The sequence below is a fragment of the Microcoleus sp. MON1_C5 genome, assembly GCF_036701875.1.
Taxonomy (GTDB): Bacteria; Cyanobacteriota; Cyanobacteriia; order Cyanobacteriales; family Microcoleaceae; genus Microcoleus.
The window spans coordinates 1-57,671 of sequence record NZ_JAUBRN010000036.1; the positions used below are offsets into that span (position 1 = coordinate 1).

The following is a 57,671-nucleotide window of genomic DNA, read 5'->3' on the forward strand; positions in this document are numbered from 1 at the left end:
TGACCCCATCTTTTTTTACCTTAAGTTGTCTCAATCCGCTACTGGCAATGCTTTTGACTGGGTTGTCACCCCGTCAGAGTCCAGAGTTTTATCATTTAGCCTATGAACAACTGCCAAAACGCCATATCGTTAAGATTTGGCAGGAAGAACTCAATCCGGATCGGCATGGGGGACACAATGGTTTTACAATTGAGGGCGATCGCTATTTTACCAAACGGGCGATCGCTTCAATCCTCCGCGAGCCTGCTGTCTATCTCTGGTATTGTTTGCAAAAGGCAGTTTTTTTCTGGTTGGGAAACCCTATAAGTGACTGGCCTTATCACGCTATGTTTAATGTGCAGGCAATGCGGTCTTTCTTTTCGCGGCAACGGCTTTTCGGCATTTTATAGTCGCGAATTTTGCCTGTATTTGCTGCTTTGGGCATGATAGTTTTGCGGCATCCCTGGCGGGAGTTTTTGCCACTGTTGCTAGTCTGTGGCTATTTTACTTTGATTCATGCGCTCACTTATGCAGAAGTTCGCTACAGCGATCCGCTGCACCCGATTTTTGCGGTCGCAATTGCTACGGCTGCGGGGGAACTTCAGCGTCGTTTGAAGTTAATTAGTCAGTAGGTATTAGACAGTAGGCAGTTTGTGCAGGCTAAAAGTTGCTATGATAGAGGTGTATAATATGTTCGGTTAAATAGTTATAATACTAGAGACCAAAAGTAGTGCCGAATCCTATAAGCGATCGAGTAGATCCTGTACCATCCTAACTATCCTGGCATTTGCTATAACTTTGAGTTAAACGGATATTTTCAATTATGAAATCTAATCGATTTAAAGAATTAGATATGATGAGAGGCTTTGCTGCCTGCTGGGTAGTGGGGGTTCATTTTTGGTACTTCAATTTCTTGCCTCGATTTTTTGGATACAGCAACTTTTTCGAGTATGAAAAAGCAGGGTACCCAGCCTCGACGATTGCCAAGTATTTTCCCCTGCCATTTAATAGTGCAGGCAATATAGTTTTTGATTTGCTGAATATATTTTTCGTGCTTGGATATCAGGGAGTTCATATTTTTTTCATTCTCAGTGGTTTTGGACTGGCTTATTCAAGAATTTTAAAACCTGATGAAAGCTGGAGCATTTTTATGAGAAAAAAATTTTTCCGGCTCTACCCTACCTACTGGATACTTTTAATTGTATCTTTGATAATTCCTCGGTTAAGAGCGGATTTATTTTATGGCTATTTTGATTGGTGGTCATTGTGGAGAAGTTTTATTATTCTCGATAAAGCAATACCATTTTCTTGGTTTATGCTTCCACTAATTCAATTTTATTTGTGTTTCTTTGTGCTGTTCAAACTTTTACATAAATATTCTATCAAACAATTTATCATGACTTCTTTTTTTATAAAAGTAACCTATACATTTTTAGTTTTAATTTTAGCGTATAACGTATTTTTGCCAATATTGGGCGATGCCGTTTATCCAGGCTATTTAGCAATTTCAAGGTTATTTGAGTTTTGTTTAGGAATGGCAATGGCAAAGGTTTATGCAAGTAATCCTACTCTATTAATTAATTACCTAACTAAGCCCGTCACACTAGCCATAGCAATATTTTTTGAAATTTTGGGTATTCTGGCTTCCCTCCCAGAATCAAATCCAAGAATTCTCGGCGTATATTTACCTTTTGGAGTGTCTTTTTATGATGCTTTCATTGGATTTGGCCTATTGGTAATTGTCTTTAATTTGTGTAGAGAATTAATACATTTCTCAGACTTAACAACGAGATTTTTAACAGGGATTTCTAAGATTTCCTATGAACTCTATTTAACGCAGTTTATAGGGTTAATTGTTCTACCCAAATTTTTTACTATGGTTGTGCGAGGTGAACCTTCACTTTTGACGGCTAGCCGTGCTATTTTACTTTATATATTAATTAGTGAAATTTGTATAGTTAATGCTTGTTTATTACAACAGCTAACAAACTCGATCGCCCGTCGAGTTAGATTAGCGATGGGTCTGTTTACCTCGGGCATAAAATAACCTAAATTAGTAGTTAATAATCACGTGTTATCAAAAACTAGAGTTCTAAATTTGTTCCTAGGCCTTTTAATTGCCCTCAGCCTAGAGTTGTTCATCGGAACGACAACTTTTGCTCAAAACATCGAAACAATTAAAATTTCCGGTACTGCTGCGGGTGTCAGCACTCGCTACATCGGTGCAGTCGAGGGTAATATCAATTTCGACATCAAAGATTTGCAAGATTTGGGAATTAATACCTACCGCATTTACGGGGGGATGTCCCGGTGGGAACCCGAAGACGACGACGGTAAATACGGTTGGCCATCTATTGACGAAATTAAGACAAATCCCAATATAATTAATTGGGCGCACTGGGATCAGATTATGACTAATCCGCCCCAGGGTAGCGATTATTGGTGGTCGGGACAACCCGGTACTGTTTGGCAAGGCAATGCCAGGACGATTTTTAATACTCTAAAAGAAGCAAATATTCGCCCGGTTGTCAGTATTCGTAATGTTGATAATAGCTGGCGGCCTAGTTGGGCGCTGCAACTGAATCCGCCGCGCACAGGAGAAGATTGGAATGAGTGGTGGGAACACGTTTTTGCTACGGTTTATTGGCTGAATGTTCGCAATGATTACCGCGTTGATGATTGGGAAATTCACAACGAACCGGATAATCGCGATCAGGGTTGGGGTGGGACTAGGGCTGACTATTTTGAATTGGTTAAGGTGGCAAAAGATGCGATCGACTTTGTTTACCAAACTTATTTGCCTTCGCGCACTTACCGCATCCACGGCCCGAAAACCGTAGGAGGCAGCAATTGGCCCGCTAGTGCTTTGCAGGAAATACCGAATTATTTTGATACAGTCAATGTCCACAACTACGATGCAGATATTTCTAACTACACCCGCAAAGTGCGTGGCTGGATGAACGGTACTGTCCGCGCTAACTCGCAGCTTTGGGTAGGAGAATGGGGAACTTACGAAATTAGCTACGGCGATTTATCTTTAGCTTTAAATTTGATTAAGAATTTGATTCGAGGTTCCCAACCGGGGGATAATTATATTTACGGCAGTCACATATTCTGTTTGTACGACTGGGGTAAGCAGGGACTGGCGGAAGGTTTGCTAGGTGATGAGGGAAAACGGCGCGCGAGCTACTATGCTTTGCGGATGGGAATTAGGGCATTGCAGGGCGGAAAAACTACATTTTTTCCTATCACTAACAGTTCGGATTTAATGGCAGTTGCAACTCTTGATGCTAGCAAGAATGTTTACTTGCTGGTTGTCAATGACCGAGCAACATCTTACACTGTTAATGCTGATATTTCGGAGCTGATAAAAACGGGTAATGGCACGGTGCGAGAGTTCAGTTCTAAAACAATGGATGAGGTTGTTGGTAGCTTAAGGCTGAAGGGCGGAAATGCGAGTTTTGCACTGGCGGGGAACAGCGCTATTCTCATCAAGTTCGATCGCCAGAATTGAAGCTCAAATCCTCTGGGCCATAATTGAGATAAGATAGAATTAGTTATGCTCAGAATTATTTATTTTCTGCCTATTTGGCCATCGAACCCTCGAACCCTCGAACCCTCAAACCCTCGAACCCCTAATTGCACAGTTGCCATACCTAAGTCGTCCTGTTGTGATTCCCCTCCTGTCGCTGGTAAATTGGTAGCGTGCAGGTATCTTGCCTCAAACAGAATCCGAGCGAGAGTTCCGTTGAGGGCCAGAAAGTAGGGTGCAGTCTAGACAATCCCAGAAATTCTTGCTCGTAAACCCGCAGCAGTTAGGCTAGGCGAGGAATTGCCTGCCCGCCTTCGTGTCCGCCGTCTGGCAGATAGCATTGGTTCTGAAAGTCAGAAGCCGTCAATTATCAGGATATGGCACGGAATTAATTTTAAATGCCAAGATGCTGGAAGTAGGGGTGAGTTTAATCGTACAGAAACTTTGAGCGCGCTTGGAAATCTCGCGGGCAAAGCCTCTCAATCAATCTGCTGCTTGCGATCGGGTTTTTCCAACAAATATCACTTTTATGCCCCCTGATGTTTATTCCCTCCCTCAGTCAGGTCATCAACCGCAATCCCCTCACCGTCACCGCTGAGACGCCCATAGAAAAGGCGATCGAGCTGATGAGTAGCACAGGAGCCAGTTACGTCCTCGTGGTAGAACCGCGCGGGAATTTTCAACTCGGAAATCTCATGAACGGAACTTCCCGACAATCGCGGGAACAGTCGGGTTTCTACAACGGCGTACCGCGTGCGGTACACGCAGGAGGCAACGGGCTGGGTCTCAACGGCTCAAAAGCTCCCTATGCGGGCGGCCAGACAGTGCTGGGGATTTTTACAGCGCGAGATGTCGTACAGCTAAATTCGATCGGGGCTGCTTTGAGCGGATTTGCGATCGAGCAAATCATGATCCGAACCGTAACTGTAGCCCGAGAATCGGAAATTCCCGACTTTTTTGCCTTAGCAAATCTCTTGGAGAAAAATCAGATCAGCCATTTGCCGATCGTCAGCGAGGCTGAAGAACTTGTTGGTTTAATTAGCTCTCAAAGCTTGGTGCAAATGTTGCAGGGAATTGGGGAATCTACACCAAAAGCAATTAGCAGCGCTTCGCCACCTGCGGCTTTCGCATTCCCTCCGCCACTGCCAATTCTGAATCAGAAATTAGAGCTACCCGCAAGTTTAATTAAACTTTATCAAATCCCCCAAATAGCAGGCTCGCGAATAATTCACGCTCCTTCTAATTCTTCGGTTCGCTATTTGGCGCAACTGATGTTTAGACACAATGTTAGTTATGTATTAATCACTGAAACCCCCGATCAACACTCGACTGGTGCGGCTCACAATTCCAAATTTACAAATCCCAACCTTCACAAACTGGTTGGGGTGGTAAGTTCGCGGGATATTGTGCAGTTGCAGGCGCTGGGAAGAGACTCTAACAAAATTAAAGCGGGATCAATTTGCAGCAGTTCCCCGCCGCTGGTGCGATCGCACTCTACCCTCGAAGCAGCCGTCGCGCTGCTGCAAAAACACTACTGCCAGTTGCCTTTATTAGTCATTAACGAAACAAATCACCCGATCGGGATTATCAATCCTAAAACTATCCTTTTACAAGCGCTTGATTCAAAATCTCTGCATTCTGGCTTGATCGCTTTGCAGCGCCAGCTAGAATCTAGCAACGCTCAATACAAAAAACTCTCTGCAGAAATACAGCGGACAGCAGCAAATAGCCACGAGGTGGCTGAAATTTCTCACCACAGTTTCGTAGAGCGGCCAAATCTCCCCCCTGCAGTCAACAATCAGGGGATTTGGGACTGGAATCTCGAAACAGATGAGTTTTTTTATTCGGCGCGGTGGCAAGAAATGCTGGGCTACCAAGAAGGGGAAATCTCGAATCGCCGATCCGAATGGTGGAGTCGCATCCACCGAGATGATATTGACTCGGTAAAGGCAGCTTTAGAAGAACACTTCGCCGAAAAGACACCGGATTTTGCAGCAGAATATCGGATGTACTGTAAAGACGGCAGCACTGTCTGGGTGCTGAACCGAGGTCAAGTTTTACGCAGCGCTACCGGCAAACCGCTGCGGGTAGTAGGAACTCATACAGATATTACTCCAAACAAGCAGTTTGAAGTCAAAAACCGCGAGCACGATCGAGAACAATTCCATCTATTTGACTCTTTGAAAGCAACAGTAATTTTCCACATAGATGCGGCGGGGGTTTGGAAATTTCTCAACCGCGCTTGGACGGAGATTACGAATTTTTCGGTGTCCGAAAGTTTGGAAACTAATTTTTTAGAGTGGGTGCATCCAGAGGATCGCGAGCAATGTACAAATTTATTGGAGTCTTTGCTGTCGGGGAAGTCGGAATTTGAACGCCGAGAACTGCGATTTAAGTCCAAGTCGGTTTCGGGTAAAAACTCCTTGGGAATTCACAGTAATTCCGGCTTTGTTTCCGTGGAACTATTTGCCCAAGTCCGCCGGAATTCCCAAGGCGAAATAGTGGGAATTTTCGGGACTTTACACGATGTCTGCAACCGCCTCGAAGGAGTTGAGGAACTGCGGGAAAGCGAGCGCGCAATTCGATCGCTCTACGAGGTAATGGTGACCTCGGAAGGTTCTTTTGACGATCGAACGATCCGGTTGCTGGCAATGGGCTGTAGTCAGTTTGGAATGGATATCGGGCTGTTGGGCAGGGTTTTGGGCGATCGCTACGAAGTGATTGCGGCTTATGTACCGGAAGATTTTCCCTTTGGATTTGCTAAAGGAGACGGTTTTGCTTTGAGCAGAACCTTTGAGCGAGAGGTTTTGCGATCGAGCGAACCTATTTCTGTCGAATCAGCCGGCACTACTCAGTGGCGCAACCACCCCGCTTACAGCGTCCGCAAGTTGGAGGCTTTTGTGGGGACGAGGGTAATAGTCCAAGGGCGAGTTTTTGGCACTTTGAGCTTTACTTCCCGCACCACTAAATCTCCTTTTAAACCGCTGAATTTTGAAATTTTAAAGTTGATGGGCAATTACATCGGCGCAGAAATTGCCCGCGAAGAGCGAGAGCGAACTTTGCAACGTCAGTACCAGCGCGTTTTACTACTCAAACAAATTACTCAAAAAGTGCGATCGACCTTAGATACTCAAGAAATTTTTCAGACTACCGCCACCCAAATCGGCCGCGTGTTTGGTGTCAATCGCTGTACAATTCATACCTATCTTTCCGAACCTTATCCCCACCTTCCTTGCGTGGCGGAATACTTAGAACCCGGTCACGAATCGGCTTTAGATTTAGAACTTTCTGTCACTTATAACCCGTACACCGAAAAACTCCTCGCTGAGGATATAGCCCTAGCATCTCCCGATGTGTTTGCCGATCCTTTGCTGGAATCTTCGGGGCCGATGTGCCGCCGCATCGGATTAAAATCTATGTTGGCTGTTCGCACTTCCTATCAAGGAGAACCGAATGGAATTATTACTTTGCACCAGTGCGATGCAACTCGCCAGTGGAATCCGGACGAAATAGAACTCTTAGAAGATGTGGCCGCTCAAGTCGGCATTACCTTAGCTCAAGCACAACTTTTAGAAACGGAAGTTCAGCGACAGCGACAGTTAGCCGAGCAAAATGAAGCTTTAGATCAAGCACGACAAGCGGCGGAAGTTGCTAATAGAGCTAAGAGCGAATTTTTAGCGACTATGAGTCACGAAATCCGCACTCCGATGAATGCGGTAATCGGGATGACGGGCTTGCTGCTGGATATGGAACTAACTCCTGAACAGCGTGATTTTGTGGAGACAATTCGTACCAGCGGCGATGCTTTGCTGACTATTATTAACGATATTCTAGACTTTTCTAAGATTGAATCTGGAAAATTGGATTTGGAACGCAGCCCCTTCGAGCTGCAAAACTGTATAGAAGAATCTCTAGAATTACTGGCTCCGAGAGCCTCAGAAAAAGGTTTAGAGCTGGCTTACTTTATTGATGATTCTGTTCCTAAAAACATTTTAGGAGATGTCACGAGGCTGCGCCAAATTTTGGTAAATCTGCTGGGGAATGCAGTTAAGTTTACAGAATCTGGAGAAATTGTGGTGTGCTGTACAGCTAGGCAAATTGAACAGGTAGCGGCTAACAGTTCGCCAGATAGAATTAATATTCTAGCGCCACAACCGCTCGCAATTAACCAGGGAGAGTTGGCACATAGCAGACAATACGAGATTCAATTTGCTGTCCAAGATACGGGAATTGGCATTCCGCCAGACCGCATGGATCGCCTGTTTAAAGCTTTTTCGCAGGTGGATGCTTCGACAACGCGACATTACGGCGGGACGGGTTTGGGACTGGCTATCAGCCAGCGTTTGAGCGATATGATGGGCGGTACAATGTGGGTTGTCAGCCAGGTTACTCCGGGAAGTTCTAAGTCTCAATCGGCCGTTTCTGCGATCGGACAAAGTATCGCTGGAAGGTCGCCAGCAGAATTTACTCCGCCGTCGATATCCGGTTCGGGTTCGATTTTTTATTTCACGGTGACTGCTGAAGCGAATGACATCCGGGCTGAGGAAAAAAGGCCAGAATTTGCCGCTGGTAAGCGCTTGTTAATTGTTGAGCATCATGCCATTAATCGGCAAGTTTTGATCCGGCAGGCAGAGTCTTGGGGAATGATACCCGTGGCTGTAACTTCGGGTGCTGAGGCTTTGGAAATCATCAAAGGAAACTCGCCGCTCGATTTAGCTATTTTGGCGATGAATCTACCCGATATGGACGGTGTGGCTTTGGCTGTGGAGATTCGGAAATTTGAGCTGAGCAATTTGTCGGGCGGCGACAATCTAAATCCGAATGCCATCGTTAAAAACACTCGCAAAATAGCACTACCTTTGGTGCTGTTTACTTATTTAAGTAAGGCGGAAGTTTGGAAAAAACTTGAAACTACAGAAGTACATTTTTCTGCTTTTTTAACTAAGCCTTTAAAACAGTCCCAGTTTTATAATGTGTTGCTGCAAGTTTTTGGATATGTTACTGGCAGAAGCGGCAGGGGAGAAGTTTCAAATGTGGTGACTTTGACTTCGGGATTGAAGTATTTTGAAAATTCTCAAGAACAGCACCGCGTGCAGCGGACGCCTGCTGTTTTGAGGCAGGTTGCGGCGAATTCTGCCGGACAGGATGCAGCTAATTCTAGTCAGATTCGGATTTTGCTGGCTGAGGACAATGTGGTGAATCAAAAAGTCGCTACGCATTTACTCGACAGGATAGGATATCGGGCTGATATTGCGGCTAATGGGTTGGAGGTTTTGGAGGCGCTGAAGCGGCAATCTTACGATGTTGTGCTGATGGATGTGCAGATGCCGAACATGGATGGGTTGGAAGCGACGCGCCGCATTTGTCAGGAATGGCCTGCTAACAAGAAGCCGAGAATTATTGCGATGACTGCTAATGCGATGCAGGGCGATCGCGAAAAGTGTCTGGAAGCAGGTATGGACGATTATATTACTAAGCCCGTGCGCCGGGAAGAGTTGGCGATCGCCTTGAGCAAGTGCTCACCTCTGAATCGGGATGAATTGGAGGCGGTTACTGAGCAAAACAATCCAGATATTTCCGATCGCATTGACAGTGATAATGGGGCATCTTCGAGCGTTCAACCGGGAGCCGATTCGCCGATTGATTTTCATATTTTGCAAAATCTCCGCGAGCTAGACGATGATGAAGACCCAGATTTTTTGGGGGAGCTGATTAAGATATATTTGGAAGACGCACCGCAACATTTAGAAACTATTAAGGAGGCTATTTTTCTCGGCGATGCTGATAGTTTGAAGCTCGCTTCTCACACGCTGAAGTCGAGCAGCGCCAATTTAGGAGCGGTGTCTTTTTCTGCTGTTTGCAAGGAGTTGGAGTATATGGGTCGCGTGGCGGTTGAATCTGGAGGGGAACAGGTTTTTGATGTGAGTACGGCGCGCGATCGCCTGTTGGAAGCCCAAGCGGAGTGGGAAAAGGTGCGGGCGGCTTTTGAGACGGAATTGGAAACGGGGAAGTTGCGATCGCAAATAGGGTAATTTCTAATTGGTAATGGGTAATTGCTAATGGGGAATTGCCCTTACCGATTACCAGAAGAGCTATTTAACTTTCACCTAAATATGCTTTGCGAACAGTTTCATTTGACTGCAAATCACTAGCAGTACCAGCGACTACAACCTGACCGGTTTGGATGACATAGCCGCGGTGGGCTACACTTAAAGCCATGCGAGCGTTTTGTTCCACCAGTAAAATAGTTGTTCCTTCAGCATTAATATCGCGGACGATCGCAAAAATTTGACTGACTAACATCGGAGCCAATCCCATACTCGGCTCGTCCAATAATAACAAGCGGGGGCGCGACATCAAAGCCCGGGCGATCGCCAACATTTGCTGTTCGCCGCCGCTGAGAGTTCCCCCTTTTTGACTAATTCTTTCTCGCAAACGAGGAAATAAATTTAATGCTTTTTCCATATCCGACTTGATACCGAGAGTATCGTTGCGGAGATAAGCACCCATTTCTAGGTTTTCTTGCACCGTCATTCGCGGAAAAATCAACCGCCCTTCGGGACTTTGAGAAATCCCCAAACGGACGATCGCCTCTGTAGATAGTGCTTCTAAAGGCTTTCCCTCAAATAATACAGTGCCTTGGCGCGGGCGCAGCAGTCCTTGAATTGTGCGGAGAGTTGTAGTTTTCCCCGCCCCGTTGCTGCCGATTAATGTCACAACTTCTCCCTGCGAGACTGTTAGCGATACTCCTTTGAGAGCGTGGATATTTCCGTAGTAAGTGTGAATGTCTTTAATTTCCAACATAATTACTCTTTCTGCTTTGTGCTTTATTATATTATCCAGACTAATTATAAATTTTTATTGCATTTATTTAAAATTAACTTTTTTTATAGTAATCAGTAATTTTACTTAGGTCAACACCCGCCCTAGCTCCCATACAATGTATTTTTAGTAGCTGTGGCGACCAACTTTACAGAATTTTTACTTAAACACAAGATTTCTTGACAGTAGCTTTACAAAAATCTCTAAGTAAATAGGTAGTATTAATACGTAAGCGAAACCAACCGCTACAAGTTACCAATAACAGCACTTAAAATTTTTCAAATTTAAGGAAATCTACCATGAAATTCAATCACAGTACCGGAGCGATCGCATTTTTATTAGCAACTCCTTTAGTAACCGGCTTGACTGTAGGCATTGCCCCTAGCAGTGCTGCAATAATCGCAGGTTCTGCTGCAGAAGTAACCATTGACGACTTCAGTCACAGACCGACTGGGACAGGTACATTCACTAACACTAACACTCAGACAAGAGCGACCAGGGGTTTTGTTATTAGCAAAGCGAATGCTGAGGCAGCTTTTATATCTAACTGTCACGAATTGCTGGCAGCAAATCTCTCGCAAAGTGGAGTCATAGGCACCGGGAATAACTATTCCGGTTTAGCCAAAAGTCAAGCAGCAGTGATCGGTGACTTCTCTATTAAGGCAAAAGAAACTTTTTCCTTCACTGTTCAGACTATTTTACATCTTTTAACATCTGTTACTAATCCCCAATCAGAACGGGCTAGCGCCACAGGTAGTATATCTTTTGCATTAATTGACACTGTTTCTAACATTCTTTTAGACTCATTTCAATTTGGGATCGGTTTGCACTCTTTTAAAGCCCCGGAATTAAGTTTGTCATACAACCTCGCTGGAAACTTTAATCCCACACAAATTAATTTTGCTTTTCTCGCTCAAGGTAATACAACAAGCCTGAGCTTGTATACTTCCGGAGTGTATTCGCGGACTTTTGACAGCACCACTAATTTTAAATTAGTAGAAGTTAAGAACAATATCGCAGGGGCACAAGCGCAACCAGTTCCCCAAGCAGAACCAGTTCCCGAACCTACTACTATATTAGGCACTGCCATGTTTTTCGGTTTCCTCACCAAGAGGCGAAAACTTAAGAATCAATTGTCTGAAGTTAAATCAAAAGTTTAGGAATGACGCAAAACATCTAACTAGGTCAACTATGCTGTTAGATACCCGACTTATTTAATAAGAAGTCGGGTATCTAGTTATTCTGTATTATCCATTGCCCTCTTCTTCTTTTCCCAAATATGCCTCAATTACCCGAGGATCTGCGCGAACTTGATCCGGAGTTCCCTCAGCAATTTTAGTACCATACTCCATCACACTAACGCGATCGCTAATTCCCATCACCACCTTCATATCGTGTTCAATCAGCAAAATACTCAACTTCAACTCATCGCGAATCCGGTAAATAAAGCGAGTTAAATCAGCCGTTTCGTTCGGATTCATCCCCGCAGTCGGTTCGTCCAAAAGCAGCACTTTCGGATCGGAAGCCAAAGCCCTGGCAATTTCCAATCTCCGCTGGTCGCCGTAGGAAAGGTTTTTTGCCAACTCCGGCGCTTTAGAAGCACCTAAACCGACAAAATCCAGCATAGTCAGCGCTTTTATTTTAGCTTCTCGTTCCTCAATCATCGCAGCCGGAGGGCGGAGGATTGCGCCCAACAAACCTGTTTTTAATCGGCAGTGTCTGCCTACTAAAACATTATCCAGCACAGTCATATTGTTAAACAAACGGATATTTTGAAAAGTTCTAGCAATACCGAAAGTTGTCAGGTGATCCGGAGGCAAACCCGTGATATTTTTATTTTCAAGTACCAACTGTCCCCCACTCGGTTTGTAGATACCCGTCAGCATATTAAAAAAAGTAGTTTTGCCCGCACCGTTGGGGCCGATCAAACTGGCGATCGATCCTTTTTCCAATGTTAAACTAACCTGGTTGACTGCCGTCAAACCGCCGAATCGCATGGTAAGTTGCTGTGCTTCTAATAATGACATTGGGGTTGTGTTTCCTAATATTAGTTAAGTTGTTATAGCTCGGATTCTATATAATACCAAATCCGCTCGGTTAAACTGCGTCAGCTTGGCTGTGGTGGGATGCTGGTTACGACACCGAAAGATTTGGGCATCGGAATGCGTTACAGAAAGTCTTGGGCTAAGCTTCATGACTGCGTTTCGGTTTAAGGTTTCCCCTTGAGTTTAAGGACAAAAAGGGTGGAAAATTAAATTACACGGGTAGTTTTTCAGGAGGATCGGCTACTCTAGTAAGGGGTAGTATTGAGGCCGGAACTATGATGAAGCTTGGTTTGCTGGTGCGATCGCGAAGCGTCTCCGCAGAAAAATCGCCAAACAACGACTTAGGAATCGGAAAAGTTACCGAGCTATCCTACTCTACAGCAACAGTGGAATACTTCTGCTCAATTGGGCAACGCCTTGAAAAAACCTTACCCTTAACTTCGCTTCATAGAGTTCAACTCCCGCCTCAGACACGATGCTACATCCAGCCAGAAAGCCAGGATACATGGATAATGGGCAGAATTTTTGACTGGGATGAAGACAAAGGTGAGTATCGAATCGACCTACCCGATAAAAAGATAGCATTAGTTGCTGAACAGGAAATTTACGTTCGTTGCAACCTACCCATCGATGACCCCATCGAAACTCTAGCGATGAAAGGTCAGGAAACGCCCTACTTTCACGATCGACGTTTAGCTTTTGTCCAGTGTCTCATCCAACAACGCGCTGTCAGTCGCGGGATGACAGGACTGATTTCTGCCAATATTGACCTTTATCCTCATCAAGTTGAAGTTGTCCGCCGCGTACTCGAAGACCCCATTCAACGTTACCTCTTAGCTGATGAAGTTGGACTGGGAAAGACGATCGAAGCAGGTGCTATTCTTCGCCAGTATCTCCTCGATCGACCGCAGGGACGTGCAGTGGTGCTAGTACCGCAATACCTGCGGGAACAGTGGCTTCAAGAATTAGAACATAAATTCTATGTCTCTGACTTGGACAATCGTGTCCAGGTACTTGCAGTAGAGGATGTCGATCGAGTCAGCCCGAATGCCGATTTGGGCTTCCTGATTTTAGATGAAGCACATCATATTGCAGCAATGGCGACCTCTTCAGATTCGATAAAGCGCAGGCGTTTCCAGACTTGCAAACACCTCGCTCATAAAAGCGATCGCCTACTTCTATTATCTGCAACTCCAGTTCTCAATCACGAGCGAGATTTCCTGGCGATGCTGCACTTACTCGATCCGATCACCTATCAACTTGATGATTTAGAAGGTTTTCGTGCGAGGGTGAAAAACCGCCAACAAATTGGTCGAGTTTTACTCTCATTTAAAGAGAAAGCAAATCCGTTTGTGCTTAAAACTAACCTCAACCAACTGCGAAACCTTTTTGCTGAAGATAAATATCTGCTAAATCTCGTAGAGGAATTACAAAATTGTTTGGTTTCTCCAGAAACACTCCCGGCCGATCGAGATCGAATTGTGCGATAGATTCGCACCCACATCAGCGACACCTATCGGTTACACCGTCGAATGCTCCGCAACCGTCGCGCTGCGGTGGAAGATGTAATTTTTGACCGAAATGTTACGCCAAAATTAGAGTATGACTTAGATGAGCGATCGCCCCAAATTCACGAACTAATTGATGAATGGCGCACAGTCGCTCCTAATGAACAACAATATCAGCACATTTTTCTGCTTTTATTCCGTGCTGCTGGTACTTGGCTGGGAATCTTACAACAGGTAGTTGAAGTCCGTTTAAATTCTATCTCCCATGCTAGCATCATTCAGGAATTTGGGATTGATAGCGCCCGAATTTTGACTGAAACTCCCAAGTTTTCAGGAGAAGCAGAAATCCTGCAATCTTTGCTGCAAATTACTCAAGAACCTTCTGAAGAAGGCGATCGCATCGAATTACTCAAGATTGTTCTACTTTCTCATCTGTCAGAATGTTTGAAACTTCAATCTTATCGCAGCAACCTTGATAGATTGCTGGAACAGGTGCAGCAGCGAATTCGCCGCCCGATACCGGGAGATACCCTACCAAAAGTTATCATTTTTACCAGTTTTATTCAAACCGGCGCTGAGATTGTCCGGTGCTTATCAGGTACTTTCGGTAGCGGAACTGTAGCTAGCCATCAATTAGGGATGAAACGCTCTGATGTTGAAAAAAACCTCGATGGCTTTAAAAAGGACCCCAATTGTTTTATCCTAGTGTGCGATTCCTCTGGTGAAGAAGGCCGCAACTTCCAATTTGTGAACTGGATGATTAATTTCGATCTTCCCTGGTCGCCAAATCGTTTAGAACAAAGGATTGGTAGGATCGATCGTATCGGTCGCCCTTTAAATGTTCAATTTACAGTATTCGCCGGCTCAGACTTAGAGGATAGCCCTCACGATGCTTGGTATCAATTATTAAAAGACGGTTTTGGCATCTTTCGTCAATCAATTGCCAGTCTCCAGTTTTATGTAGATAAAAAACTGCCAGAACTAGAAGCCACTTTGTTTCAATCTGGTGCTAGTGGACTATTGGAAACGATCCCCGCAATTCAACAGGAAATAGACTGCGAACAAGTAAAAATCAGCGAACAAAACGCCTTAGATGAAATAGATGCCCAGGATGAAAATGCTACCCAGTATTTTCAAACTTTAGATGATTATGATGCTCGGCATCAGGAAATCAAACGAGTAACAGAAGACTGGATTTGTCAAACACTCCAATTTAATCAAGTTGACGATCCGAATTTAGCAAAAGTACAGCGTTATCAACCTACTAAACGCACTCTCATTCCCATCCACGACCTGCAAACTCGCTTTACTGCGTGTGCAGAAAAATCTGGTACTTATAACCGGAGAATATCAACTCAACATCCCGGTGTCAACCTCTATCGTATTGGGGAAGGATTTGTGGAAGCACTAGCATCTTATATCCATTGGGATGACCGGGGTCAAACCTTTGCGATGTGGCGATGCGATGAATCTTGGAATGCTGGAGAAGGGATGGAATGGTTTGGTTTTCGCTTTAATTATCTAGTCGAGATTGATTTGGAAATAGCCCAAAAAGTCTTAACAGATTTGGGAATTGACAATCACAAATACAAGGCTCTAAAGCGACGCACAGATGCACTGTTGTCCCCAATTATAGAGACAATTTTCATTGATGCTCGCTACGAACCAATGAGCATTGTTGAAGATGAAGCACTTTTGAATATCCTGCAACGTCCATATAAGAGTAAAACCAGTCATCCATGCCGAGATTACAACTTGGCAAAAAGTCGGTTGCCAATTCTGAATGAGTTTATTAATGCTAGTAATTGGCAAGAATTTTGTCATCAGGCGCGTCGGACTTCTGAAACATTGTTGGGCGATCGCACTTCTTTCATCGAACTCTGCGAACAACAGGCCCAAATTGCCGAACAGAAACTAGGAAAAAGACTTGCTCAACTGCACCTGCGTCTTAACCGCTTAGCTCAAAGCCAACAAACTTCGCATTCATTATTAGCGGAAGAAGTCAACATAGAAACTGCTTTAAATCAAGCTATTTTAGAAGGAATTCGCCATCCCCGAATCAAGCTTGATTCTGTAGGATTCATCATTGTTTCTGGGCGAGTTCCCGTTCAATTTCTGAAAGAGGGGGATGAGTGATGGCTGATTTTTTCCAAGAGTTAAGAGACATTCTTCAAACAGGTAAGATTCCTGCTGATACAAGTCAGTTTTCAGAAGCTTGTCAAAGGCGCTTGCTTGATGCTTTGGCTGCTGCGGAAACTCCTGACGCGCCGGGAAAAGGGGATATTGCTGCTTTAGTGCGTCACGTATTGCGGTGGGAAGATGAGTTACAGGGCGGAATGTCTCAAACTCTAAAAATACCTCTGACTTCTCCTTTCCCGAATCGCGAAATTTGGCGACAAAGTGGCATCGATATTTTGGGTAAAGGCTCGGATTACTATTTAATTAGCGCTCGTCCTTGGCAACCAAATTGGCTGGATTTTTCCGAACAATATCATCCAGACAAACCCGTATTTAAAGAGGAAATGCGCCGTAACTACAAGGAAGTAGCGGGAGATCCGTTTCTGGAATTGGTGGATAAGAAAAAGTATCGAAGTGTAGGACAAAGTGAAGCAATTCGTGCTGTTTTGACTGCTCCTGAGAGCTCGACACTTGTGATTAATCTGCCTACGGGATCTGGGAAAAGCCTCTGCGCTCAATTACCAGCGCTTTTGCGATCGCAAAATGCTGGTGTTAGTGTCATTGTTGTGCCAACTACAGCACTAGCCCTTGACCAGGAACGAGCTTTAAAACCTTTTGTGAACCATGCGACTGCTTATTATGGCGATGAGTCTGGGGAAGGACAACAGAGACGGAAGGAAATTTGCGATCGCATTCGCAACGGCACCCAGCGAATCGTTTTCACCTCACCCGAAAGCTTGATGGCTTCTCTCGCACCTGCTATTTACGAAGCCGCACAATCAGAAATGTTGAAGTATTTCGTAATAGATGAAGCTCATATCGTCGAGCAGTGGGGCGATGAATTTCGCCCAGAATTCCAAGAACTTCCCGGCTTGCGAAGAGACTTGTTGCGTTTAACTTCTTTTACGACTTTATTGCTGACTGCAACCTTAACAGAATCCTGTTTAGATACCCTAGAAACTTTATTCGGCAAACCCGGCCCGTTTCAAGTGATATCTGCCGTGCAGTTGCGACCAGAACCCTCTTACTGGTTTGCTTTGTGTGAAAGTGAAGAAATCAGAAAAGAGCGACTAATTGAAGCTGTTTATCATCTTCCTCGCCCTCTGATTGTTTACGCCACAAAACGCGAAGATGTGAGGCGATGGGAACAGGATTTGCGGCGTGCTGGATTCAAGCGGTGTGCCATTATGACCGGAGAATCTAGCCTACCAGAACGCTCTCAACTGATTGAAGACTTCCGCGAGAGACGAGTTGATATAGTCGTTGCTACTTCGGCTTTCGGATTGGGCGTGGATCAGTCCGATGTTCGAGCCGTAATTCATGCCTGCATCCCAGAAACTATCGATCGTTTCTATCAAGAAGTCGGTCGAGGAGGTCGAGACGGCAAGGCAGCAATCTCGCTCACATTGCATACCAAGGAAGACCTAGAAATTGCCAAGTATCTTAATAAAAATTCTGCAATTACTATCGAACGGGGTTTAGAGCGGTGGGACAGTATGTTTTTCAAGAAAACAATTCTTCCCGATCGTCGGTTTCGCGTTCCCGTCAATATTCCTCCATCTTTACAACTAGCAGATATTGATATGAAAAGCAAAAAGAATCAGGAGTGGAACATCTGCACTTTAACGCTGATGAGTCAGGCTGGTTTAATCGAAATGGATGCGGATGAACCGCCGCTAAGAAAAAATTTTGAATCGAACGACGCTTATCAAAAAGATTGGAAACTGTACCGAGAATCCCGCTTTATTCGTATTCGAGATGAATCGCATCTGAATGCCCAAACGTGGGAACATAAAGTAGAACCAATTCGCAAACAACGCCAAAACAGGAGCTATAAAAACTTGGAATTGATGCGCGAGGCTTTACGACCAAAACGTTGTATTTCGGAAATCTTAGCTGAAGCTTACACAATACCCACCCGTGCAATACCAGAACCGAGAAAGCAGGTGATAGTTTCTCGTGCTTGCGGCGGATGTCCGATTTGCAGAAAAAATAGGGACTCGCTATTTGCAGGAATTATGCCCGCGCCGATATCTGTATGGCAAAACCCTAAACTTTTTGTAGGTAAAGAACTAGAACGATTGCTAGCAGGAGATAAATTAATGCTGATTTTCTATGAATCTATGGAGGAGAAAAGTTGGAAACGTAAAAGCCCTCAAGTTTTTCAATGGTTGAGGGAGCAAGGAATTAGGAATTTAGTTGTTAGTCGCGAATTTTATAGTACATTGATTAAAGAACCAAATCTAATCCCAGATGCTTTTCTATTTTTGTTTGAAAAATACCAACCCATTCTGATGCCGCGCATTCCCACCCTAATCTTTCATCCACCAGGAAAGGCTGTCCCTCACAACTATCTGTCACTAAACAGAACTTCTCAAGCTCCCCTTATTATCATGCTTCCTGTAGATACACCCGATCCCAGTCGCAATGACCGCAAGCTGATTGATATTTATTCAGGTAAATACTTTATGTTTGACCACTTTTGCACGGAGATCAGCTTATGAGCGTATTAAAAACTGCTTTGGCTGCTCCTAGCCGAATGCGAGGCATATTTAGATATTTGCTTCAAGCCCCCAAACAGTGTGAAAATAGGGGAAAACTCACTAGCCTGCTTTCTCCCGATAAATTGTCAGAAGGGAGAAACAAAGGTGCGGAACATCCGATGTTTGATGCTGCACTGCGAGAAAGTATCAAGTGCGGTTTATTAATCGAAGAAAAGGAGGACATTGCTATAAATTTTAATCTTACCGAAGAAGCTCGACATCCTCAAACTGGCGATAAGTTGTTGCCGGATACGCTGGCAAAGTTATTTTTCGCTTCTGATAACGAAGATGAAGAAGATTTAGGTCGCTTAATAGCATGGTATTTAGCCCAAGATATTTATGATGCTCCCGGTACGTGGGAAGAAGTAGAACAGCGTGTCGCGGAACAGAGAGTTGCTGAGTCTTTAGATTTGAAAATATCTAGCAATAGTCTGTTCGGTCAAGTCGCGGACTGGATGTGTTATTTAGGGTTTGCTTGGGGCCATGCTTTAGGAGCGAACAAAATAATAGTTGCTGAGCCAACTGCTTATCTCAGACGAAATTTAAAAGAGTTATTTCAAGGAGAAGTGCAAGCTAAACTTTCGATCGCAGAGTTTGTCGATCGTTTAGCTAAAAAATGTCCTCTGTTTGAAACTGGCAAATTTCGAGAACAGGTTGAGGAAAAAATCGGTTTTCGCTTGCCAAAGCACTTATCCACTAGCACGGCTTTTGCTTTATTCCGCCTTCAGGATGATGGCTGCATCCAGCTTATAAAAGAGTCGGATGCCGATTTATTCATCCTTCCAAGTGGTGACAAAGAAGCAGGATTTTCTCATATTATTTGGACGGGAATAGAACTATGACTTTTACAAAATTTGTTTGCTGGGATGTGGAGCGAGTTAGTCGCGTGATGGGTGTGGAAGCTACCCAAACGGCCGATAGTATATTTCTAGCAACTCACCATCCCATCGCCATGTACCGCCAGGAACTTATCGAAGTACCGTCGCGAGTTCCCTACAGTGAGGAACAATTTCTCAAAGATTTTCTGGCAGAACAAGATTTCGCTTTCGTACCAGTTTTAGGAAGTTCTGGCACAGGAAAATCTCACCTGATTCGCTGGTTAGCCGCCAATATTGAATCGACACAGCAGCGTCGAGTTTTGCTGATTCCCAAAATTGGAACGAATCTCAAAGATATTATCAGTTTAATATTAGAAGGGATGGCAGGAGCAACCTTCGATGAATACCGGCAGCGTTTAAATCGAGCCACTAGCACCTTAACAGAAGCCCAAGCCCGAGAACAGCTTTTGAATCAGCTTGCTGCTGCGGTTGGCCCCAACGGTCGGGGCGATCGCGCTAATCTTTCTGAATTGGAAGATCACCTCGTTAAGAATGTTGACTCTCTACTATACGATCCATTTTTCCGAGAATACTGGCTAAAAGATGGACGTATCATTCATCAATTAGTTGTCCACATTCTCGGACATCGAGATACGCTAGAAATCGTTGAAGAACGGCGGCAATTTTCCCTTGAGGACTTGCCTCTAAATATTTTAGACTTGCCAAAAGCTGGGAAGAAATCGCAGGATTTTTACAGCTTGTTAATCGGCAATGAGGATATCCAAAAGGCAACTGTACATTGGTTGAACCGACATTTAGATGAAGCGATCGCTCGAGTTTTGAGCCTCGGACGGGAAGACTTGCAAAGATTAATGCGAGAAGTTCGCGAAACTTTAGCCAAAGAGAAAGTAGAATTAGTTTTACTGATTGAAGATTTTGCCAAATTTCAAGGAATCGATCGCGAAGTTTTAGAAGCAGTTTTAGCGAGGCCGCAACAAGCCGGAGGCAAATCTTTGTGCGCGATGCGAACGGCGCTAGCTTGTACTACGGGATATTTTGACGGTTTGAGGTTAGATACTGTAAAACAACGGATTACTTTTAGCGTTAATCTCGATGTCGGTACAGTTGGAAAACAACAATCTTTAGTGGATTATGCAGATATCAAACAATTTGTGGCTCGATATCTCAACGCGGTGCGTTTGGAGGATAAAATAATTCAAGATTGGGCTAAGTCTCGCAATTATGAAGATTCAGATAAAACAGCACTAAGTAGTGCTTGTAATGAATGCGAACACAAACTAGCTTGTCATGCAGGTTTTGGAGAAGCGGACGGTTTTGGTTTGTATCCCTTCACGCCTGAAGCCTTAGAGCAGATGCTTGCCAGGGTAAACCCCGAAACTTTTAAACCTCGATTTTTGATTAGAGATGTTCTCAAGTGGACTCTAGAAAATTCTATTTCTGATATTGAGAATGGAGGCTTTCCTACTATTTCTGTGCGAGAACATTTTGGGAAGATGCGACTGAGTGCAATGGTTCAGGCAGATATTAAAGCAAAAGATTCACGAAATTACGATCGCCGCCAAACTCTCCTCGATTTGTGGACGGATAGTAACGAGCTTTGTGATTTGCGCCCGGAAATTCACTCCGCATTTGATATTCCTGCACTTGGCGTGAAGGTGCAGCAGACCAAAGTTCGACCCTCAGCTTCGCAGGCTAAAGACTCTAGGACTTCGGTTAGTAATTATCGAGTTGAGCCACAATCTCAAACTGAAAAAATTCCCGATAAGTTGACGAATCAACTGCAAATTCTCGATCGCTGGAATAACCAAGAAATTTTTCCGCAAGATATCGGTGGAGAACTGCGACCGTTGATTTACTCAGCTATCGGCGAGCGGATCGAATGGGATGCGGAAATGCTACTTAAGGGGAGTTTTGCTGGTAGTGGGACGACATATTTTAAAAGCAGGAATATTACTTTTTTTAGTCCAAAAGTGACGAGGGAGACGATTTCTGGAGTTAAATTATCTCTTCCTCTGAATCCTGACGATCCTGATGAGTTTCGAGAAAGCGCGATCGCCTTCCAAGCCATTTTACAATACAATCATTACAAGCATTGGAAGTTCCCCGATGGCGATCGCTACTTTCGCACCTACGCCAAACAACTGGAAAAATGGAGCCAATATGTTTTAGAGCAAATTCGCCTGTATCCCCGCGAGTCTGGGGAACCCTGGAACCCTGTCCCTGCGGCTGTTGAGCTACTGGCGATCGCAGCAACAATGGCAGGACATCCTACAAATTCGATTGAACATTTGATTAATAGTTTGTTTCTCGATTTAGAGGCAAAAGATTTAGAAAATCGTTCAGCTAACTGGAAAAAGCTATTTAATAGCTTACAAAACCACCGCGAGGCTTTACTAGAAATTGTTAAAAGTCGCACTGCCTGCACAAAAGGAAGTTCTAAACAATTTCAGATTATTGATGTTGTACAAATCCTCGACCCATTGCAACAGGTTAGCAAATCTTGGCAACCTCAATGTGAAATCCCGACAGATGTTGGAGAAAAGTTTCCCGAAATTAATAAAGCCCGTCAAGCAGCAGACGAACTCCTAGAAAAAGCGATTCAGGAAGAGTGCGATCGGCACCTTTTAGTTTACAATTATCTCATATCTGAATTAGGAGAAGACATCAAGAAAAAGGAGGTTATCGATTTAGTAAAACAGGCGATCGCTCGTTCGACAGAAGCTGGTGTATTTCGAGGAAAAAAGACGGTAGATGACCTAACATCTGTGTTGGAACAGTTTAATCGTGTTAAGCTTTCTAGCTATTTGGGAACAATGAAGCGCGTGCAAGCTGAGAAAGATAACCCAGATAGTAAACCGAGCAAGCTGCTTAAAGATGTCAGTGAAAATCATCAAAAAGCAATGATTGAGGGTTCGGAATTTCTGGGAAACACTAACAATTTTCTTGATAATTCTATAACCGAGGTGAATAACCGAGTTGAAGATTTAGAAGTGTCTGGTGGTGCAACAGTAGAATCTTGCCATAGGGCTATTGAAGATGGATTGGCTAAACTGCGAAATCTAATTACTGAAATTAAAGGATAGATAATATGCTTCTCGAAAAATCCACTCAACTGATTGACTTATCTCAAAAGAAAATTAATCTTCAGACGTATGCAACCCATCTTCAAGGCTTTCAATCTCGACAAGAACAAATCAAGCAAGCTGTCGATGGAACTCGACCTCTCGTTCAATGTTTGAGAGCTTTTCGTAAAAAAGGAATTGCCAATTTGGATTTAACTCAAAAGGCTGAGATTCTGCTGACATTTATTGCTAATGTTGAGTCAAAATTTCTAGAAGATCCTGAGTGGATTATAGATAATGAAAATTTCAACGAAAAAAATTTCACTTCTAGAATAAAACAATTGCAAAAAGCTCTGGAGGAACAACTCAGTCAAGCTTGGCGGCGCTACCGAAATCAAAATAGGCCCAGCACTAATAATGAAATCCTAAATTTATTGGATAAAGTTTCGGGATTTAAGCCAACTGTCCAACGGATTAGAAGTTTAGATTGTCAAATTCTGGAATCAAACTCAATTCCCCAAAGCAGCGAGGATTTTGAAAGAGTCGATCGGCTAATTGAGCAATTAAAGCAGTGCTGGGAGGGCTTAAATGCTGATGAGGTTCCTGAAGCAGTGCTTCGTTTTCTGAGAGTAGCTGCTAATGAGGGTGCTACCCTGGGACTTTTAACGCCAGAGGTAAAAGATTGGTTGGCTAAACATGGTCTTATTGATTCTTTACGAATTCGCTTGACCTAATAAATGGTTTGCGATTGTCCAAGAAATCACTGACGTACCCTCCTGCATTTTCTAGCGTACAGACAAAGTGCGATCGTCTTTGCTTTGATAAGGTGCGTCAGCAGCAAATTGTTTGAGTTTAGTCAAATCTCTTGACTGACGCCCCCTACTACATTTTCTAACGTACAGACAAAATAGAACTTAAAAAGATTAGATTCTAGCGAACGACGAGGGCGATATTGTGCGTGTAAATCTGCAGTCGAAAAGTTTTCAATAACTTTGAGATTGAGTTCGTCAGCCAAAGTGGCAATGTTTTCAAACCCAGTAATCCACGGTGCATACATACTTTCGTATTTATCTATGTAATCATTGATATCTTGGTAGCCCGTGGTTCTCAAAATCACCTTTTCCGACATATAATCAAAGGACAATCGGAAATTATGAACATGGTCACGAATTTGTTCTAACACAAGTATTACATCTTTTTTGTCAAGCAAGGTAGTGTTACCTTCCCATAAAAAATATGTCGGTCGAGTGAAATCAAATTGACTCTGTTTCAGCAAGGGGATTAAACCGTCTTTTACGTAATCGCCGGGGATGTAGCGAACATTGGCAGTAACTTTGTTAGCTTTGAGAGTTTCTTCTTTTAATTGAATAGTTGCGCGGTCGTCTATTTCAAAATAAATCACTCCTTCTCCATTAATTCTAGCAGCACGAGTATCCAAACCCGAACCTAAAATAACTACTTGTTTGCAACCTCCTAAAATTTGATTTGACAAAACATCATCAAAATATTTAGTTCGCAACTTAACCATTTCTTTAGCGACGGGAGAGTTTTGAGCTATTTCGCTAGCTACTTTTTTTGTTTCCTCATTCAGCCAAATTTTTACTACATTATCAGTGTAGAGAGGAATGGCCTCTTCATTCTCTTCTGCTCTAAATTCCGCAACGATAAAAGCAGTACCAGTTACATTTTTCATGGCTAATCTTTCACCCTTACTAAGTAGTTGGTTACAAATAAACATTAGATGGGGACGGGGTGTTTACACCCCTAAACTCCCTTGCATCCTAGATTCTTAGCTAAACCCGCCTACAAAATACTATGGTTTTTGCCCTTACCTACTTATTGACTTCTCGCATCTGCTAAAGAGTCATTGCTCGCTTCACCATCAGAATGCAGTTCAGCTTGGTGTATTTTATCAGGAATCAGTCCCTCCGGCCGCACGAGCATCATGACAACAAGAGTTAGGCCGAATAGAAATAAGCGCATTTGAATCGGGTCTAAACTGGTTGCCAGAAAGTCCGCTAACTGGGGAATTGCAATCCTCGGGAGTACAAAAGTATTCAGAAAACCCTTGAGGACTTGCGCTAATTGTGGCAGATAAAGTCGATCGGCAGACATGATAATGATAGCCCCCAAAATCACCCCGGTCATGTTGCCCAAACCGCCTAAAATCACCATACACAGGATGATTACCGACACCGAGAAATCGAAAACGCTGGGAAAAATCGCGCTGATATAGGCGGCGTAAAACGCGCCGGCAAAGCCCGAAAACGTCGCTCCCATCGCAAAAGCCGAAAGTTTGGTTTTGACCAGGTTAATCCCCATCGCACTCGCCGCTAATTCATCTTCGCGCATGGCATTCCATGCCCTGCCCAAGCGGGAATCTCGCAGCCGCGAAATCATGAAGTAAGCGAAGACAACTAGCAGCAAAATTAGGTAGTACCAGGGAAAGTAGTTGCCGGTGCTGAAAGTGCCGACGATGGGGAGAGATGGACGCCCGATCGGGTTTATTCCCGCTTCGCCGCCGGTGAGGTTAAAAGGTCGATCGCACCCAACGAGACACAGCACCAACTCGGGTTTACCCAAAACAGCAGCAACAATCTTCGAGACTGGTTCATCGATGCGAATCGCGGTTAAATTCCTAAACACAACCGGGATAATTTCGCCAAAACCGAGGGTAACGATCGCCAAATAATCGCCCTTGAGCCGCAGTGTGGGAATACCCAGGATTACGCCCGCGATCGCAGCTACACCAGCCGCGATCGGCAGTACCACCCAAAAGTTCCAAGCAATATTTAACTGCCCAGAAGATAGCAAAGCCGTCGTGTAAGCGCCGATCGCAAAAAACGCCGCATATCCCAAATCCAACAAACCCGCAAAACCCACAGTAATATTCAAACCCAGCGCCAACATAATAAAGATTTGAATCTGTACTACAGTAGCAATCCAGCCAGTCTGAGCCTGAATATCGATAAACGGAAACAGAATTAGAATAAAAGCTAATGTCACTAGAGTTGCCAGCCGCTGGCGTTCCCCCTGCAAACCCTGCAAAGCACCCATTAACGTAGCTGTCAAAATTGCGATCGTCAAACTGCAAATCCCGTACAGCAGCGTCGTCGGCAAAGCCACAGCAGATTGACCAGACAAAGGTCTAATCAAAACCCCTTCTAACACACTCGCAACTAACAGCCACACTCCCAATCCCAATCCCGCTAAACTGCCGATCGCAGCACCCATTTTCGGGCTGTAAACCTTGTGCTCCCGACAGCTAATAAAGCCCGCCGCCGTACCCATCAGCCAGCCGATCACGGTGCCGCTCCAACCGCCGAATAACAAAACAGTCAAAGAGGCGATCGCCCCTAAAATACCAGTCGATTTAATTGCTTTAATTATTTTTTTTGACATAGGAAGAAGTTATTAGTTATTAGTCAGTAGTTAGATGAAAGAATGCTAGGAATCGCAGTTTATAGATGCGACTGACGCGGGCCGTGCCAAATTCTGCCTCAATGAATGTGATCGACTGCTTATCGTGGAAACGGTCGATCGGGCTAGCTACAGTTTAGAGTCTTTTGAGTTCGATTATTGCACCAAAAGTGACGAAACTTCAAATATACTGGAACTGTTACCGCAACACACTTCAAACGGGCGATCGCTATATGGTACAAGCACCTCAAAAAACTATCACCCTCGACGAGTTTTTGCAACTCCCAGAAACCCAACCCGCTAGCGAATACATCAAAGGTGCGATTTTACAAAAACCTATGCCGCAAGGAAAACACAGCACTATTCAGGGAGAACTCATCACGAGGGTTAATGCAGCGGGCAAACCTCAGCGGATTGCTTGGGCATTTCCAGAACTTCGCTGCACTTTTGGCGGACGTTCCATTGTTCCGGATGTCGCTATTTTTGTTTGGAATCGCATTCCCCTAGACGCTGACGGCGAAATTGCCAATACATTTAATGCTCACCCAGACTGGACAATAGAAATTTTGTCCCCAGCCCAAAGCCAAACCAAAGTCACAAACAATATTTTGCACTGTTTGAACGCCGGTTGTCAGATGGGGTGGTTACTAGATCCCGATGAAAAAAACATTTTAGCCTATCCCGCAAGGCAGCAACCGATTTCATTGCAAGAACCAACAGATATACTTCCGACGCCCAATTTTATGCCGGAAATGCAGTTGACTTTAGGCGAAGTTTTTGGCTGGCTCAAACCAGGGAATATTTAAAACGTAAAACTAAAACGTAAAACGCGATCGCGCTCTCTGATACCCGACTTCTGTCTCTTCATCAAAGAAGCTCACACAAATTTATAAAATGTTTGTAGTGAGGGCTTTAGTCCTCAAAATTTTATGAGAACTAAAGTCCTCACTACAACCCAATCTCAAACATACTGCAACTTCAAACCTTTTCCTGAACATTCTCGCCCAACAAACCCCCAGGCCGAAAAGCCAAAATCACCACCAAAACCCCAAACACCCAAGCATTAGTCCAGCGGCTCGACAAATACTGATCGCTCAAAGACGAAAGCAACCCAATCAAAACCCCTCCTAACATCGCCCCGACAATATTGCCAATTCCCCCCAAAACTGCTGCCGTAAAAGCCCTCAAACCTGCCGTAAACCCCATCGTAAAAACAATAGTATTGTTGTACAGACCAACCAGAATCCCAGCCGAACCCGCCAAAGCTCCCCCAATCAAAAAAGTCAGAGCAATAATCTGATCCACATTAATGCCCATAATTTTAGCAGCATCGCGGCTTTGAGCAGTTGCCCGCATCGCCTTTCCCAGACGAGTGTACTGCACAAACACATGAAGCAAAACCATCAATACAACCGCCACCACCAACACAATTAAATCTTTCGTAGTAAATACAATACTCGTTTGAATTCCCAAAGCTTTGAAAATATCAACTCGCGGTAACAAATCGGGAAAACTTTTCGGTGCAGCAGAATTAGAACCCATCACCGGAATAAAAGCTTTCAATCCTCCCCAAAACAGACCCATATTTTGGAAAATAAAAGAAACTCCAATCGCTGAAATTAAAGGAGCCAAACGGGGAGCATTTCGCAAGGGCCGATAAGCGTACTTTTCCACAACAATATTCAGCCCAGCACAAAACACCGAACATACAATTAAAGCGACTAACATTACCGGTATAGCAATACCTAAAGGTGCGCCATCTTGCATCCCAAAAGCCCCGAACACGGTTAGGGAAGCAAAAGCCCCCAACATATATAAATCGCCGTGAGCAAAATTGATTAACTCAATAATGCCATAAACCATCGTGTAACCCAAAGCAATAATTGCAATTAGCGCGCCGTTGACAAGACCCACTAATAATTGTTGGATAAAAACTTCAGGACTGCTGACTATTTGTCCAACTATTTTTGGCAAATCAAATCCTGCGATCGGGCCTAATAGCAAAACTATATAAACTACACCTAGATATAAGAGAATACTTTTCCAGTTCTTCATGTTTTTGAGTAATTGGGAATGGGGAATTGAGAATTAGGAAGGCGAAATAGGGAAGGGAAAATTGGAAAATTGGAATTGGGAAATTAAAAAAATTGAATGATTTTTCTCCCTTCTTGCCTCTTCCTTCTTCCTTCTTCCTTCTTCCTCTTCCCTCTTCCTTCTGATTAATTATTCGGTCTTGAGCGCATTCACGAACTCCCACTTGCCACCTTTAACAACATTTCCTGACATTGTAGTCAAGCTCGTGTCGCCGTTGGTGTCAAAACTCCAAGTGCCGAGTACCCCGTTAAAATCTTTAGTTGCCAAGACAGCTTCGCGGATAGCAGCGCGGTCATTTTTGCAAACTTTATTAATTGCGCCGATCGCAACTTTAGCAGCTTCATAGGCGTATGCTGCATAAGCTTCGGGTTCAGCATTATATTTTGCCTTGTAACTTTCGTACCATTTCGCACCCACACCAGTCAATTCTTGAGGAGGCAAGCCGCCAAAAGTAGCATAAACTCCTTGGGCATCTTTGCCTGCCGCGTCAATTAAAGCTTGATCTTTAATGCCGTCGGGCCCCATGAACTTAACTGCCTCAGGCGTCATTCCGACATTTCTCATGTCTTTAATTATTTGTCCGGTATTGCTCTGAGTAGTGCCACCGAAGTAAATCATGTCGGGATTTAAAGCTTTGATCTTATTCATTAACGCCTTGTAGTCGCTAGCTCTAATATCAATTCCCTCTCTTCCGAGGACTTGAATTCCCAACTTTTTAGAAGTTGCTTCAAAAACATCAGCGATGCCTTTGCCGTAGAGTTCTTGGTCGTCGAGAATGTAGACTTTTTGCACGCCTAAAGATTTCGCCCAGTTGGCAGCTACAGCCCCTTGAAGGTCGTCAGCGGGGACAACGCGGGTGAAATTACGAGTGCCTGCGGGATAATAAACGTTGGGTTCTTTGGCTTCGCCTTTTCCTGGTTTAGTCAGTCCCGGATAAGTGTTTGCCGGACTGATCATGACGATGTTAGCTTGGTTGAGCACGGGAATGGAAAGTTTGGCGGCACCGGAGTTATAGTGACCGATGACGGCAACTACCGAACTGTCAGCGACGGCTTTGTTGGAGTTCGACGTTACTTGGGCTGGGTCCCATTTGCCGGCGGCGGCGGTAGCGTCATCGTAAACTTCGTATTGGATTTGGATTTTACCGTCGCAAGCTTTCGAGCCGGTTTCGGCGAGTGCTTGTTGGATGCCGTTGACCATTGTTTGAGATTGACCCAAGGCGCTGCCTGTCATCGGCAGCATGGAGACAATTTTGACAGTATTTGGGTCTCCGGGGCTGCTGACTGCGACGGGAGTGGCTGCAGGACTGGTTCCGGGGCTGGCTCCGGGTGTTGTGGCGGTTGGTGCTGGAGGATTTTGACAGCTAGCGCACAGAGAGGCTATTCCGGCGGCAAAAAGTAATTTCCGCAATCCTGCGGCGCCGAGATTCTGTGTTGAGTTGATTTTTGCGGGTGTGGCACTTTGGCCCCCTGAGTTCTGGGAAAAGTTCATAGGTCGGTTCGTTTGTTGGTTGCGTTTTAGCATATTTCCACTCTCTAAGTCTGTAAGTCAAGAGTTAGCACAGATTTTCAAGTTTTACGTGAACTCTTAAAGATACACCGCTGCCACAAGCTTCTTCTCTCGTTCCCGCGATCTTCCTGGGAAGGCGTACCAGACAAGGAAACGAGGCAGAGCCTCGGTCAAGGGGTTTCCAGGAGCTTCCGGGGAACCAGTTAAAACCTGTTCAACCAGTTACAAGCTAAAAAGGAAAGGAAAATACAGATTTCCTTTCCCTATCTCAACCCTCCAGCGTCAAATCAGCTTGATTGCGAGATTAAAGACGAATCGCTTTTTTCTTTTGAGCGCTCGGCACTAAAATATTCATAATTAATCATTACTCTAGCTCCTTTAACGGTTCAAACACCAACAGTGAATCGATCGCCCGTAGAGCCTCCGACATTCGCAGCTCGTGCGTTCCTCCCACAGTAATATACCGCTTTCCTTTCTGCTGAAGAACCTCAACAAACCACTGGTGCATAATCATCCGTAAATGTTCGCTTTCTCGCGTTCCATCCTGAACAAACCCGAAATCCGGCTGAGTCAAAATATACAAATCGCAGCGGCGACTGTCTGCAATTTGCTGGAGTGTCGGGTGTTCCGAACCAAGGTAACGTTTGTGCCAAATACAAGTAGCTAAAGAATCTGTATCGCAAATAACGACTTTGTTAGCGCGAGTAGCAATATCGTCTTCTATAGCAGCTTGTTTCTTGGCAATTTCTACAAATTCATAGCTGTCCCAAATTTCAGGATCGGGCGAATATTGCCTGCCTTCCCAGTAACACCTGCCGTATTCGGGAACCCAAACAGTTTGGTAGTGCTGCGCGAGCGATCGTGCTAGGGTAGTCGTGCCGCTCGATTCTACACCCAGCACGCAGACTCGTTTGGCAAAGTAGGCTTTGGCTGGGGGAGTCAGCATTTGCCAGTGTTCGGCTAGGTGCGATCGCAATTGCGTTCCAGAAATCGGAAATTTGAGTCGTTCGCGATCGACTGCACAGTGTTGAGCTCCCATCAGTTTTGCCCAAGGTTCGCCGTAATCTTCTGAAGTAAAAGCGATATCGGGTTTTCGCCCGGAAAGCACCTCAAGAGTCCTCTGAGCCCAAGGTTCGGGAGATTCCGGTAAATCGTCGAGCACTTCGATAACTTCTGCGTCGGGATGCAAAAACCGAATCCAGTCGGCTCTAACGGTTCCTGCAACTGCTTGATTTGTTTTGTAACAGGCGAGAACGATTAAATGGTCAACCTTCTTTTTAGCTTCTCGAATTAAGTAGTCGTGTCCTTTATGGAATGGGTAAAATTTGCCTACAGTAATACCTAGTATCATAAAGATTGCTGCTGTTTTTACTTTTGTTCTGAGTAAATACGCTGAAAATTTTGCAGTCCGTGAATTGCCATCAACAAAAAAATCGCGTACAAAATACTCGTCAAATATAGCCCCCGCGAGGCATACAAGGGAACGTAAATCGTGTCTGCAACAATCCACAAATACCAGCTTTCGAGATAGCGTTCCATCAGGTACAACTGGGCGATCGCGCTTAAGATGGTTGTCAGGGCGTCCCAAAAGGGTGCTGCTCCGCCCAAAGATATTAATACTGTTCGCAAGCCAAATACGCCAACTGCAACTAAGACTGCGGTGAGGATGAGCCAGCGTTGAGAAATTCGACATACAGGTTTTTCAGTGCTGTTTTCGCCGCCCCGCAGCCAAATATAAATTGCTTGCAAGCTCGTGATTAAATAGAAGGATTGAAGCGCTACTTCGCCGTAAAGTTTAACTTGATAAAACACCGCACCGTAGGCGATAACTCCGATTAAGCCGATCCACCAGCCTACGGGATTGTTTTTAGCAAGCAGCCAAACGCTCCAAGCAGAAGCGATCGCGGCTATCGCTTCGATTAAGTCGAGTTGGATAGGGACAAACCGCTGCACTGAAAGCAGGAGCACGAAGATGCTTGCTGCGGAGCCGATTAAGTTCGGCAGGTTCGCTTTTTTCATGGCAATCCCTATCTCGGCTGGCTATATGGACTGCGAAATCAAATCCCCATCCTTCTTTTCTTTTGAGCGATCGACACTAAAGTCTTCATAGTACGATCGCTCAGTATTCACATCCCACAAATCGTGCTTTTCGCCGAGAATATTTCTCACAGCCAGCATCCCCGTCAGCATGGAATGGTCTTGGTTGTTGTATCGGTGCATACCGTTTCGCCCGATCGTCTGCAAATTCTCAATTCCCTTCACAAAACCTTCAAGTACCTGCAAGTGTCCTCGATATTCGCCATCATAAACTGGATAAGCTTTGGGTTGCCGTATGACAACTCCATCTTCAACCTCGGCCGTTGTTGCTAAACCCAAACCAACCAACTCGCGAGTTGCTAATTCGATAAGTTGCGCGTCCGACATTTCCCAAACCTCGTCGCCTACGCTACAGAAATATTCCATTCCCAAACAACTTTTGCTGGCGTCGGGAACTAAAGCCGCGCTCCAATTCTTAAAGTTTTGAATTCGTCCCACTTTGACTTCGGGGGAGTGAATGTAAATCCAGTTGTCAGGAAACAAATCCTTGCGATTGACAATCAGTGATACAATCAAAAAATCTCGATATTTGAGCGATCGCGCGGCGTGCAATACCTCTTCTGGTGGCTGCGGTTTCAGTCTTGCTACCAGTGCCGATATCGGCATACTCGTAATGAAATTATCCGCAGAATATTGAATTAATTCTCCGTTTTGCTCCGCAGTAATACTTTTAATCTTATTACCTTCACGCTCAAAGCTAATTACTTTAGTATCCAGATAAACTTTGCCGTCTTTATTCTCCACAGCTTCCGCGAACTTTTCCCACATCATCCCCGGCCCCAAAGCCGGATAATCAAACTCTTTTATTAATGTTTTAGTGTCGTTGCTGCCAAACAAAGCATTAATAATTGCTGTCGTCAGCGACAATCCTTTAATCCGCTGCGCCGCCCAATCTGCTTGGATTTCCGAACAAGGAATGCCCCACACTTTTTCAGTGTAAGTCTTAAAAAATGTTTTATACAAGCGTTCGCCAAAACGATTGATCACCCACTGTTCAAAAGTTTTTTCTTCCGTAAGCGGCCAAATTCTCACTTTCAGATAACTCAAAATAATCAGCGCACTCTCAATTATGCCCAAATTAAAGAGAGTATTAAACGCACTGATCGGATAGTTAAAAAATTTACCTCGATAAAAAATTCGCGACAATCGTGGCACTTTAATAAACTCATTTCCCAGTACCTCTTGCCACAACTGCTGCACGGCTTCAACTTTAGTATAAAAGCGGTGGCCGCCAATGTCGAAACGATAGCCTTTGTAGGTTTCGGTGCGAGCTATTCCCCCAACTTTATCACCTTTTTCTAGTACAACAGGGATAATGCCTTGCTTGACGAGCTCGTAGGCAGCAGTCAAGCCCGCAGGACCTGCACCCACGATCGCAACAGGATAATGTTTCACTCAGCCTACCTCCAGCTTTTTTATGGAAACTATACAGTTATTTATAACTTGTCAAAGGGATAGATGCACCCGTGAATACCCTGAGAAACTCTCAATCGACCTGATGTTTAAGCACAATTTGCCTTGATTTATTGAGCCGATACTGGCAAGCTAACTTTGCCAGTCACAGGCTTTTTTTGGTATAAGTAGCGACCAGTGCCGATCGCGAATGCCAGTCCGCTGTAAAAGTAGAAAAGCCAGTGCCACGGAATAGTTTTCAGGGCAAAGAGGATACCGTGTTTACGGTGAAAAAATCGGTAAAGCGGTGCATTAATTGCTACCAGTGGTATGGCCAGCAAACCAGCCAATAGCAGAAAGCTCAGCGACCAGCAGGTTCCCAAAATTGCCAGCAGGACTGCATAAGTTAAAATCACGCTGATGCGGTTTGAAACTTGCAAGTTGAGGTCGTTATTCAATTTGCGATCGCGCCAAATCAGTTCTGTCCAAGGCAGCGCTCGGTAGAAAAAGTCAGCTTTCACCATCCCCATCGGTTCCCAGCGCTTTAAATGCTTCACCTGCAATGTTTTGCACAGCCGAATTTTATAACCGGCTTGTTTCAAACGGTAGCCGAACTCAATATCTTCGATCGAAGCTTGGCGGTAACTCTCATTAAAGCCGCCCATCTGCAAAAAAATTTCCCGGCGAATCACTCCGCAAGCCCCCCAAAAAGTCGAAGCTTCTTCGTTACCTGTTTGGTGTACGTAGTGGTGGAGCAAGTTCCTGTACTGCGATAGAAAATCGGGATCTCCAGGAGCATCGTCGTAAGAGCCTATGAAAGCCGCTAAGTAGGGATTATTTTTGAACACCGAGGTCGCATAACCTACAGCTTCAGGACAAACAGCTACATCAGCATCCACAAAAAACAAAATATCTCCCTTTGCAGCTTGGGCGCCCAAATTCCTTGCCCGCGCTGGCCCTCCGCATTCGGGAATCCTGATGACTTTGGCGCCGAATTCCTTGGCCAGACGCCAGGAACCGTCGCTTTCGCCATCTGCTACTACAATAATCTCCATCGGCCTGGGCACAGCTTGAGCCAGTTTTGACAAACAGGTGCGGAAGTAAGCGCCCCCGTTGTGGACTGGGATAATAACGGATACAGTGGGGTCGGCGGTAGAAATCATTACCTAAATTTTTTAAATTGCAGGGGCTAAAATTTGCTGGAATTTTATTGGTGCTACTTTACAAAGGGTAAAATCAGCTCTACTTTTTTATTTATAACTCGATTTCTGTTTGTCTTCAACTAGATTTTTGGCTGGTATTTTTGATTTGATTTTCCCCATTCTTACCTCTATTTTACGCCATATCTTGCTGAGACTGACCTGATGTAGACAACAGCTTTACAAAATCTTTAAATATATCATTGTTTGTGTAAAGTTGGGAAAAAGCCCCAGCAGCATTTTGGTGCGGCTGTGTTGCAATGCACAAGACTTTGATTTTACAAGTAGGAACACCGTATAAAATCAAACATCGTTTATACGGACACCCCGGAACTGTCAGCACTTGCGCGGTAAACTTTCTTTTACAGACCTCATCCGTGAGTGACTCCTGCACCAAGTCTCGATCGCGACTGCGGACTCCATGCACATTTTATGACTTTTAGCAATATATTTTAAATATACCTCTTAAAATTTCCGACACTGTACGATCGAGCTTTGGTAATTTGCTAACATACCCTTAGCCAGCTCCCTGTGAACCAAAACTTTTAGCTAAACCATTTTTTACATTACATGAATAGCTCACAAGACACGTTAAATCCGCCATTAGTTTCAGTCATCATACCAGCTTTCAACGCTGAAAATTTTATTGCTAAAACCTTAGAGTCTGTCTTATCTCAAACTTATCAAAACATAGAAGTTTTAGTAGTTGATGACGGCTCTACAGATACAACAGCCAATATCGTCAAATCTTTTGCTCAAAAAGATAGCCGAGTCAGCTTATTCCACCAATCAAATGCCGGCGTCGCCGTCGCCCGCAACCTAGCAATTGAAAAATCAAAAGGCGAATATATTGCTCCCATCGATGCCGACGACATTTGGTATCCGCAAAACCTAGAAAAACAAGTTAACTGCCTGAATTACTCAGCACCATCTGTCGGAGTTGTCTATTCCTGGTCACTTGATATAGATGAAAAAGACTTGCTCACAGGTGGATTTTATAACTCCACCATCGAAGGAGAAGTTTACACATCATTAATTTATAAATATTTTATAGGCAATGCCAGTTCATCTCTAATCCGCCGCGTTTGTTTTGCAAAAGTCGGCGGTTACAACGGCAAACTTAAACTAGAAAACGCTCAAGGCTGCGAAGACTGGGAACTTCACCTCCGCATAGCCGAACATTATCAATTTAAAGTCGTGCCAGAATACTTAGTTGGCTATCGGCAGATTGCCAGCAGTATGTCTAGCAACTATGCAGCAATGGCAAAATCTCACTCTTTAATTATGGCCGATGTCCGGCAGCAACATCCCGAAATTCCCAGCAGCATTTATCGCTGGTCTAGCAGCAATTTTTACATTTACTTAGCTGTTAAAAGCAACCGCAGCGGCAATCACCAGAGTACATTATCTTGGCTTTATAGAGCTTTCAAAGAAGATTTATCAATGGCACTTTTGCGACACAATTTGTATCTGCTCTTTATAGAAAGTATATTAAAAATAATAGTTACACCGCCACCTGCATCAGGGTTAGAGTTAAAACCAGCATCTGAATCGACTGAAGGAACGACACTTGCTAGGATTGAGACGCGGACGAAGGCTCACAAAATGTTACCCTCGCAAGTATATGAAAGAATGCGATTCCACAGTTTAGGAAATCTAAAATCTAAATAAACCCAATATGGAAAAACCCGGTTTTTTGAATAAACCGGGTTTTTGAGGAAGCTAGAGGGCGTTTAATTCCGCCTAGTTGGTCGATCGAGAATCAGGAAAGAGGGTTAAATAAAAAAATCTAAATTTTCCATTCTTCCTTCTTACTTCTTCCTTCTTCCTTCTTCCTTCTACTTAATCTCTCTAAGCATGAGAAGCTGTAGGAGTTTGAGCTTGCGGCTGCTGGCCGTCTGGCGCCAGGGATTCCCCTTCAATAAACGAGCGCAACATCCAAGCCATTTGCTCGTGCTGTTCCATCAAACCAGTCAAAAAGTCTGCGGTTCCGTCATCCTTAAACTCTTCGCCGCACTGTTCGACGTGTTGGCGGAGATTGCGAATAATCAGTTCGTGATCGTCAACTAAACGCGACACCATCTCCGTCGCTAAAGGCAAATCGCCGATATGTTCTTTAATCGAGCCATACTTCAGAAAACCCTCAGCAGTACCAATTGGATAGCCACCTAAAGTTCTCACCCGTTCGGCCATAGCATCGATATTTACTGTTAACGCCTGATAGTGTTCTTCCCACAACTGGTGGAGCGATCGAAACTGCGGGCCCACTACATCCCAGTGATACTTTTTCGTTTTGATTAACAGCAGATAAGCATCTGCCAGGTCGTGATTCAATAGTTCGATAACGCCTGCACGTTGCTCGTCAGATAGACCTATGTTTAACTTACGCATTGAAAATTGTTCCCTCAACTCTAACTTTACAGTTATTAGAACAAATTTCGCCAGCCACTTACATCAACCCAGAGGACGATCGAAGACGATCGAACTTTAGTAAAATATCGGCATTTCAGGTTCGAGTAATCGCAATATAGATACCCTTAGATAGATGCAATGAAACTTATTGTTCCGGATCACCTTTGCTTGGTGAACACAGCGATTGGGCCGCCGGTGATTTCCCGCTCAATCCCCCTAGAGAAAAAGGCTGGACTCTGATAGCCCGTACAAATCAAGGAATTTCTGCGGAAGTTAAGCAACATCCCACCGGAGATTAACCAACATCCCACACACTTAATTGTACGGGCTGCTTTAAACGAGGCATAAGGGACTGGCAATTAAATATAACCCTGTTATCCTACAAGGCTAGGAAACAGATTTTCGGACATGAGCGGTTCTGCTCTGTGTGATTGGGATGCTAGAAATGATATTGAGTCAAATCGTTAGATAGACGTTCAAGGATGTTGCCAAGAAAAAGACGGGCGATCGCCGTCGAGACTTTAGGGTAAAAGTGGCTGAAGACTACTTTAATATTTAAGCTGGGAAAGTAGAAACATTTCTAGGAGGGAACCCTTGATAGTGTTCAAATTGGCTTACATGAACACAGATAATCTTGGGTTTGTTAAATAGCGCTCGACCGAATCAAGAAGATGTATATAATGACCTGTGATGAAGCCCGGAATCGCCGATCATCCTTGCTCAACCCTCGATACTAAATTGAGCCAAGCAAAAGTTTGTTCAACCAAGGCTCTTTTTTTCAGTAAAACAAAGCCTTGGATGTTGCGATCGTAAAACCACCTGAATCATCCATCCCCAGCTATCCATCACTGATTTGAGAAACCGTTCGCCACTGTCACCTCGATCGACTCTACCAAATACAGCCACGCAACCCTTTGTCCCATCTAGTAGACCACCGGGAGAAGCTGTGTGTTCGCTTCACCCTCAGGAACACTTGCGCTGCTGTGAGCACCACAGCACTAAGCCGCAGGTATCAACAGCAGTGTAGCGTTGTCGGCCCGCATGAAAGCTTTGTCAAACCCGACACTCTGATGAAGCATCGTTGCACTGGCAACTGTTTAAACCTAGTTTTTGGCGGATGGCGCCTCCAAGACAGATAAAAAAAAGCAGTCCTCTGTGTTTGCGCGAAGGAGGAGAAAGAGGGCATTGCAGTTTGTCCTATCTGGGGAATACGGGCTAAAGTAGCGGTAGGAAAGATTGATCCATACTTTTACTAACTGTGCTACTTTCATTGTTAGCTGTAAACCATCATGCGGGAAATCTGCCAGAGCGTGGAAACCATATTTGAACTGCTGTTAGACGAACTTAAAAAGTCCACTCGCGCGTCTGAGCAGAACTGCCAAGATGTAGCAGGGCGACTCGCAGCAGAAGTCAACAGGATATGCACTGAAAGCCAGCGGATTCAAGCCTCCGGAGATATAGAAGGTTCAGCCCAGAGCCTCGCTCAGCACCGCTTGCAACAATGCCTGCATTATTACAATTTAGGCTCCGGGCCCGGACGAGTAGAATTGCACAGTACCCTCAGCGCGATCGTCTATCGCTACATCACCCCTCCGCAGGTGCAGTCTAGCTATCAGGCGCGAGTAGAACTGATCAAAGATTTTTTGCAAGGATTTTATCTCGAAGCTTTAAAGGCATTCCGGCGCGAAACCCAACTGCCACCTACCTACAGTCCCCGCACTCGCTTAGAACTAGCAGAGTACATGGCCTTTGTAGAGCGCTTCGGCAAGCGGCGCATTCCTTTACCTCGGAACCGCAGCCAGCAACTAATTATTTTACGGGCCCAAACCTTTTCCCAGCAGCAGCCCAAAGAAACCTCGGTAGATATGGAACAAGCCGCCGACGGCGGGGCTTCAGATTCCGACCAAACCTGGAACGATACCTCGGTGCACTCCGTGCGGGAAGCGATGGCCGGACAGGGTTCGGCGGCAATTCGTCCGCTAGGCGACGAGTCAGAATCTCTGCGGCAAAACGTGATTGACGAATTAGTGACTTACTTGAAAGAGCGCAACCAACAAGACTGCGCCGATTACTTCGTGCTGCGCTTGCAAGACTTGCCGACTAATGAAATAGAGTCGCTTCTGGGCATAACTCCCCGCCAAAGAGACTATTTGCAGCAGCGCTTCAAGTACCATTTGCTCAGGTTCGCCATGTCGCACCGCTGGGAACTCGTTCACCAGTGGCTGGAAGCAGACTTAGACCGCAATTTGGGTTTGCTGCCTTCTCAGTGGCAGGCGTTTGGCGAGCAAATTGGTCCAGAGGGACAGCGTTTGCTAAAGTTGAAACAACAAGGTCTGTCAGAGTCAGCGATCGCGCAAAGCCTCGGCAGCACGGTAGCCCAGGTACAGAAACGGTGGTTTAAATTGCTGGAACTTGCCTGGGAATTGCGAAATCGTTCAGATTCCGGAGAAGGGGCATCTAGTGATGAATAACGAAACGAACAGGGATGCAGAGGCTTTCGATCGCCATTTTTTAGACTGGATATTGCAGGCGCCGATGGCGAATGCCTCTAGCGAAGATGAGGACAACCTCAATCAGTCCCCTCGCTCAGAAGAGTGGGGCGACACAGAAGAGAATTCCGGGGTGGAATACTGGGAATGGGACGAACCAGACCCGCTGGACTATCAAGTGGGGGCGCACAGCAATGCACCCGCACAACCGCAGACAATTGGAGAAATACCGACCGTGCAAGACCGTTTTCAGACCTTGTTAAAACAAAGGCTTAGAGCCGAAATTGAATCCAACCCGCCGCTGTTCCCCTGGGAAACAGAATTCAAAAGCTACGACCACGATTACCCAGACGATGTAGCCCCGCAATGGGTTCCCCCCCTACACCTCTGGACTCCCCAACTACAAAATATCAGGTGGGGTCGCCTGCCAATTCCGATCGCCCAAGGGGTTTTTGCTCAACTGCTAGAACCTTGTCAGGAACTGGTAATGTCGTCGCTGCGGCAAGGCTCGAAGTTAGTTCGCGCTGTAGATAGCTTATTTCCGGGCCAGTCTCAGGAACTCAACGAATTAGCTGGTTTAGTGCTCAGAGGTTCTTTGCGGGGACTTCTAGATTTAGAAGATTTCCCGACTTACGAAGCAGCGAGTACCGATCAACAAATGGTGCTGTCGCTGTTGGCCGCCAGGGAAATCATAGAGTCTCTAACTTTGGATTGTCCTGTGAATCAGCCGCCGATTTCGCGGGAGTGGCTGACTGGTTTGGGTTCGCTGACTCTAGAGGCTCAATACCTGTCGAACCGCAACAGAGAACAGCCAATGCCGTGTTTAAGAGTTGAGTGCCAATTTCCAGGGGCAGGAAGTTTGGAACTCAAGGGAGGAGATGCCGAAGCAACTGCACATCGTCCGAATTCCGGGCATTTAAGTGTGGAGTTGTTTGACCCACAACCGAACAAAACTTATGCTCTAGAAGTTCGATTCCAAAACTTCGAGACCAGACCTTTGATGTTTGCTATTCGTCCAATTTTAACCGGACAAGATAGCAACTAGAAAGGGCTAATTAGAGTAAATTATTTAGGTTTTTACTCGCTGGTTTGACCTCACACAAAAACAAATGCAATTCCTCGACTACTGTCGTGGAAAGCCAAAAATTTTAGATCTTAGTTAAAGCCCGCAGATTCATCGGTGGAGTCAATCTAAAATCTAAAATCTCCAATCTACAATCTACTGCTAGTTGACTTGGATGGGTGCACATGACAACTGATAACCTGCGAAATATACCTGTTTTGGGTAAACTGTGGGAGCAGATTGAGGCCATGCCTCCGCCGGTGATTGAGGATTCTTTACTGCTGCGAATCCTAGTTCAGTTGTTGGTAATTGTGGGAATTGTAGCTACTGACGTTGCTGCTGAAGAAGCCCAGAACCTGTGGGCTGTGCCTGTTAGTATTGTGGGAGCAACTTGGAGTTGGTATCGCCGCCGCGAGCGCAATGTAGCTGCTAAGTTCTGCATAGCTATTGGAATGCTGGTGGCGCTGTTCGCTTTTTTTAGCCGCTTGGTGGGAGAATTGAATGATACGCGGTTAGTTTTGGCGCAACTGTTAATCCAACTTCAAGTGCTGCACAGTTTCGATTTGCCCCGCCGCAAGGATTTGGGCTATTCGATGGTAATCGGGCTAATTTTGTTAGGGGTAGCAGCGACTCTCAGCCAAACCTTAACTTTTGGGCCGCTGCTGTTGCTGTTTTTGGCTTTAGCGCTTCCGACTTTGGTGTTGGATTATCGATCGCGCTTGGGGTTCTCAAAGGTAGAAGATAGAAAGCATTCGGTAGAAGGTAAAGAGAAAAAAAATAACTGGTCGCTATTTGCTGCTACTTTATCCCCAAAGTATTTTGGTTGGCTGCTGCTGATAACTGTCGGGTTAGGGCTGACTATTTTTGCGTTTTTGCCACGCCTCCCTGGCTATCAGTTGCGGACTTTTCCGGTGAGTGCTCCTATTCAATATCAGGGGGAGTTTGACTCGCGCAGCATTCTGAATCCAGGGTATGTCAGAGGGGGAAATGAAAAAGGGACTGGCGGAGGAAGGGGGAGAAACCCAGACAAAGGGCCAGGAGAGGTGGACTCTACTTTTTATTACGGTTTCAACCAGCGCATTAATCAAAATTTGCGGGGCGAAATGAAACCCCAAGTGGTGATGCGGGTGCGATCGCAGGCTGCGGGTTTTTGGCGGGTGTTGGGATTCGACAAATACACCGGTCAGGGTTGGGAAATTTCTCGCAACGAACAAGCTCAAAAGCTGACTCGACCTAGGTGGTCTTATCAATTTTATCTGAATCCTTTTCCCAATGCGCCTCGGACTCAAGAGGTGATTCAAACTTATAATATTGTTGCTCCAATGCCGAATTTGATTCCGGCTTTAAACAAGCCGAGGGAACTTTATTTTCCGAGTCCAGAGGCGGCGATTGATGCGGAGGGGGGTTTGCGAGCGCCTGCGGAATTGGGAGAGGGTGTGACTTATACAGTTATTTCTAATGTGCCTTTTCGCGATCGCTCTTTGTTGGGGAAAACTGGTACTAATTACCCGAAAAATATTCGCAACTTCTATTTGGATGTGCCGCCGGAAATTGCCCAGAAGGTGCGAGAAAAAACCGAAGAAATCTTGGCGGCAAGAACTAGAGTATCCCAGTCGGACAGACCGATCGATTCTCCCTACGAAAAAGCTTTGTATTTGGCTCAATATTTAAAGCAAAATCCGAATTACAAAATAGAAAAAGCTTTGCCTTACTTAGAAGAAGGTGAAGATTTAGTCCAGGCTTTTCTGTTTGGCTACAAAAACACCCAGGACGGCAAAAAAGTTACAGGTGGATATCCCGACCACTTTTCGACGGTACTGACAATTATGCTGAGGTCGGTCGGGATTCCGGCGCGGCTGGTGGGTGGTTTCGATACGGGGGAATTTAACCCGTTTACTGGTTACTATGTTGTGAAAAATACCGATGCTTTTTTGATGACGGAGGTATATTTTCCTAATAATGGCTGGTTTGCTTTTAATCCGATTCCCGGTTATCCGCTGATTCCGGCTTCGGTGGAAGACAACCAGACTTTTAGTGCGCTGCAATCGTTTTGGCAGTGGATCGCGGGTTGGCTACCGACTCCTCTCAGAAGCGGGCTGGATTCAGTTATAGGTTTTGTAATTGGCTGGATAACTTTGATTGTGGGCTGGTTTCTGGGACAGTTTGCTAAGGGTTGGGTGGGGTTATTTACTGGCTTGATTGCTGCGATCGCCTTTGGCTTTATTGGCTGGTTAATTTGGCAAGTGTGGCGCAAGTGGCGCCACCGCCGCTGGCTGGCGAAGTTGCCGCCGGTGGAGGGGGTTTATCAGGAAATGCTGAAGGATTTGGCGAGTAGGGGATTTGCCAAGCAGAAAGCTCAAACGCCTTTGGAGTATGCTGAGGCAATGCGCGGGAATCATGCAACTGATGAAGCAGAGGTGATTGATGAAGTTTCGCAGGCTTACGTGCGGTGGAAGTATGGCGGCGAAGCGGGTAATTTGAACCAGTTGCGGCAGTTGGTGGAAAATTTGAGGCGATCGCACTTGAATAAACTCAAAAAGTTAAGATAAAAATCGGCGATCGAAATCGCTTCTACACAAGTAGGAGTTACGGAGAAAAACCTTCATAACCGGGTTTTTTGCCCCGTTAAAGGGCTGTAACGCCTCTTCTGGGCAAAAACTCGGTTTCTGGGCTCCCATGCGTAATATCAAATCCGGTGGCATCGGAATTGATATTACCCACAGTCAGGACACCCCGCCGTGCTGGGTATATAAGTATTATGTTTTTTATTTACGGTGCCGATGGAATCGTGATTTCGACACCGGCTTTTTGAGCTAAATCGGTGACATTGTTGGTAAAATCAGCCATGTTTGCGATCGGAGAAGCACAACTCGCCGCGATCGCTAAAATAGCAACCAACTTTTTCGCAATGAGTTTCCGATTGCGCTTTTCTTCGGGTTTCTTTAGTTGTTCTTCCACGTTGCCAATTTCGATCAACACTTCTTCGCGTTCGTCTTCGGGGAATTGTGCGGCGGTTTCACGTATCGATGAAATCAGTTGGAGAAGTTCGGCGGTATTGGCGTTATTAGTTTGATTAAATTGATTGCCGCTAGCTTGGGCATTATCTTTAAATTGGCTGGCGTTAATGCCGGAGAGATTAGCGCCTTGCAAGTTGTTTGTTTGGGAAGAATCTTGATTCATTTTATTTCCTAAGTCAAAAGTGAAGTAGTTTACAGTTTTCTGAGATGTAGAAGAACCTACCGCATCCGATCGATCGATTCCAGGGACTTTCTCTTGGGAATAGTCGGGAAAATCCTCGATTAAGCCCCGCACCTGGACATCTTTATATGGCGGTTCTCCACATTCCACTGTGTACTTGCCATTTGCCAAACGGCGGCGCAAAACATCAAAGGCATAGAAATGGGGATTTTGGCTACCTTTGCATTGGGAACAATTGCAGGGAATTGATTCTTCGTATTTGAGGCGCTTATCGTAAGTATCATGAATTTTCGGGAGTTTGTCACGAATGCGATTCTCGTAATCATCATGAATTTCCCAAAGTTTGTAACGAATGCTATTTAGGAGATAGTTTTTCTGGGTTCCAGATACGCGGATGCGGATTTCTCGTTGATGATAATTCTCGATGACTTCGGCTTTGGCGTAGTTGTCGGCGAGGAGAACGCCGTCACGCCAGACAATATCCCCACTAGCCGCACCTGAAGAGAGATCGATATTCGGGCGGCAAATCAAGCGGTGCATCTCCACAATCAGCCTGGTGATGATGCCTTTGGGCATAAAAAACTTATATTCGTAGCGCACTATCAGGTTGTCGGTGTCGTCCCAGTCGTACTTTGGTGCTTCGAGGGGGAGCCGTTGCGGGGCGATGTAGTGTCCCCGTTTGCCGGGGATTGGGTAGCAAATTTTGAAGTTTTCCATAAGCTGAAGTAGCTCATCGTGAAGGCATTGGTATTGTCCATCAATCCAGATTTCGCTGAGGTTTTCGTCGCTGAAGTATCCACAATTGGCGATGACTTGTTCGTTATCGGTGACTTTGTAGACGGCGTTGGTTGCCCATTCGGGACGCAGGATGACCCAGTTGAAGAGGATAGATTTTTTCTTGTCAGTATTTGTTTGGAAGTGGAGGATAATACCCAAGTCGTGCAAATACTTGCTCAGACTCAGCATGGGCTGTTCGTCGGACTTGTCGAAGCCGTGGGTGGCGCAGATGTCGTAGAACTCAGAGACTTTGATGTGGGTTTTGCGTTGGGCGTAGTTTTCCAGGACGTGGCGGACTTTTGCCCAGCGTTTGGGGATGCCCGTACTGATGTGATCGAGGGTGGTGATGCGTTTTTGTAGGGCGCGCTGGAGGGTTTCGAGTCCGCGATTGTCGGCGAGGTTGGTGGTGAGGTGTTTTTCTAGGTTATCAAAGTCACCGCGCAGTTGGGAAAAATTGATTTCGCAGCGGCGGTCTTGTTTTTCGTTCTGGACGAGGAAGACGGGACTGCTGTTGCTGAGGAGTTCGATGATGTTCAACCAGTAGCAGAGGTTGGGGTTTTCGCGGCGGTTATCGACGAGGAGGATATAGAGGGAACGTTCCGTGAGGAAAAATTGGTGCGTGGCGTGGTAGATTTCCTGTCCGCCAAAGTCCCAGATGTGGACGCGGAAAGGTTTGCCGTTGGCTTGTGGGAATTCCCAGCGGATGACATCGATGCCTTCGGTGCTGGGTTCTTTTTCTTTGAGTTCGTAGTCGGGGTTGAGGAGTTTGTTTGCTAGGGTGGTTTTTCCCGATTCGCCTTCGCCGACAATCAAAAGTTTGGCTTCGTTGAGTTCTTCGGTATCGTTGGGGTTGCGGGTTTGGAAGTAGAAGTCGAGGATGGTACGCAAATCGCCTGGATCTTGATAGAATTCCTTTCCGCCCAGGATTTCCGGCGGAATTGGCATCGGATTAGCTCGCAAATCCAGTTGTTGCAGCTTCTCCATGCTGCCGATCGCTTCTGGGATCGAGGTAATCTGATTGGTATGGAGGAAAAGCCGTGTCAGATTCGACAGTTGCCCGATCGCTTCTGGGATCGAGGTAATGTGATTGTTATGGAGGCAAAGCCATGTCAGATTCGACAGTTGCCCGAGTTCCTCTGGGATGGAGGTAATCTGATTGTCACCGAGGAAAAGCCATGTCAGATTCGACAGTTGCCCGAGCTCCTCTGGGATGGAGGTAATCTGATTGTCACCGAGGAAAAGCAGTTTCAGATTCGACAGTTGCCCGAGCGCCTCTGGGATGGAGGTAATCTGATTACTATTAAGGTGAAGGTGTGTCAGATTCGACAGTTGCCCGAGTTCCTCTGGGATGGAGGTAATCTGATTGTCATCGAGGAGAAGCAGTGTCAGATTCGACAGTTGCCCGAGCTCCTCTGGGATGGAGGTAATCTGATTCCTCATAAGGAGAAGCAGTGTCAGATTCGACAGTTGCCCGAGCTCCTCTGGGATGGAGGTAATCTGATTAAAACCGAGGTCAAGCAGTGTCAGATTCGACAGTTGCCCGATATCCTCTGGGATAGAGGTAATCTGATTGTCACTGAGGGAAAGCTCTGTCAGATTCGACAGTTGGCCGAGCTCCTCTGGGATAGCTGTAATCTGATTCCTACTGAGGTTAAGTATTTTTAAGTTGGTTAATTGAAGAACAGCATCAGGAAACTCAGTTAACTTATTTCCAACCAATCCTCTTTTCTCTTCATCGAACTTCCCCAACAGCAAAGTCTCAAGCTGCGTGCACTTGCCAATCTCCGCCGGCAATTCCTCCAAGTCGAGCCCCGACAAATCCAGTTGGGTCAATTTTTCCTCGGCTGCCCGGTGAATTCGCCGCACTGCTTCCTCTCGCGTCATGCCCTTTGTCTCTCGGTAGGATTCAGTTTATTGTGACAGGATTTTTTGCTTGCTGGGGCGGGAATCACGACACGGCAGTGACCAAGGCGTGACAACTTAAGCTGTCAGTCCACCGAGCCTTCTCGCCCACCCGACAGTCCGCCAGGGAATCAATTCCCTGTCTATCTAATAGCGAAAGTCCTCTCAAAGAAAACTGAAAAACTCATTAGTCCTCTTTGAGAGGACTTTCGCTTTGAGGCAGGGGTTTCAACCCCTGCCGGATTGCTGGAATGAGGGAAATATCCTGTTTGAGGAAAAAGGCTAGGCAAACAATCGATCGTAACGATCGCCAAATTTTCACTCTTAATACAGCCTCACGCTTTCAATCATCGGTTTGATGAGCAACAATGAGGCGATCGATTTCTTCGTGGTGGCGATCGTAATAACGCCAAACATTCTCTCTTCTCGAAATCAGGCACAAGAAGCACTAGCTGACAGTGAAGCAGAAGGATTTGGACTATGAAAAGATTGCTGAGAGCGATGAAATGCGAGGCATAAACTTTAAATTACTCTTGTGCTGCATTACTCTGGTTAATCATCTTGATGCTATCAAAACTTTTCACCAAGCACTCAAGAACGATAAAAATAAGTAAGGGTTTTCAACTCAGATTGAGTATCAACCCAAATAAAAAACACCCCCCCGACCATAGGCTGGGGTTGTGTGTTTTACTATAAAAATTTTAAGTGCGGATAAAAGGACTTGAACCTTCACTCCTCTCGGAACCAGAACCTAAATCTGGCGCGTCTGCCAATTCCGCCATATCCGCATTTTGACATTTAACTACTATAGCACACAACAGAACGATCGGTCAATCGATTTTAGATTTTAGATTTTAGATTTTAGATTGAAGGAAGCGACCCACTGATAAATCCGCAGGGTGATGACCCAATTGCTCGATCAATCGATTTTAGATTTTGGATTTTAGATTTTAGATTGAAAAAAGCGACCCACGGATAAATTCCCAGGCGGATGACCCAATTGCTCGATCGCCCAACATCGAGAAACCCGGTCATTTTGGGACACCGGGTTCAATCATGAGTTATCGCCACAGCAATTTTCCGTATTTTTCACTTGTCACTTACTTTTGGCCCAGCGCTTTCCAGGTTGTTTCGTCCACCATGCCGCTAGCCGTCAAACCCTTAAATTTCTGAAAGTTCTTGACAGCCGTAGTAGTGCGAGCGCCAAAAATGCCGTCGATCGGGCCCGGATCGTAACCCTGTATTTCCAAACGCACCTGTAGCGTCTTCACCTTGGAACCGACAGCGCCTTTATTTAGAAGAGTTGGAGGATTGCCGGGAACTGCAGCATTGCTCAGAATAGGAGGATTGCTCTGCACAGCTTCAGGAGCAGGGGCCGGATCTGCTGCTAAAGCTGTCCAAGTTTCTTTGTCCACAATGCCATCTGCGTTCAAACCCTTAGACTGCTGAAAGGCACGAACCGCCGATGTAGTGCGAGAGCCATAGGTACCGTCGATCGTCCCTACCTTGAAACTGTGCACCTGCAAGCGCTGCTGTATGGCTGCCACTTCTGGCCCGTCAGCTCCCGCCGAGATAGTTTTTTCCTTTCTCACTGGCTGCTCGCCCGCGTAAAAAGGCTTGTGAAACATATCTCCTTGGGAATTTCCCTCGGGCGATGCTGACGCACCCGGATCGGCGGGAGCCGTAAAGTCTCTGCGGTACTGTTCCTGCACCAAGGGTTCGGAGTCGAAAGCAGCAGTTGCCTTTTTGGTCAACGCGGGAACGAGCAGAGCAATCAAGCTGAAAATCGTAACAGTAGTCACACGCATAAATTTCATCCTGTTAGTGAGGTTTGACAAGGTTTCGCTGATTTCATGTTTCTAAATCTAATTGTATTACCCGGACTGCTTTCTGAAACATATAGCAAAAGGAAGAAGGAACAAGGCCATTTCACTTTGCGATCGGGTAACAAGAAGTCCGAGGGAAGGGGTAATAGACCGGATTGGTTTGGGCCATTAATAACGTCCTAAGCGTCGGGCGCGGTTGCTATATCTGCTGCTGCTTCTAGAAGTTCGGCAATGGGGACAGCCGCACTCAGGAGTTACGAGTTGGAAGTTACGAGTTAGAAGTAGGGCCGGTTGGCACTCTCCCTCATAAACCCGGTGGATTCCGAGATGTTTTGTTACTAAAGCCAATATTTTTCCTAGAAACCGCGTTTCTTAGCCTCAGTCCTCTTGTACAAAACCTGCTATCATTCACAAATATTTACGGGCGGGTTGTGTCAAAAGTTGAGCCATGAAAGACCAAGTTTTTCCGTTGAACCAGCCCGTAAAAAGCAAAAACCGGCAGTTATCGGTTCGCGTGTTCTGCTAATAAAGCCTTCGCTTTCGGCTTGTAAATCAGATAAAACAGCGATTCTATGTAGCGGAGCATATCTTCGCGTTCTTCCTTGGACGAGTAGTTCCAGAAACCGTAAGTCCGCGCCAGAGTCAGCAGCTTGGTAGTGTGAATTTTCCAGGTATACGTGCTGTAAACTCGGTCAATTCCTCGCGTTGAAATTTCATACCAATAGTTGGGATTGTGTTCGCACTTCGATAAAAAATCTAGAATTTTTTGGGCAGTATCCTCGTGGTTGGTCGGGTTGATATAAAACCCATTTACGCCATCTTGAATAATTTCCAGCGGGCCACCAAACTGCGTCCCGAAAGTGGGAATACCGGTAATCATTGCTTCGAGAATTGTCAAGCCGAAAGCTTCAAATAATGCTGGCTGAACAAATATACCTTGGGTGTCGGCGATTACCCGGTAGATTTCGCCGGACAGGCTTTTGGAAAGCCTCACTCCCAACCAGCGAATTTTACCGTGAAGGTTGTATTGGTCGATAATTGCGTAGAGCTTTTTAATTTCTTCTGCTTCTTCGTAGTCTTCGGTGTCTTCGACCCGCAGCTTCCCAGCAACTAGAATTAAGTTGCATTTTTCTTGCAATTCCGGGCTTTTGCCGAACAATTCTGCTAAGCCTGTCATGTTTTTAATGCGATCGAGCCTGGCCATGGAAAACAAAGGGCGCTTGTGCGGGTCGTCGAGTTTTCCAAAGACTTGTTCGGGGTCTTCTAGAGTAAACAGCAGTTCGTTGAGCCGATCGCGATCGCCTTGCACCCGGTCTTCGATCCGCGTGTAGGGAAAGTACACACTTTCATTAACTCCCGGCGGCACGACGTTGAATTTAGGGCTGAACAGTTCAATCCCGTTCACAACGTGGTACAAATCCGGCATGGTAAAACAATGGTAAGATTCGTACTGGCCGACACTATCGGGTTGGCCCACAATCTCTTGATAGGTGCTGCTGACAATACAATTAGCTGCATTCATGGCAATTATATCAGCAGTAAATTGCAGCGAAAAATGGTATTTGTCCTCTGATTCTTGCCAGTAGAGATTGCTGAACAAATATTTAGATTTTTCCAGCGCATGGGCAATATTGCACTGAGTAACTTTGAGTTTGCGAGACAGCAAAAACGCTACCAAGTTCCCGTCGGAATAGTTACCGACAATTAAATCTGGCTTGCCCTGAAACTCAGCCAGAAGTTCTTTTTCTGAATCGATCGCATAAGTTTCTAAATAAGGCCAAATCTCGAATCTAGAAATCCAATTTTGAGTCAGTTTGGGATTGAACTCCCGGAAGGGAACCCGCAAAATCCAAGCATTTTCTGTACCGTGAACTTTTTCCAAACGTTCGTTGCAGCGCGTACCGTCGCTGTTAGGAATTAACCGGGTGAGAATAATTACTTTAGGTTTGACTCCTAAGCTATCGAGACCTGCAAGATGAATATCTTCTTGCAGTTGTTTCTCTAAACTCTTGGCTTGATCGAGGACATAAACTACCTGCCCTCCCGTATCCGGCCGCCCCAAAACTCCTTCTTGGCCGAACCAGCCGTGAGGAGAAACTAGGAGGATTTTGAAAATCATCGGGATGCGAGAAATAAATGCTTCTAGGGTTTGGGGATCGGGCGAATCAATTAATTCGTCAAGAATTCCTAGGGTTTCATGTACGCGGGCTGCGGTATTTCCCCAACCTGCCTCGAAACCCATCAATTGCAGCACGAGTCGAAATCTTTCGTAGCCTTCTTCTTCAGAAAGATCGCTGACAAAGGTGAGGGCTTTTTTGACTTGTTCGGAAAGTTGTTCTTGGGATTTTATGCGATCGTTAATTAGCAATTGTACGCCGTTGTAGCGGTGAAGGCGCAAGAAATTAAATAGAGTTTCCTGCCACTGTCTGGCATCTTGAAACAGTTTGCTGGAGAGATATCGGTTGAGGAATTGTACTCCTTTGCCGATGTTTTTGGGGTCGCGAATTGTGGGGGAGTAGTCGTAAAACGGGCCGAAATCTAGTTCGAGAATGTCGCCTTCTTGGGGGTGAAAATGGTTGACGAAGCGATCGCGCACGTCGAGCAATTCTTGCACTGTCATCTGCTCAACAGTCAAGTCGTCTGCAACTCGCACTATTTCCATACTAGCAATTTTTGGCCGCAGCAGGACGCAAAGGCTGCCATCTTCAAGAATAATTTCCTGAACGTAGTAAATCAGTTTGCTTAAAAGAGAAGATTGATGGAACTTTTCGGGCTTTTCGTATTTAGTACAGTAGGCGGCAAAAGCGTTAACTATGTCGTTTCGCAGTAAATATTTCTTTCCCAAAGCGCGTAAATCGCTGACAAACTGACGCAACTCGGTTTTTTCGTCGCTGGCGATCACAGCCTGAAAGAGTTCAGACATACATACTCCCTTATTTAAGACTTTTGATTTCCGCTGTAAAATTAGGCGATACTCAAACCGTATCGCCTTTTTTTTTAAGCGGCTACTTTTTTTGTAATTTTAAAGTCTGCAATCTGAACTTGCTATCCCTCAAATGACATAAAACTCCCCGTATTTGTGGCGAATATAGCGGATAAATGGATCGATAGTTAAAGGTGAACCTGTAACGCGATCGATCAATTCGACAGCGGTATATTTACGACCGTGCTGGTAGATGTTTTGTTTGAGCCAGTCGTGGAGTACGGTAAAATTGCCTCGTTCTATTTCTACGGGAATTTCAGGATTGATTTTTACTGCTGTTTCGTAGAATTGGGCGCTCATCAAGTTGCCGAGGGTGTAACCTTGGAACATTCCGCCGATCGTACCAACATACCAGTGAACATCTTGCATGGCGCCTTCGCTGTCGGTGGAGGGGACAACGCCGAGGTCGGTTTTATAGCGTTCGTTCCAGGCTTCGGGGAGGTCTCGCACTGCTAGTTTTCCTTCTACCATTGCCAATTCTAGGTCAAAGCGGATGGCGACGTGGAGGTTGTAGGTTACTTCGTCGGCGTCGGTGCGGATGAGCGATCGCGAGACTTTGTTAATTGCCCGGTAAAATGCGTCAGTGGATACGTGTCCCAACTGTCGCAAAAATACGCCTTGGAGTTGCGGGTAGAAACATTCCCAAAAACCGCGGCTGCGCCCCACCATATTTTCCCAAAGTCGCGACTGACTTTCGTGCAGGCCGGAGGAAATGCCGCCTGCAAGCAGCGTGCCCTCAAATTCCGGGGAATTTCCGAGTTCGTAGAGGGCGTGTCCGGCTTCGTGGATGCTGCTGAACAGTGCTTGATCCAAGTGGTCTTCATAGACGCGGGTGGTAATTCGCACGTCGTCTATGGAGAAGTTGGTCATGAACGGGTGCAGGGTGGTGTCTTGCCGTCCCCGTTGGAAGTCGAACCCCATGCGTTCTACAACTTTGCGAGTGAATTCTAGTTGCTGGGATTCTGGAAAGTCTTGGTGCAAGCAGGAGTCGTCGGCGGGAGGTTGGGAGGTGATGGCTTCGACTATCGGCACTAATTCTTCACGCAGTTTGGCGAAAAGCGGGCGCAGCAGGGATACTTTCATGCCGTAGTCGCTACGATCGATCAAAGGATCGGCGATGTGTTCGTATCCGGGGAAAAACTCGGCGTACTGCCTGCTTAATTCTAGGGTTTTTTCGAGATACGGCTCGACCGCTGCGAAATTGTTGGCTGCTCTAGCTGCAGCCCAAACTTCGTAGCAGTCGGCTTGGTGGCGGCAGAGTGCTGACATGAAGGTTGCGGGGACTCTGGCGGCGCGATCGTAGTCTCTGCGGGCTATGCGGATCAGGCTGGCTGCGGTGGAGTCGTAGGGGAGGGTTTGTTCGTAGAAACGCAAGTCTTCTAGGAGTTCACCTATTTTTGGATCGGTAAATTTTTCGTGGGATATTTGTTTGAGAGTAGCCAACTGGCGGCCTCTGGCATTTGCACCTTTGGCGGGCATATAAGTTGATTGATCCCAATGCAGCAGCGACGAGGCTGATTCGATGTCGTTAACTTCTCTGAGGTGGGCTGCCAGTTGAGCGAATTTTGCTTGAGTTTTGTCTAGGGTTTGCATGATTGGGGTTTATGGTGCTGTTTTGCCTACAAAGGTTGCAGTGCGGCATCCGTCTCCATCAATCATAGCTACCCTGAAATCAAGCTAAAAACCGCACTTCTTCCCGTATTGTACGCAATTTAGAGTCATTTTTGCACAATTTCCGGTATTTCTGCGGATTAAGTTCGATCGCCTTGGATAAGTTTTCGATCGCCAGCCGGATGCTGGTGGCTACTATTTCCTGGCTGTTTGTGAGCTCGCCTGCTTGTTTTTCTAGGGCGTAAATGCAAGCTTTTTGATAGTACAGGTTTGGATCGTCGGGGTTGAGTGCGATGATTTTATCGTAGGAGGCGATGGCTTCGGTAAATCGTTGAATTTTTTTGAGGGCTATGGCGCGGTTGTACCAGGCTTCGATGTTGTCTGGCTGCAACTCTACGGTTTTGTCCCAAGAGGCAATTGCTTCTTCAAAGCGTTGTAAGTTGGCGAAGGCTAAGCCGCGGTTGTAAAAGGTTTCGCTGTCGTTTGGGTTGAGTGCGAGGGCTTTGTCCCAGGATGCGATCGCTTCTTCAAATTGTCCCATTTGTGCGATCGCCGTGCCGCGTTTGTTCCAGGCTTCGGCCGAATTCGGCCGCAGTTGCAGGGTTTTGTCGTAGGAGGCGACGGCTTCCGGGTATAGTTTTTCATCGGCTAAGGCTAAGCCGCGGTTGTACCAGGCTTGATGCAAGTCTGGTTTGAGTTCGATCGCTTTGTCGTAAGAGGCGATCGCCTCTGTATTTTGGTCGGATTTTCTCAGGGCAAATGCTTTGTTGTACCAAGCTTCGCAGTAGTCTGGTTTGATGGCTATGGCTTTGTCGTAGGAGTCGATCGCTTCTGAAAATTTTTCTAAGTTGACGAGGGTGTTGCCTCGGTTCGTCCAAGCTTCGGGGTAGCTGGGGTTGAGTGCGATCGCTTTTTCGTAGGATGCGATCGCTTCTGAGAGTCTGTTGAGCTTCCGCAAAACGTTGGCGCGATTATACCACGCTTCGGGATTGTTGGGTTTGATTTGTAGGGATTTGTTGTAGGCTGCGATCGCTTCTTCTAGCTGGCCCAATTTTTTGAGGGCGACGCCTTGGTTGTACCAGGCTTCATAAAATGTTGGTTCAAGTTCGATCGCTTCTTCCCAAGATTCGATCGCAGCTTGGAATCGTCCCATTGCTTCTAGGGCGTTGCCGCGTTCGTAAAATGTTTGAGCCTTTTGGGTGTTGACTGCTATGGATTTTTCCCCTGAGTCGATCGGCTTTTCTATGCTGGCTAATTTTTGCAAGGGGTTTCACCTCATTATTTTCTGTCTAATTGATTCTTTTCTTTTTTATATGCGATCTTTTTCGCGTTTGAGTGCTTTTGATCGATCCTATTTGGTTATTTATGGCAATTTTACAGGAATTTGGGAGCTTTTTCAATTTTTTTCATTATAATTCTAGAGCTTGGATTTATAGGTATAGATTAATACTAATTTTTTATAGGACTGCGTAGAAAAGAGGAAAGGGCGATCGTACTGAGGTGTGACAAACCTCGCCCAAGATATAATTTTCACGTAACCCTTTTGAGCGATCGCGGGTTGAAAGCGCCTCTTGTCAAGCGAAGTCCGCCTTTGCAGACTAATAAATAATAAGAGTATGTTTGATGCTGTAGCGGCGGCTTTTACCAAGAATAGTCTAAAACTAACAATCTCATAAACCCGCCCCGCCCAAGGGCCAATCCCTATTCTTGAATCAAGGCTTGAAACCGAGTATGCGAGCGAATGCTGTCAAAATTCGAGTCAGTTTTTGCCATTTCTCGCCATTCGTCAGGATTCAGATTGATGGCTTGCTGCAAATTCTGAATCGCTTGGTCAATCTCACTGTGTAACGCATAGCAGCAAGCTTTATTATAAAATGTTGCGTCATCATCTGGTTTTAATTCTAAGGCTTTGTCGTAGGAGGCGATCGCTTCTTCCCATCTGCCTAAATTAGCTAGTGCAATGCCCCGATTGTTCCAGGCTGCGTCATCATCTGGTTTAATTTCTAAGGCTTTGTCGTAGGATGTGAACGCTTCTTCCAATCTTCCTAAATTATGCAATGCACTACCCCGATTATACCAGGATTCGGCATCGTCAGGTTTGAGTTCTATGGCTTCGTTGTAGGAGGCTATCGCTTCTTCAAATCTTCCTAAATCATCCAGTGCATTGCCCCGATTGTACCAGGCTTCGTGATAATGTCGTTTGAATCTTAAGGCTTTGTTGTAGGAGGCTATTGCTTCTTCTAACCTTCCTAAATTACCCAGTGCAACGCCCCGATTGTACCAGGCTTCGTGATAATCTGGTTTTAATTCTAAGGCTTTGCCGTAGGAGGCTATCGCATCTTCTAATGCTCCTAAATCATTCTGTGCAATGCCCCGATTGTACCAGGATTCGTGATAATCTGGTTTTAATTCTAAGGCTTTGTTGTAGGATGCGAGAGCTGCTTCAAACAAGCCTAAATCATTCTGTGCAATGCCCCTATTGTACCAGGATTCGTGATAATCTGGTTTTAATTCTAAGGCTTTGTCGTAGGAGGCTATCGCTTCTTCTAATTCTCCTAAATTACCCAGTGCAAGACCCCGATTGTACCAGGCTTCGTCATCATCTGGTTGGAATTCTAAGGCTTTGTCGTAGAAGGATCTCGCTTCTTCCAATCCTCCTAAATTACCCAGCAGTGCAAGCTCCCGATTGTACCAGGCTTCGTAATAATCTGGTTTTAATTCTAAGGCCTTGTCGTAGGAGGCGATCGCATCTTCCAATCTTCCTAAATCCTCCAGTGCAACGCCCCGATGGTACCAGGCTTTGTAATAATCTGGTTTGAATTTTAAGGCTTTGTCAAAAGAGGCGATCTCTTCTTCCCATATTTCTAAATTATACAGTCCAACGCCCCGATGGTACCAGGCTTGGTCATTATGTGATTTTAATTCTAAGGCTGTTTGGCCCAAGGAGGGGAGCTTTTTTTTCAATCTTCCTAAATTACCCAGTGCAATGCCCCAGGAGGCGAGCTTTTCTTTCAATCTTCCTAAATTACCCAGTGCAATGCCCCGATTGTTCCAGGCTTCGCCATCATCTGGCTTTAATTCTAAGGCTTTGTCGTAGAAGGCGATCGCTGCTTCAAATCTTCCTAAAGAAAGCACTCCTATGTTCCTATCGAACCTGGTTTCGTGATAATCTGGTTTTAATTCTAATGCTTTGTCGTAGGAGGCGAGCGCTTCTTTCCATCTTCCTAAAGAAAGCAGTGCTATGCCCCGATTGTACCAGGCTTCGTGATAATCTGGTTTGATTTCTAAGGCTTTGTCGTAAGAAGCGATCGCTTCTTCCCATCTTCCTAAATCCTCCAGTGCAGCGCCCCGATTGTACCAGGCTTGGTGTAAATCTGGTTTGATTTCTAAGGCTTTGTTGTAGGAGTAAATCGCTTCTTCCCATCTCCATAAATCATTCAGTGCAATGCCCCGATTATTCCAGGATTCGTCATCATCTGGTTTTAATTCTAATGCTTTGTCGTAGGAGGCGAGCGCTTCTTCAAATCTTTCTAAAGAAAGCAGTGCATAGCCCAGATTGTACCAGGCTGCGTGTAAATATGGTTTTAATTCTAAGGGTTTGTCGTAGGAGGCGAGCGCTTCTTTCCATCTTCCTAAATTACCCAGTGCATTGCCCCGATTGTACCAGGCTGCGTATAGTAAATATCGTTTTAAGTCACAGGCGTTGTCGTAGGATACGATCCCATCTTCAAACAATCCTAAATTACCCAGTGCATTGCCACGATCGTACCAGGCTGGATGTAAAGATGGTTTGAATTGAGAGCCTTTGTCGTAGGAGGCGAGCGCTGCTTCAAATCTTGCTAACTTAGCCAGTGCATAGCCGGGTTCTACCCAGGCTTCGTCTTTATCTCGTGGGAATTCTAAGGCTTTGTTGTAGGAGGCTATCACTTCTTCAAACAAGCCTAAAGAACCCAGTGTAACCCCCCGATTGTACCAGGCGTTGTCATCATGTGGTTTTAATTCTAAGGCTTTGTCGAAGGAGGCGAGCGATTCATCAAATCTTCCTGAACTATCCAGTGCATTTCCCCGATCGTTGCAGGCTTCTGGATGGGGTTTCTTTTCTAAAGCTTCCTCGAAAAAGGCGGTTGCTTTTTCAAACCAGCCTAAGCCTAAATTGTACAGTTCCTTCCAATCAATCATTTCTAACCTCCTGGCTCAAGTTGTGTAAGACAACGTGAAATTGCTTAATTCCTTTAATCAGCCGAGGAATTTTTTAAGAATCTTAAAGTATTTTTTGCAAGTTCAATGTTGATCCAGACTAACACAACCCAACTAAGCTGACCATACCTGAGCAGCCGTCAGCACTAATTCTGGAAAAGTGGGCGAAACAATTGGTTCGTTATCTCTAAACAGAGTGCGCTGATATTTGCCTTCAGCCTTTAGCGAAAAAACAAATACCGTCGTAATTTTCTGGTTTCCCAAATACTTTCTTTTTCCACTTGCTAAATAATATCGTTTCCGGTTGCATCGGAATAATAAAATCGAGTCAACAGTTAACACTCAACCATTCAGTTTTTCGACCCGCCCGTCAACACTCAACAGTCAACAGTCAACAATCACGGACGGTGCAACCGGAATTGATATAATCAATAATCCAGTATTCAGCAATGCCCAAGCGTTCGTATTTATCTAGCTTGTCAACATAATCATCTTCCCAATTAGTTGATACTACCTCGACAGCTAACTGAATCGGTGATTCGAGTGCGGTATAAGATTTGCGTTCAGCACGCCAAAAAGTGCGATCGATAACACTGACATCAGGAACTCTTCCTTGCTCTATACCTTCTTTTGTGGTAGTTTTAATCGTGATGCCTCGTTTTACTACATAGTTGAGTTTCAGGCGATCGATATCTTGATAAAAGTGTCGGTCTGTAAATTCACCAATATCATCATGATTTCTGGGAATTGCTATTTTGACAATCTCTCCATTCACCAATTCTTAAAGACTATCTTCCGGGAAAATGGCAATAAATTCGTTAAAATTAAATTTTTGTTTGGTAGTTGCAATCATTTTTTAAATAATCCCTAAAGTTGCAGCCATATCCTCCGGTTCTGCGTTACGAGGCTTTGCTTGGAAACGATTAGTTTCTTAGTCTCGCGTTGCGCGGAATTTGTTTGTGTAGTAGGGATTCCCAATTATTTTTTCAGCACT

Annotated in this window: 35 protein-coding genes, 1 tRNA gene and 1 pseudogene; 17 read left to right on the top strand and 20 right to left on the bottom strand. The window is 45.4% G+C overall.

All coding sequences use genetic code 11. The features are described 5' to 3' along the window. From QUA71_RS18010 to QUA71_RS18030, 5 genes are all read left to right on the top strand, one after another. A partial coding sequence (locus QUA71_RS18010; protein WP_333287003.1) for a hypothetical protein occupies positions 1–389 on the top strand: 389 nt, incomplete at its 5' end. Between the two features lie 9 nt (positions 390–398). Continuing rightward, entirely contained in the window at positions 399–611 is a 213-nt protein-coding gene (locus QUA71_RS18015) for a hypothetical protein (protein WP_333287005.1), read from the top strand. 191 nt (positions 612–802) lie between these two features. After that, the gene (locus QUA71_RS18020; RefSeq protein WP_333287007.1) at positions 803–2,026 is read left to right on the top strand and encodes an acyltransferase family protein; all 1,224 of its coding nucleotides are present in this window, start codon (positions 803–805) and stop codon (positions 2,024–2,026) included. Between the two features lie 51 nt (positions 2,027–2,077). Then, a complete protein-coding gene (locus QUA71_RS18025) occupies positions 2,078–3,493 on the top strand; it encodes a hypothetical protein (RefSeq protein WP_333287009.1) in 1,416 nt (471 codons plus the stop codon). 557 nt (positions 3,494–4,050) lie between these two features. Further along, positions 4,051–9,543 carry a response regulator gene (locus QUA71_RS18030; protein ID WP_333287011.1) on the top strand — a complete coding sequence of 1,831 codons (5,493 nt, stop codon included), beginning with the start codon at positions 4,051–4,053 and terminating at the stop codon, positions 9,541–9,543. A 64-nt stretch (positions 9,544–9,607) separates the two neighbouring features. Here the strand turns inward: QUA71_RS18030 and QUA71_RS18035 are convergent, their stop codons facing one another. After that, on the bottom strand, positions 9,608–10,315 hold the full coding sequence (locus QUA71_RS18035) for an ABC transporter ATP-binding protein (RefSeq protein ID WP_006631855.1): 708 nt from the start codon (positions 10,313–10,315) through the stop codon (positions 9,608–9,610). A 317-nt stretch (positions 10,316–10,632) separates the two neighbouring features. On the opposite strand from QUA71_RS18035, the gene QUA71_RS18040 reads away from it, so the two are divergent. Continuing rightward, positions 10,633–11,493 carry a PEP-CTERM sorting domain-containing protein gene (locus QUA71_RS18040; protein WP_333287012.1) on the top strand — a complete coding sequence of 287 codons (861 nt, stop codon included), beginning with the start codon at positions 10,633–10,635 and terminating at the stop codon, positions 11,491–11,493. 87 nt (positions 11,494–11,580) lie between these two features. Here the strand turns inward: QUA71_RS18040 and QUA71_RS18045 are convergent, their stop codons facing one another. Beyond that, complete coding sequence (locus QUA71_RS18045) at positions 11,581–12,360, bottom strand: ABC transporter ATP-binding protein (RefSeq protein ID WP_333287014.1); 780 nt, start codon at positions 12,358–12,360, stop codon at positions 11,581–11,583. 296 nt (positions 12,361–12,656) lie between these two features. On the opposite strand from QUA71_RS18045, the pseudogene dpdE reads away from it, so the two are divergent. The 5 genes and pseudogenes from dpdE to QUA71_RS18070 all read left to right on the top strand — a co-directional run bounded on the left by dpdE (position 12,657) and on the right by QUA71_RS18070 (position 23,242). After that, positions 12,657–16,022 (top strand): annotated as a pseudogene (gene dpdE / locus QUA71_RS18050) (protein DpdE). Then, positions 16,022–18,568, top strand: coding sequence for a protein DpdF (gene dpdF / locus QUA71_RS18055; RefSeq protein WP_333287016.1), 2,547 nt, complete (start codon positions 16,022–16,024; stop codon positions 18,566–18,568). Before dpdE ends, dpdF begins: the two are co-directional and overlap by 1 nt. Next, positions 18,565–19,449, top strand: a complete 885-nt coding sequence (dpdG, locus tag QUA71_RS18060; RefSeq protein ID WP_333287019.1) for a protein DpdG — start codon at positions 18,565–18,567, stop codon at positions 19,447–19,449. Before dpdF ends, dpdG begins: the two co-directional genes overlap by 4 nt. After that, entirely contained in the window at positions 19,446–22,529 is a 3,084-nt protein-coding gene (dpdH, locus tag QUA71_RS18065; protein WP_333287021.1) for a protein DpdH, read from the top strand. The genes dpdG and dpdH overlap by 4 nt, the downstream gene beginning before the upstream one ends. A 5-nt stretch (positions 22,530–22,534) precedes the next feature. Beyond that, positions 22,535–23,242, top strand: a complete 708-nt coding sequence (locus QUA71_RS18070; RefSeq protein ID WP_333287023.1) for a hypothetical protein — start codon at positions 22,535–22,537, stop codon at positions 23,240–23,242. 122 nt (positions 23,243–23,364) lie between these two features. On the opposite strand, the gene QUA71_RS18075 is transcribed toward QUA71_RS18070, so the two are convergent. Both QUA71_RS18075 and QUA71_RS18080 read right to left on the bottom strand, forming a co-directional pair. Continuing rightward, positions 23,365–24,201 (bottom strand): class I SAM-dependent methyltransferase, encoded by an 837-nt coding sequence (locus QUA71_RS18075; RefSeq protein WP_333287025.1) that lies wholly within the window; start codon positions 24,199–24,201, stop codon positions 23,365–23,367. Between the two features lie 143 nt (positions 24,202–24,344). Next, entirely contained in the window at positions 24,345–25,910 is a 1,566-nt protein-coding gene (locus QUA71_RS18080; protein ID WP_333287027.1) for an ABC transporter permease subunit, read from the bottom strand. 251 nt (positions 25,911–26,161) lie between these two features. Between QUA71_RS18080 and QUA71_RS18085 the strand changes: the two genes are divergently transcribed. After that, the gene (locus QUA71_RS18085; protein WP_333287076.1) at positions 26,162–26,734 is read left to right on the top strand and encodes a Uma2 family endonuclease; all 573 of its coding nucleotides are present in this window, start codon (positions 26,162–26,164) and stop codon (positions 26,732–26,734) included. 172 nt (positions 26,735–26,906) lie between these two features. Here QUA71_RS18085 and QUA71_RS18090 read toward each other — a convergent pair whose 3' ends face one another. The 6 genes from QUA71_RS18090 to QUA71_RS18115 form a co-directional block, all read right to left on the bottom strand. Next, the gene (locus tag QUA71_RS18090; RefSeq protein WP_333219772.1) at positions 26,907–27,983 is read right to left on the bottom strand and encodes a branched-chain amino acid ABC transporter permease; all 1,077 of its coding nucleotides are present in this window, start codon (positions 27,981–27,983) and stop codon (positions 26,907–26,909) included. A 168-nt stretch (positions 27,984–28,151) separates the two neighbouring features. Then, a complete protein-coding gene (locus QUA71_RS18095) occupies positions 28,152–29,513 on the bottom strand; it encodes a branched-chain amino acid ABC transporter substrate-binding protein (protein WP_333287029.1) in 1,362 nt (453 codons plus the stop codon). Positions 29,514–29,895: 382 nt separating this feature from the next. After that, positions 29,896–30,882 (bottom strand): AAA family ATPase, encoded by a 987-nt coding sequence (locus QUA71_RS18100; RefSeq protein WP_333287031.1) that lies wholly within the window; start codon positions 30,880–30,882, stop codon positions 29,896–29,898. Between the two features lie 17 nt (positions 30,883–30,899). After that, positions 30,900–31,550, bottom strand: coding sequence for a nicotinamide riboside transporter PnuC (gene pnuC / locus QUA71_RS18105; protein WP_333287034.1), 651 nt, complete (start codon positions 31,548–31,550; stop codon positions 30,900–30,902). A gap of 21 nt (positions 31,551–31,571) precedes the next feature. Further along, entirely contained in the window at positions 31,572–33,023 is a 1,452-nt protein-coding gene (locus QUA71_RS18110) for an NAD(P)/FAD-dependent oxidoreductase (RefSeq protein ID WP_333287036.1), read from the bottom strand. Positions 33,024–33,151: 128 nt separating this feature from the next. Then, positions 33,152–34,183 carry a glycosyltransferase family 2 protein gene (locus QUA71_RS18115; protein WP_333287038.1) on the bottom strand — a complete coding sequence of 344 codons (1,032 nt, stop codon included), beginning with the start codon at positions 34,181–34,183 and terminating at the stop codon, positions 33,152–33,154. A 606-nt stretch (positions 34,184–34,789) separates the two neighbouring features. On the opposite strand from QUA71_RS18115, the gene QUA71_RS18120 reads away from it, so the two are divergent. Next, positions 34,790–35,890: a glycosyltransferase family 2 protein gene (locus QUA71_RS18120; protein WP_333287039.1), complete on the top strand. Its 1,101-nt coding sequence runs from the start codon at positions 34,790–34,792 to the stop codon at positions 35,888–35,890. A 180-nt stretch (positions 35,891–36,070) separates the two neighbouring features. Here QUA71_RS18120 and QUA71_RS18125 read toward each other — a convergent pair whose 3' ends face one another. Then, complete coding sequence (locus tag QUA71_RS18125) at positions 36,071–36,610, bottom strand: Dps family protein (RefSeq protein WP_190663350.1); 540 nt, start codon at positions 36,608–36,610, stop codon at positions 36,071–36,073. A gap of 1,310 nt (positions 36,611–37,920) precedes the next feature. Between QUA71_RS18125 and hetZ the strand changes: the two genes are divergently transcribed. The 3 genes from hetZ (at position 37,921) to QUA71_RS18140 (ending at position 42,732) form a co-directional block, all read left to right on the top strand. Continuing rightward, entirely contained in the window at positions 37,921–39,102 is a 1,182-nt protein-coding gene (hetZ, locus tag QUA71_RS18130) for a heterocyst differentiation protein HetZ (RefSeq protein WP_333287041.1), read from the top strand. Continuing rightward, complete coding sequence (locus tag QUA71_RS18135) at positions 39,095–40,165, top strand: hypothetical protein (RefSeq protein WP_333287043.1); 1,071 nt, start codon at positions 39,095–39,097, stop codon at positions 40,163–40,165. The genes hetZ and QUA71_RS18135 overlap by 8 nt, the downstream gene beginning before the upstream one ends. 203 nt (positions 40,166–40,368) lie before the next feature. Continuing rightward, positions 40,369–42,732: a transglutaminaseTgpA domain-containing protein gene (locus QUA71_RS18140; RefSeq protein ID WP_333287044.1), complete on the top strand. Its 2,364-nt coding sequence runs from the start codon at positions 40,369–40,371 to the stop codon at positions 42,730–42,732. 220 nt (positions 42,733–42,952) lie between these two features. Here QUA71_RS18140 and QUA71_RS18145 read toward each other — a convergent pair whose 3' ends face one another. Further along, a complete protein-coding gene (locus tag QUA71_RS18145; RefSeq protein WP_333287046.1) occupies positions 42,953–46,042 on the bottom strand; it encodes a leucine-rich repeat domain-containing protein in 3,090 nt (1,029 codons plus the stop codon). A 376-nt stretch (positions 46,043–46,418) separates the two neighbouring features. On the opposite strand from QUA71_RS18145, the gene QUA71_RS18150 reads away from it, so the two are divergent. Next, positions 46,419–46,544, top strand: coding sequence for a hypothetical protein (locus QUA71_RS18150; RefSeq protein WP_333287048.1), 126 nt, complete (start codon positions 46,419–46,421; stop codon positions 46,542–46,544). Between the two features lie 222 nt (positions 46,545–46,766). Here the strand turns inward: QUA71_RS18150 and QUA71_RS18155 are convergent. The 8 genes from QUA71_RS18155 to QUA71_RS18190 all read right to left on the bottom strand — a co-directional run bounded on the left by QUA71_RS18155 (position 46,767) and on the right by QUA71_RS18190 (position 57,452). Then, positions 46,767–46,848, bottom strand: a tRNA-Leu gene (locus tag QUA71_RS18155). 312 nt (positions 46,849–47,160) lie between these two features. Next, a complete protein-coding gene (locus QUA71_RS18160; RefSeq protein ID WP_333287050.1) occupies positions 47,161–47,868 on the bottom strand; it encodes a peptidoglycan-binding protein in 708 nt (235 codons plus the stop codon). A 520-nt stretch (positions 47,869–48,388) separates the two neighbouring features. Further along, a complete protein-coding gene (locus QUA71_RS18165) occupies positions 48,389–50,809 on the bottom strand; it encodes a sucrose synthase (protein WP_333287052.1) in 2,421 nt (806 codons plus the stop codon). A 129-nt stretch (positions 50,810–50,938) separates the two neighbouring features. Further along, positions 50,939–52,462: a carboxypeptidase M32 gene (locus QUA71_RS18170; RefSeq protein WP_333287054.1), complete on the bottom strand. Its 1,524-nt coding sequence runs from the start codon at positions 52,460–52,462 to the stop codon at positions 50,939–50,941. Between the two features lie 79 nt (positions 52,463–52,541). Then, positions 52,542–53,744, bottom strand: coding sequence for a tetratricopeptide repeat protein (locus tag QUA71_RS18175; RefSeq protein ID WP_333287056.1), 1,203 nt, complete (start codon positions 53,742–53,744; stop codon positions 52,542–52,544). A gap of 437 nt (positions 53,745–54,181) precedes the next feature. Continuing rightward, positions 54,182–56,659, bottom strand: a complete 2,478-nt coding sequence (locus tag QUA71_RS18180) for a tetratricopeptide repeat protein (protein ID WP_333287058.1) — start codon at positions 56,657–56,659, stop codon at positions 54,182–54,184. A 132-nt stretch (positions 56,660–56,791) separates the two neighbouring features. After that, positions 56,792–56,941, bottom strand: a complete 150-nt coding sequence (locus QUA71_RS18185; RefSeq protein WP_333287060.1) for a Uma2 family endonuclease — start codon at positions 56,939–56,941, stop codon at positions 56,792–56,794. Positions 56,942–57,068: 127 nt separating this feature from the next. Then, entirely contained in the window at positions 57,069–57,452 is a 384-nt protein-coding gene (locus tag QUA71_RS18190; protein ID WP_333287062.1) for a Uma2 family endonuclease, read from the bottom strand. Positions 57,453–57,671: the final 219 nt, after the last annotated feature.

Excerpts from the sequence above, each read along its gene's own strand:
- QUA71_RS18090 (WP_333219772.1), bottom strand. The coding sequence starts at position 27,983 with ATGAAGAACTGGAAAAGTATTCTCTTATATCTAGGTGTAGTTTATATA.
- QUA71_RS18040 (WP_333287012.1), top strand. The coding sequence starts at position 10,633 with ATGAAATTCAATCACAGTACCGGAGCGATCGCATTTTTATTAGCAACT.
- QUA71_RS18095 (WP_333287029.1), bottom strand. The coding sequence starts at position 29,513 with ATGAACTTTTCCCAGAACTCAGGGGGCCAAAGTGCCACACCCGCAAAA.
- QUA71_RS18160 (WP_333287050.1), bottom strand. The coding sequence starts at position 47,868 with ATGCGTGTGACTACTGTTACGATTTTCAGCTTGATTGCTCTGCTCGTT.
- QUA71_RS18020 (WP_333287007.1), top strand. The coding sequence starts at position 803 with ATGAAATCTAATCGATTTAAAGAATTAGATATGATGAGAGGCTTTGCT.
- QUA71_RS18170 (WP_333287054.1), bottom strand. The coding sequence starts at position 52,462 with ATGCAAACCCTAGACAAAACTCAAGCAAAATTCGCTCAACTGGCAGCC.
- QUA71_RS18030 (WP_333287011.1), top strand. The coding sequence starts at position 4,051 with ATGTTTATTCCCTCCCTCAGTCAGGTCATCAACCGCAATCCCCTCACC.
- QUA71_RS18100 (WP_333287031.1), bottom strand. The coding sequence starts at position 30,882 with ATGATACTAGGTATTACTGTAGGCAAATTTTACCCATTCCATAAAGGA.
- QUA71_RS18035 (WP_006631855.1), bottom strand. The coding sequence starts at position 10,315 with ATGTTGGAAATTAAAGACATTCACACTTACTACGGAAATATCCACGCT.
- QUA71_RS18165 (WP_333287052.1), bottom strand. The coding sequence starts at position 50,809 with ATGTCTGAACTCTTTCAGGCTGTGATCGCCAGCGACGAAAAAACCGAG.
- dpdF (WP_333287016.1), top strand. The coding sequence starts at position 16,022 with ATGGCTGATTTTTTCCAAGAGTTAAGAGACATTCTTCAAACAGGTAAG.
- QUA71_RS18150 (WP_333287048.1), top strand. The coding sequence starts at position 46,419 with ATGAGCAACAATGAGGCGATCGATTTCTTCGTGGTGGCGATCGTAATA.
- QUA71_RS18075 (WP_333287025.1), bottom strand. The coding sequence starts at position 24,201 with ATGAAAAATGTAACTGGTACTGCTTTTATCGTTGCGGAATTTAGAGCA.
- dpdG (WP_333287019.1), top strand. The coding sequence starts at position 18,565 with ATGAGCGTATTAAAAACTGCTTTGGCTGCTCCTAGCCGAATGCGAGGC.
- QUA71_RS18135 (WP_333287043.1), top strand. The coding sequence starts at position 39,095 with ATGAATAACGAAACGAACAGGGATGCAGAGGCTTTCGATCGCCATTTT.
- pnuC (WP_333287034.1), bottom strand. The coding sequence starts at position 31,550 with ATGAAAAAAGCGAACCTGCCGAACTTAATCGGCTCCGCAGCAAGCATC.
- QUA71_RS18140 (WP_333287044.1), top strand. The coding sequence starts at position 40,369 with ATGACAACTGATAACCTGCGAAATATACCTGTTTTGGGTAAACTGTGG.
- QUA71_RS18045 (WP_333287014.1), bottom strand. The coding sequence starts at position 12,360 with ATGTCATTATTAGAAGCACAGCAACTTACCATGCGATTCGGCGGTTTG.
- QUA71_RS18180 (WP_333287058.1), bottom strand. The coding sequence starts at position 56,659 with ATGATTGATTGGAAGGAACTGTACAATTTAGGCTTAGGCTGGTTTGAA.
- QUA71_RS18115 (WP_333287038.1), bottom strand. The coding sequence starts at position 34,183 with ATGATTTCTACCGCCGACCCCACTGTATCCGTTATTATCCCAGTCCAC.
- QUA71_RS18085 (WP_333287076.1), top strand. The coding sequence starts at position 26,162 with ATGGTACAAGCACCTCAAAAAACTATCACCCTCGACGAGTTTTTGCAA.
- hetZ (WP_333287041.1), top strand. The coding sequence starts at position 37,921 with ATGCGGGAAATCTGCCAGAGCGTGGAAACCATATTTGAACTGCTGTTA.
- QUA71_RS18070 (WP_333287023.1), top strand. The coding sequence starts at position 22,535 with ATGCTTCTCGAAAAATCCACTCAACTGATTGACTTATCTCAAAAGAAA.
- QUA71_RS18080 (WP_333287027.1), bottom strand. The coding sequence starts at position 25,910 with ATGTCAAAAAAAATAATTAAAGCAATTAAATCGACTGGTATTTTAGGG.
- QUA71_RS18125 (WP_190663350.1), bottom strand. The coding sequence starts at position 36,610 with ATGCGTAAGTTAAACATAGGTCTATCTGACGAGCAACGTGCAGGCGTT.
- QUA71_RS18145 (WP_333287046.1), bottom strand. The coding sequence starts at position 46,042 with ATGACGCGAGAGGAAGCAGTGCGGCGAATTCACCGGGCAGCCGAGGAA.
- dpdH (WP_333287021.1), top strand. The coding sequence starts at position 19,446 with ATGACTTTTACAAAATTTGTTTGCTGGGATGTGGAGCGAGTTAGTCGC.
- QUA71_RS18120 (WP_333287039.1), top strand. The coding sequence starts at position 34,790 with ATGAATAGCTCACAAGACACGTTAAATCCGCCATTAGTTTCAGTCATC.